The following is a 56,701-nucleotide window of genomic DNA, read 5'->3' on the forward strand; positions in this document are numbered from 1 at the left end:
AGGGCGGCTTCGTGTTTGCGCAGCGACTCCAGCGTCGGATCGGTCAGCACGTCGTACAGTTCGATCAGCCCCACAAACAGCTCGGCTGAACGCGTGTGCGTGACACCGATGGGGTGCAAGTCCTGTTTCTCATTGACGCCACAGGCCTGTTGAATCGACGTCAACCATTGGGCGTCGACGTACAGCATGATGTAGGACCATGGCTGATCTTCGATGGGATTGCAGGCATGCACATCGCCCGGATTCATCAGCACCACGGTCCCGGTGCTGATGGTTTGGGAGGTCTTCTCGTGCAGATAGGTGCTCTGCCCCGAGGTGATGGCGCCAATCGAGAACACCTCATGGGAGTGCCGTGAATAACAGACCTTGCGGCCATCCTCGATCGAACGTGCCTCGATGAAAGGCAATTGTGCATCTCGCCAGAAGCGCGGGGTGCCGGCCGTGGTCGGCGAGAGATCGAGGTGCATGGTGATGTCCTGTTTCGTCGTCAACTGCCGGTTTTGCAGCTGTGGAAAATGTCCAGCGCGGGCTGGTACTCGGCGGTGGTTACGCCGAGCAAGCCTAGCACCGAATGAAACAGGTAGTCGTGGCTCAGGTCCGGCTGATCACGTTTGGCCTGCAGGCACTTGAGGTCGATGGCTGCATCCTGGAGCGTGGCGCTGCCAAACCACATGACCATCGGCACATGGGTCTGCGCCACCGGTGCAATGGCGTAAGGTGCTGCATGCAGGTACACGCCGTCCTCACCCAGGGATTCGCCATGGTCGGAGACGTAGATCATCGAGGTGTCGACCTTGTCCTGATTGCGTTTGAGCAGTTCGATGGTCTGGGCCAGGAAGTGATCGGTATAGAGAATGGTGTCGTCGTATACGTTCTTGAGTTCATCCGAGGTGCAACTGCCCAACTGATTGGTATGGCAGACCGGGGTGAAGCGCTCCATGGTTTTCGGGTAGCGGGCGTAGTATTCGGGGCCATGGCTGCCGTCCGAATGCAGGACAATGATGGCGTTGTCCTGCAACGTGTCGATGTAGTCCTGCAACCCGACCAACAGCGATTCATCCAGGCAATTGCTGCCATCGCAGAAGGGGCTGGGTTGGGCTTTCGGAACATCGCTGTGTGGGACTCGCAAGCACGTGCCCTTGCAGTCGCTGTTGTTGTCCAGCCAGACAACCTTCAGCCCGGCGCGTTGGAGTATGTCCAGCAGCCCCTCATACGTCTTGCCCTTTTTGTCGCTGTAATCGGTACGCGGGAACTTCGAGAACATGCACGGCACCGAGACTGCCGTGGAGGTGCCACACGATTGCACATGGGTGAAGTTGAGAATATCGAGCTTTTCCAGTTCAGGGTTGGTGTCGCGCGAGTAGCCATTAAGCGAGAAGTGATCGGCACGGGCGGTTTCGCCTACCACGAAGATCATCAGGCTTTTCTTCGGTCGTTGTTGTGCTTGCGGGCTAAGCGTTGCGTCTGCGCCGACGGTCTGGATCGTCAGAGTTTCCTTGATGGCCACGCTTTGCTTGGTCAGCTTGCCGATGGCGTAAATGTAATTGGTTGGGTTGATGAAGTGCGTCAGTTTGTCTTCATCGCGAAAGATCGGCGCGTAGGTCGAGTAAAAAGTCCCCACCGATACCGCAATTACCAGCACACAGCCGATGGCAACCAGCACCTTATTGATCAGGCCGGGCAGCACTCGGCGATAGGTTACCGGCACACGCCAGATCACCACGATTGGCAGCACACCGAGCACCAGTAGATACCCGAACAGCTTGGCGCTGAGCAGCGCACTGGCTTCGCCGGGGTTGGTCTCCAGGACGTTTTGCATCATCACGGTGTCGATGGAAATGCCGTAGCTGGCCATGAAGTACGCAGCGGTCGCTGAGCACAACGCGATCAGGCTCAACGCCGGTTTGAGCGTCGGGCGGAACGAGAAGGGAATCAACAGCAGGGTAAAGGCCGCCCACAAGAAGAAGGCGAAGGACACCTGAAACGCGATTGACTTAAGCCCTTGTAACTCGGTCAGGCCGATCAAGGCGTGCCACGTTGCGATGTTGTAGAACGCCACCAGACAGAGTGCGAAAAGCATGACCAGACGGGTCGAGGTAAAGCGTTTGAACATCGATTTAATTTCCCTATAAAACACTGATCACAATGAGAAGCATGCGTTGGCGTATACCGGTTGCGTTCTGAGGGATCGCCCGTTGTTCAGACGCCGCGCTGTCGCGCAGCAAACACTGGATCTTGTTGGCGCGAGGCTTGCCCGCGAAAGCAGTTGACCTGGTTACCGACCTCATTTGCGGGCAAGCCTAGCTCCAACGGTTATTTATCGCCTGTTAAGTCAGCGGTTTATTTTATGTTTGAGGATAGGCCCGCCGATCACTTCGATTAAAGCGGGTATGACGCGTGATGAAGGTTTTGTTGCGAAGTTTTTCAGATCGATTGTGAATAACTCGTGAAAGGCGCCGCGTTTGCGCATGATTACGTTCAGTCGCAATGATCCCAGCCGGTCCATTGCTGATCGGTGAAAGGTTTACGGTGGGTGGGTGGCAATGTGCCTGCTCGGCGCGCTATGTTTCAGGTGTGGTCAATGGTGGTTAATTATTCATAACGGAGGATGCATGAGACTCATCGGTATGCTGGACTCGCCTTATGTACGGCGGGTTGCTGTCAGTCTTAAACGCATGGGCATCGCGTTTGAGCATGAACCGATTTCGGTTTTTCGAGGGTTCGATCAATTCAAACAGATCAATCCGCTGGTCAAGGCGCCGACTCTGGTGACCGACGACGGTGTGGTGCTGATGGAGTCGTCACTGATTCTCGATTACGCCGAGTGCCTGGCTGGGCCGGGTCGTGGACTGATGCCTGCGGCACTGGATCTGCGCGTGCAAACGCTGCGGCTGACGGGCCTGGCGTTGGTGGCCTGCGAGAAAGCAGTGCAGATTTACTACGAGCGCAATCTGCGTCCCGCTGAGATTCAACATGCGCCTTGGCTGGAGCGTGTGGGGTCGCAATTGACGTGCGCCTGCTCGGAGCTGGAAAGCGAACTCGCGCGGCATCCGTTACAAGCCAATGCACAGATCGGGCAGGATGGCATCAGCGTTGCGGTGGCCTGGAGTTTCATTCAATTGGTCGTGCCTGATCAGGCGTCGGCAGCGCAGTATCCGCTCTTGGCAGCGTTCAGTGAGGAGGCCGAAAAGCTGGAGATTTTTGTCAGCTTACCGATGGTCTGATGCCACCGGTTCTGTTGCAGGGAGGGGGCAATCCCTTCTCTGCGTGAATGGCTGTATCGCCGCGTAATCCGTAGCGTGCGCTGATCCTAAGTCAACGCGTTGTCCAGGCTTTCTCGTCGGCGAATGACTGCCACTGTGGCGTTTTGCCACGCCCCGTCGTTTCCCTTCGTTGACTTGCGTCAACCGCGGCAAAGAGGTCTATAGGAAAATTACCGACATTCCCACTGAGTAATGATCATGCCTGCTCATTTCGACTTCCTGAAAAAACCGTTGGTCAAGGAAATCGCTGTGATTCTGCTGATCAAGCTCGTGTTGCTGATGGGAATCCGCAGCGTCTGGTTCGACGCTCCGGTTGCGGTCAAGGATGACGGCGCTCAAGTCGGCCAGCACCTGCTGGGCTTACCTCCCGTTCCTTCTGAGAAGGCCCCAAAATGATTTCGGAATCAGTCGTCGACTTATCTCGGCTGCAATTCGCCATGACTGCGTTGTACCACTTCCTATTCGTCCCGTTGACCTTGGGCATGACCTTTCTGTTGGCGATCATGGAGTCGGTCTATGTCATGACCGGCAAACAGGTCTACAAGGACATGACCCAATTCTGGGGCAAGCTGTTTGGCATTAACTTCGCGCTGGGGGTAACCACCGGCCTGACCATGGAGTTTCAATTCGGGACCAACTGGGCTTACTACAGCCATTACGTCGGCGACATTTTCGGTGCGCCGTTGGCCATCGAAGGGATGATGGCGTTCTTCCTTGAATCCACATTCATTGGCCTGTTTTTCTTCGGCTGGACTCGCCTGTCGAAGGTCCAGCATCTGGGCGTCACCTGGCTGGTAGCGCTGGGCTCCAACCTGTCGGCACTGTGGATCCTCATTGCCAACGGCTGGATGCAAAACCCGGTCGGTGCCGAGTTCAACTTCGTCACCATGCGCATGGAGTTGACCAGCTTCAGTGACCTGATCTTCAACCCGGTGGCTCAGGTCAAGTTCGTTCACACCGTGGCTTCCGGTTATGTCACAGGTGCGATCTTCGTCCTGGCGATTTCCAGCTGGTACCTGCTTAAGGGGCGTGATGTCGCTTTCGCACGGCGTTCGTTTGCCATTGCTTCTGCATTCGGCATGGCTTCGATTCTGTCGGTGATTATCCTTGGCGACGAATCCGGTTATGAGATCGGCGACGTGCAGAAAACCAAGCTTGCGGCCATCGAAGCCGAGTGGGAAACCGAGCCTGCACCGGCGGCGTTCACCTTGTTCGGTCTGCCGAATCAGGCCGAGCAGCGCACCGATTACGCCGTGAAGATTCCTTATGTGATGGGCATCATCGCCACTCGCTCGGTGGATCGTCAGGTGACGGGCATCAAAGACCTGGTCGCCGAGCACCAGGGCCGCATTCGCAACGGCATGATCGCTTACGACTTGTTGGGCAAGCTGCGCTCAGGGGACAAGAGCCAGCAAACGCTTGACGCCTTCAATGGGGTGAAAAAAGACCTCGGCTACGGCCTGCTGCTCAAGAAGTACACCGACAAGGTCGTGGACGCCAACGAACAGCAGATCAAACAGGCAGCCTTGGATTCAATCCCTGGCGTGGCTTCGATTTTCTGGACCTTCCGCCTGATGGTGTTGAGCGGAATGCTCATGCTCTTGCTGTTTGTCTGTGCGTTCTGGGCCTCGGCACGCAAGAACGAGACCAGCAAGCGTTGGTTGCTCAAGTGGGCACTGTTCAGTCTGCCGCTGCCATGGGTCGCTACCCAGACCGGCTGGTACGTGGCCGAGCATGGTCGTCAGCCTTGGTCGATCGGTGAAGTCCTGCCAGTGCATTTGTCTACGTCGAGCCTGTCCACCGGCGATATCTGGGGTTCATTGTTGGCATTGGTCGGGTTCTACACCGTACTGCTGGTGATCGAGATGTACCTGATGATCAAGTTCGCCAAACAGGGTCCGAGCAGCCTGCACACTGGGCGTTATCACTTTGAACGCGAGGCTGAACCAGTCCGCGCCAACCCGTCCGTTCTGGCTTGAGGAGCAACGACCATGTTTGATTACGAGAACCTCAAGCTGATCTGGTGGGTGTTGGTGGGTGTGCTGTTGATCGGCTTTGCCCTGACCGACGGGTTCGATTTGGGTGCGGCGATGCTGATGCCGTTCGTGGGTCGTACGGACAGTGAGAGGCGGGTGGTGATCAATACCATTGCGCCGCACTGGGATGGTAATCAGGTCTGGCTGATCACCGCCGGTGGCGCTTTGTTCGCCGCCTGGCCGCTGGTGTATGCCGCGTCATTCTCGGGCTTTTACTGGGCAATGCTGTTGGTGCTGTTTGCCCTGTTCGTCCGGCCGGTAGGTTTTGACTACCGCAGCAAGCTGCCAAATACCCGCTGGCGCCAGAGTTGGGACTGGGGGTTGTTTGTGGGTGGCCTGGTGCCGTCGCTGGTCTTTGGTGTGGCGTTCGGCAACCTGTTGCTGGGTGTGCCGTTCCAGTTCGACGACACCATGCGTTCGAGTTATCAAGGTAATTTCTGGCAGTTGCTCAGCCCATTTGGCTTGCTGGCTGGCGTGGTCAGCCTGAGCATGTTGGGTATGCACGGCGGCACCTGGTTGCTGATGCGCACTGAGGGTGCGGTAGCCCAGCGTTCGCGCACTGCTGCGCTGTTGATGGGGCTGGTGTTCTTGCTGAGCTTCATTGGCGCCGGTCTGTGGTTGGCTTTCGGCGGTATCAATGGTTTGGTCATCACGTCTGCATTCGATGCTGGCAGTGCGCTGAACCCGCTGGCGAAAACTGTGGTGGCGGGAAATCACGGCTGGATGAACAATTACGCGCAGTATCCGCTGACGCTGATCGCGCCGCTGTTGGGTGTCTTCGGCGCGTTGTTGGCGCTGTTCGGTGCTGCGGGTCGTTCAGGTCGACTGGCGTTTCTCGGCAGCAGCCTGGCTATTGCCGGCACGCTGTGTACCGCAGGCTTTGCGCTGTTCCCATTTGTGATGCCGTCGAGCCTGGATCTTGCATCGAGCCTAACGGTATGGGATGCGGTTTCAAGCCATAAAACCTTGATCATCATGTTGGTGGCGGCAGCAATCTTCGTTCCACTGATCCTCTGCTACACACTTTGGTGCTACGCCAAAATGTGGGGCAAAGTCACCACTTCGCACATTGACAGCAACCCCCACGGTTTGTACTGAGGAGAAAACGTTATGTGGTATTTCGCTTGGATCCTCGGCGTCTTGCTGGCCTGTAGCTTCGGTATCATCAACGCGCTATGGCTGGAGTCCGCCGACCTTCTGGCCAAGGAGGCAGTAGGCGATGACTGAAGGATTGGCGGCGCCATTACGGCATGGCTTCAGTCGGGGACTGTCTCTGTTGTTGGCGGTGCCGCTTAGCCTGATTTTGCTGATTCACCCGGCGTCGATGCTCGATGCCCAAGGCCATTACAGCCACAACCTGCTGATGCTGGTCATGTGGGGCGTGGCCGGTGGCTTCGTCCATGGTGTCGGCTTCGACCCCCGCGCGCTGGGATGGCGGCTGGTGTTTCACCCGCTGCTGGCGTGGGTGTTGATGGCGCTGGGGTACGGGATGTGGTGGATGGGGGTGTTTGGGCACTGAAAGCATTTGCGATGACCTGCATAGGGGGCGGGCTTGTCCCACGACCTGCGCACGTGGTGTGACAGGCAGACCGCGCGCACCGGGTTTACTGCCGCTGCGCGCCAGATCGCGGGACAAGCCATGCTACTTACAGTGGGTTCTGGCCCTAAAGCATTTGCGATAATCCCGGCCATTCATCGCGAAAATGCGTTCGCAAGCGCTACTATCGTGGCCCTCAGAGCAGAGCCTGTTCTGCGTCACGAAACGCTTCGAAGTCAGAGTCGCCATGGATAGATTTCAGGAAATGCAGGTGTTCATTGCCGTCAGCGAAGCGCGCAGTTTCGCCAAGGCGGCGCGCAAGCTGAATATGTCTGCGCCCAGTGTGACTCGGGCAGTGGCCGCGCTGGAAAAACGCATCGGCGCGCTGTTGCTGTCGCGGACCACCCGCAGTGTGCATGTCAGCGAAGCGGGGCAGCGTTATCTGGAAGATTGCCGACGCATCCTGGCCGAGCTCGAAGAGGCCGAAGACTCAGCCAGCGGCAGCATCGCCGAGCCTGCCGGTCATCTCACCATCACCGCCTCACAGTTGTTCGGCGAACTGTTCGTGATACCCGTGGTAGTGGATTATCTCGCGGCCTTTCCTGGGGTCAGCATCAACGCTCTGTTGCTGGATCGCTTGACCCATCTTAGCGAGGAGGGCATCGACGTCGCGGTGCGCATCGGCCATTTGCCTGAAAGCGGTCAACACGCAGTCAGGGTAGGGGAGGTCCGACGCGTAGTTTGCGCCTCGCCGGCTTATCTGGACGCCCATGGTCGACCACAGCATCCGTCCGATCTGCAACGCCATCGCCTGATCGTTTCGGATGCCAGTACGCTGGTTCGGCGCTGGGATTTTCAGGACGGTGCAAAGCCTGTGTATTTCGAACCCGACTCCCGTCTGACCGTGTCGGCAAATCAGCCCGCGATCAGTGCTGCCAGTCTTGGCTGGGGATTGACCCGAGTGTTGTCCTATCAGGTTGCGGGCAAAGTCGCGGCGGGGGAGTTGGAGATCGTGTTGAGCGACTTTGAGCTTGTGCCCTTGCCGGTACACGTGTGCTATCAAGGCGAGCGCAAGATGTCGGCGAAGGTCCGCAGTTTCGTCGATTTCTGCGTTGAGCGGTTGAGCCGACACCCAGCATTGGTGGCAACGGACAAGGCGCCTGGCTGATGGACCGTCATCTGCAAATGCGGGTCCTCCACGCCGTCGCCCACGCGCCCAGCCTGGCGGCGGCATCGCGCCGTTTGGGGGTTTGCGAAGCGACAGTGACTCGGGCGATGGCCGCGTTGGAGCGTCGTTTGGGTACGCGATTGCTGACGCGCAGCACCCGAGGCGTGACGCTGACCGATGTTGGCGTGACCTTTGCCGCTGAATGTGCGCGCCTGTTGCAGGCGGTCGGCGCTGCCGAAGCCTCGGCCAACGGGCTGCACAGCGAACCGCGCGGCCAGTTGCGGCTGGTGATGCCGCTGCTGTTTGGCGACCAATTGCTGATGCCGATTGTCCTCGATTACCTCGATGTGTGGCCGGCCATTGATATGTCTGTCATTTATCAGGACCGATTTCCCAATCTGCATGAAGAGGGCGTCGATGTGGCGGTCCTGATCGGTGCGCTGGCCGACTCATCAATGGTGGCGCGCAAAGTCGGAACGGTGCGTCAGGTGGTGTGCGCCAGCCCAGGCTATCTGGCGACGCGTGGCGAGCCAATGCATCCCCATGAACTCGCAGGTCATGCCAGCATTTATGCCAATGCCGACGGTGGCTTGATGGAGTGGCGTTTTCAGCAGCAGAACGTGGTGTTTTCCGTGGCGCTCAAACCCGTGCTGCGCTGCACCACGGCTTCTTCGGCGATTATTGCCGCATGTCGGGGCGCGGGATTGGCTTGTTGCTGGAGTTACCAGGCACACGACTCAATTCAGGACGGGCGGCTGACACGGCTGCTGAGCGCATTCGAGCTGCCGGCGGTTCCAGTGCATGTGGTCTATCGCGAAGGACGTCGAGCCTCGGCGCGGGTTCGCAGTTTTGTCGATTACGCGGTCGAGCGCCTGCGCAGGCATCCGGCCATGAGTGGCGTTTGACTGCACAACGTTTTGGCATCGTCCCTGAGCATGCTGGCGATTGATACTTGCAGTTTCTGAAACAGTGGATTGCCTTTCATGGCGATTCTGCTCCTTCGGTGTGTAGACCAACATGTGCTCATTCAGCGCGGTAAACCTTCAGCGGCACCGCTGCACTTCGCTGAGTTGTCTGCCCACCCTTTGAATCGGAGCACATGATGAACGCCATCAAATTCTATCGTTACCCACTGTCCGGCCATGCTCATCGCGTGGAGTTGATGCTGTCTTTGCTGGGACTGGACACCGAACCGGTGTTCGTCGATCTGGCCAACGGTGCCCACAAACAGCCTGAATTCCTGGCCCTGAACGCTTTTGGCCAAGTGCCGGTGATTGATGACAACGGTACGGTATTGGCCGATTCGACAGCGATCCTTATCTACCTGGCGAAAACCTACGACGCCTCGGGTCAATGGCTACCCGAGGACGCCAAGGTCGCGGCACAGGTGCAGCGTTGGTTATCGGTTGCGTCGGGGCAAATCACCAACGGCCCGGCCACTGCTCGCCTGATCACCGTATTCGGTGCGCCGTACGACGCCGACGAGGCGATCAAACGCTCGCACGCGCTGCTTCAGGTCATGGATCAGGAGCTGAGTGAGCGTGCATTTCTTGCCACTGACCACGCGACCGTCGCCGACGTCGCGGCCTATACCTACATCGCCCACGCCCCCGAGGGCAATGTATCTCTTGAGGGCTACCCGCACGTTCGCCAGTGGTTGGCGCGCATCGAAGCGCTTCAGGGTTTCGTGCCAATGCCACGTACGGTCATTGGCCTGCAGGCTTGACCTGACGCTGCCCCTCTGCTCCGGCCGTCACTCAGGCGGTCGGATCTTACGCTTTTGATCGGAGATGCCGTCATGAGCCAGACCGAACACCCAAAACCATCGCCCTGGCATTTGGGCGAAAAGCGCTTGCAAGCCCACGTCGGTGTCGCCGAGCGCATGGAAGTGCATGGCAGAAAAGTCCTGCGTGACTACATGCCTGATCAGCACCGAACGTTCTACGCGCATTTGCCTTACATCGTGATCGGCGCCGTCGATGATCAGGGATGGCCCTGGGCAAGCGTGCTCGATGGTCATGCAGGCTTTATTGCATCACCTGATCCGCGCAGGCTGGACATCCGTCGCCTGCCAGACGCCGAAGACCCGATCAGCCAGGGTTTTACGTCGGGCGCAGCGCTGGGCATGCTTGGGATTGACCTGCACACACGGCGGCGCAACCGCGTCAATGGCCAAATCAGCGAGCTGAGTGCGACGGGCTTTTCAGTCGCGGTCGAGCATGCCTTTGGCAATTGCCCGCAATACATTCAGCTGCGTCAACTCAAGCAAGTGCCGCGCTCTGCCCACATCGACAGGCCACAGCCTATGCGCATGAGCACACTGGACGATGCTGCCGTTGCCACGATTCGCGGCGCCGACACGTTTTTTGTCGCAAGCTTCGTGGACGTCGACGACGACCCGCAGCGCCGGGGTGTAGACGTGTCCCATCGCGGTGGGCAAGCGGGTTTCGTGCGAGTGGAAGGCAATCTGCTGACCATTCCTGATTTTGCCGGCAATCTGCATTTCAATACGTTGGGTAATTTTTTACTCAACCCCAAGGCGGGGCTGGTGTTCATCGACTTTGAGTCTGGCGAGTTGTTGCAACTGGTGGGGCATGTTGAGCTCATCCTTGAAGGGCCGGAGATCGCAGCGTTTCAGGGCGCTGAGCGGCTCTGGCAGGTGCAGGTGCAGACGGTGGTTCGTCGGCCAGCAGCTTTGCGCTCGCGCTGGACGTTCGAGGCGTTCTCGCCTAACAGCTTGATGACTGGCAACTGGCAACAGACCGCCGCGCGCTTGCAAGCACACACGCTGCAAGACCAATGGCGGCCATTACGGGTGACGCGGATCGAGGACGAGAGCCATGGCGTTCGCTCGTTTTATCTGGAGCCCGTCGATGGCGTCGGGCTGCCGGCATTCAAAGCCGGGCAACACTTGCCGTTGCGGTTGGCGCTGGCCGAGCAAGGCAAGCCGCTGATCCGCACTTACAGCCTGTCCAGCGCACCGTCCGATGAATTCTTTCGCATCAGTGTGAAGCGCGACGGCCTGGTGTCGGCGCACCTGCACGATCAGGTCAGCGTCGGGGATGTACTGGAGGCCCGGGCGCCGCAGGGCAGTTTTGTGGTCGACCCTGCAGAGCAGCGGCCGCTGGTGCTGTTGGGGGCCGGGATTGGTGTGACGCCGATGCTGTCGATGCTGCGCGAGGTCATTTATGAGGGCAAACGTGTGCGTCGGATGCGTCCCACCTGGTTCATCCAGAGTGCACGTCGTCTGGTGGACCTGGCTTTTCGCGCAGAATTGGACACACTGATCTCCAGTGCCGGAGATTCTTTGACTGCTGTGCGGCTGCTCAGCAAGCCTGAGCCGGGTGACTGGCAGGGCGAAGCGTTTCAAGCCACCGGCCGGATTGACCTGGCGCTGCTCAAATCGTTGTTGCCCTTCGACGATTTCGATTTTTACGTGTGTGGACCTGCAAGCTTCACACAAGGGCTGTATGACAGTCTCAGGGCGATGCATATCCGTGACGAACGGATTCACGCCGAGACCTTCGGACCGTCCACGCTGAGACGGACCCGCGACCAACAGACCGCTGGCCTGGAACAGCCGCCAGCCGCTACTGACTCAGTTGCGGTGGTGTTCGAAAAATCCGCCAAGCAAGGGCGCTGGCAGCCGGACAGTGGCAGCCTGCTGGAGTTGGCCGAAAGCCGTGGCCTTAACCCCGAATACAGTTGCCGTGGCGGTTCGTGCGGTACCTGCACAACCCGGCTTATCAGCGGCCAGGTGCATTACCCGGTTCCGCCTGCCGACATGCCGGCAGCGGACCACGTGCTGATCTGCTGCGCAGTCCCGGCCTCAGGGCCGTTGGTGCTCGATCTGTAAACATCCATGCGTGAGCAGGAGGTTGTGATGAGTGAATGGCCCGTGGTTGAAGACGAACCCCCGACTCCCTTCCAACAGACGGAACAAGAAGCGTCGTGGCTGGCGCCGCAGTGCATGTGCCCGCTATCGGGAGAAATACTGGAATCGCATCAGCAAGAGGAGCGACCGGTGTCCTTGGGCTTTATCGCCTGGGTGCGCACTGTGTCGGTCTTTCATCGGCATCGATAAGCGCCTGACCTGTCTTGCTTGACGGGCAATCAGTGGTTTTGTCGGGGTTGAATGCGGCGGCGCGGGGCGCGATGATGGGGGCCGACTCATCATCCGTTTTGGTTCGCCAGGCAAAAACCCCCCCAACATGAAAGTCAGTGCGCGCAATGTATTCAAAGGCACCGTCAGCAACATTCAGGACGGCGCGGTTAACGCCGAGGTCGTTCTCGAACTGGCTGGCGGAGAACAGCTGGTGGCGGTGGTTACCATGGCCAGCGTCAAGAGCCTTGGTCTGGCGGTGGGCAAGCAAGCTGTCGCCTTGATCAAGGCGCCGTGGGTCATGTTGATGACCGACTCCAGCGGTTTTCGCCTTTCGGCGCGTAACTGCCTTGAGGGCACGGTGACGCGTGTCAGCGACGGCGCAGTCAACTCCGAAGTGGTTGTGACCTTGCCTGGCGGTACTGAGGTGTACTCGATCGTTACCCGCGAGGCCGTCGCTGAACTGGGTTTGGCCGCTGGCGTCAGTGCCACTGCGGTGATCAAGGCATCGCACATCATTCTCGCTGTACCGGCCTGACTTAGGGAAAGAGCCTACGGCGACAACACCGCAGCCTATCTAACGCTCGACAGTTTCTCTGGCCGGGCTGATCGCGTGGTTACGCAAGCTAACTGATCACGAAACAATGCTAGCGTCGTTTCGCTCCAGTGGAGTCGATCAGCAGGCCTTACGAGCAAACGTGAACAGACCCAGGGTGAATCGGGTTCTTCGCCCTGAAGGTCATTGCATCCGAGCTCGCCAGCAGGCGTTGTGCTATCCGCTCAAATGCATCTTCGGGCATGAGCCCGAGATCAAACCGCTGAAAAGCGCTTGTCCAGGTAATCGATGATTACCTTGGACTCGTACATCCATACCGTCTGGCCGGCTTCTTCAATACGCAGGCACGGAACTTTGATCTTGCCGCCTTGGTTGAGCAGGGTCTGGCGATCCAGCTCGTTGTTCTTGGCATCACGCAGCGCGACCGGGACGTTCAGGCGGCGCAGGGTGCGACGGGTCTTCACGCAGAACGGGCAGGCGTGAAACTGATACAGCGTCAGGTCCTTTGCCGATTCATCGACTGCGGTCTGGGCGGCGGGCGAGCGTTTCTTCTTGCTGGGTCGGGTGATGAAATCGATGAGGATAACGAGTTGGCCCAGGCCTACTCTCAATGCTTTCATGAACACGATAAAAACCTCTGGAAACAGGCGAGTCGCGGCGATATACCGCGACCTCGATGACGCGCAAAGTCAGCGAATCAGACTGAGAAACTCGGTACGTGTCGCGACGTTCTCGCGAAACTCGCCGAGCATCACTGACGTGATCATGGACGAATTCTGCTTCTCGACACCGCGCATCATCATGCACATGTGCTTGGCTTCGATGACCACTGCAACGCCCAGCGCGCCCGTCACTTCCTGAACCGCTTCGGCAATCTGACGGCTGAGGTTTTCTTGAATTTGCAGGCGTCGGGCAAACATATCGACGATGCGCGCGACTTTCGACAGGCCCAATACTTTTCCACTTGGGATGTAAGCCACGTGGGCCTTGCCGATGAAGGGCAGTAAATGATGCTCACATAACGAGTACAGCTCTATGTCCTTGACCACGACCATTTCGCTGTTGTCGGAGCTGAACAGCGCACCGTTGGTGACTTCTTCCAGGGTTTGCTCGTAGCCGCGGCAGAGATAATGCATGGCCTTGGCGGCGCGCTTGGGGGTGTCGAGCAGACCTTCGCGGGAAACGTCCTCGCCAAGCTGGCGCAATATCTCGGTGTAATTCTGTTCCAGTGTCACAGGGCTGTGTTTCCGTGTGGGTTTCAGAGGGGTGCTGTTAATGGTTGTACCGAGTTTCTACCAATCAGGCTCATTTACAGCTTTGCGAGCTCATTGCACTCGGCGGTGGAGTTGATCCACTTGGCATCAGTAGAACGCAGCATCTGCACGCTATGTCCGAGCTGATTGGCGATGAACGCAGGATTCATGCCCGCCGTGCGGCACATGGTAGCGTAGGTATGCCTGCAGTTGTACTGTCATCTCCCCCTGATACCAAGCTTGACGACGACCTCGTTGAAGAACTTGTCGGTCAAGCTGGCGTGTCGGATGAATATTGCGTCGAGAACGGCCTGATGATCTGGATGTTGCCGCCATTGACGTTAATGGAAGCGCCTTGCTGCTCAATGATCAGCTTGTCGCCCTTGAAGTAGGTCTTGATACTGCACGTTCCCACGCGCAAACGGCATCCGCCTAAGTGGTGGCACAATGCATGAAGCGCAAATAGATGTTAAGGACGACGAGTGGTTGCCTCGGCGAATATCCCTCGATGGTGGCGGGTTCTACCTGACACCTACTGCTTACTAGAACAAGCCTGCTTCGGTGGGTTTATTGGATTGGAAAAAGGATGTGCCCATGTCGTTGCCACGGCTGACCCTGACAACACTGGTTTTGGCTATGTTTGCGTTGCCGTCGCTGTCATCCGCTGCTGGAGATGCTGCCAGATGTGAACGACTGATCGTGACGGGGAGCCCGGATGCGCCGCCGTATCTATGGCGCGATCCCCAGGACCCTAAGCACCTGATGGGCGCCAATGCTGATCTGATCAAAGAAACGGCGCAGCAAATGGGTGTGAAGGTCGAATTCATGTATGCAGGCAAGCGCAGCCAGGCGCTGGATGAGGTGCGCACTGGACGCATGGATATGCTGGCCGACGCGCCGTTGAGCAGCGCGCAGCTTGAATCGCTCGATTTCATTCATCCCCCCATCGCCCAGAACGAAATAATGGTTTGGACCCATAAGGACCAGACTCTGCCATTCAATGCATTGGCCGACCTGCACGGTCACTTGGGGGCGTTATCCGAAAAGACCCGAATCACGCCTTCATTCGAGGCTGCGATCAAAGAAAATTTGACGGTAGAACGCCAGCCAAACCTGACCCAGACTTTTGAGCAACTGCTGACCGGCAAAGTTGAATACGTGCTGGCGGGGCGATATGCCGGCATGGCAATGGCTGAGGCATTCAGTTCGGCTGGCGACCTGATAGCGCAGCCGTTGCCATTGGATCGGCCTGGTTTTTATCTCGCCTTGTCGTTCAATTCTGCATGCAATGACCCTTGGCTGCGCGGACAGCTGGCAAAAAGGATGACAGAATTGGCCACTTCCAATCGCGCCGACGAGGCGATAAAGCGCAATGTCGAACTGTGGAAAGCCCAGCTCCAGCAGCCAGCCAACGCTGCAAACCAGTAGGAATATTTTTTGAGAATTCGATTTTTATTGACCGCCGTGGTGCTTTCCACCCTGCTTGGCTGCGCGAACGATCCCGCGCCGACTGCGCAGTTGAAGCTCACCGAACAGGCCGTCGCCCAAGCGACCGCGGTGGGCGCCACTGACGAACCGGAAATGGCTTTGGCGCAATCCAGGCTGGCCCAGGCTCGTGCCGACATGCAAAGCAAATCCTACAAGAACGCGCGGATGCAAGCCGAACAGGCAGAGCTCGATGCCCGATTGGCCGAAGCGCGTGTTCTGACACAGAAAAGTGAAGAGCAGTTGACCCAGATGAACACCCGACTCAACCGCTTGCGCAAACAAGTGGGGGAGGCGCAGTGAACAGTATTCCTCGCGTGTTGAGTGTGTGTTTGTTGTTGGGTTCGGCTGGCCTATACGGCTGTGCGGGTCATCAAAGCAGTGACAAAGCGTTGCAGTCCGCCAGCGCCGACTTTCAGACAGTCAAAGAAGATACCAACGTCTTGCGTAGCGCGCCGAGGGATGTCATTCGTGCTGGCGAATTGTTGGCGCGTGCAGAGCGTTTGTCTGGCTACATTGGCAGTGATGAAGACGTCAGTCATTACGCCTACTTGAGCAGTCGCTACAGCGCAATTGCTACTGAGCACAGCAAGCTTTTGTTGAACCAAGAGCGCTTGGCGCGCCTGGAGTTGGAGCGTCAACGGCTTCAGTTGGTATTGCGCGAACAAAAGCTGGCCGGTGTGCAGCAGCAAGGTCAGTGGGTGGAAGATCAAATCATCAGTCTGTCGACCCATCAAACAGAGCGCGGATTGGTCATGACCCTGGGTGATATGTTGTTCGATACCGGGCGTGCCGAGCTCAAAAGCTCCGCCAATCGTACGGTGCTCAAGGTCGTGCAGTTTCTCCAGCTAAACCCCAAGCGGGTGGTGCGCATCGAGGGCTACACCGACAGCACCGGCGACAGTCAGGACAACCTACAGCTATCAAAAGATCGCGCCCAGTCGGTGGCTGATGTGTTGTCCGACCTCGGCATCGAAGACGAGCGCATTCAGGTGCTCGGTTACGGTGATCAATATGCCGTCGACGTAAACACTTCTGAGCGCGGACGCGCACAAAATCGTCGTGTCGAGATCGTTTTTTCGGACGAAAAAGGTCGATTGAGCGCTCCACGATAAACTATTTTTCAAATGCCCCCGGCATTGGCGATGAGGGTCGGATTTTATGCCCGAAATATCGGGCGTTTTGGCTGTTATGACCTATCTTGTTTTTCATCACTAACACTTATCGCTGGCAAAAAACTTAACTGTCCCCGTACACTTTGCAACTGTTCTGGTGATCCCTCGTCTGGATTGCCTACGCAACTGATCAGCAATGATCGAGGGACGCGACAATGACTAATCTTCTGCTGTATCAACGCATCGCCCAGCAACTGGCCGAGGACATTCGGCGGGGCGTTTATCAGCCTGGCGAGCGAGTGCCGTCGGTACGCAAGATGAGCTCGCAACTCAATGTGAGCCACGCCACGGTGTTGCAGGCGTATGCCAATCTTGAAGATCAGGGGCTGATTCGCGCGCGTCCTCAATCCGGTTATTACGTACATCAAACGCCCGCGCTGACGGCACCCACACCTGATATTGCGCGAGTTGAGCGCCCAGGGTTGGTGACACGGGCCAGTATCATCCAGCAAGTGCTGGTCGAGGCCCGGCGTGAGGGGGTTTTTGCTTTTGGTGCGGCCGTGCCCCATGTGGATTACCTGCCGGTGCGGGCGTTGCATCAACAGTTGGCCAAGGTGACTCGGTTTCAAAGTGTGCGCGCCTTTAGCTATATGTTCAGCCCTGGTTTTGAGCCCTTGCGTCGCCAAGTGGCGATTCGCATGCGTGATGCAGGCGTGATCGTCGATCCCTCCGAGGTCGTCATCACTCACGGCTGTGTCGATGCGCTGCAGATGTCGCTACGGGTACTGACCAGCCCGGGTGACTTGATCGCGACGGAGTCGCCGACCTATTACGGGCTGCTGCAACTGGCTGATTTACTGGGGCTGAAGGTTATCGAAATTCCCAGTGACCCGACCACCGGCATCAGTCTGGAAGCCTTGCAGTTGGCGGCTAATCAGTGGTCGATCAAAGCACTGGTCCTGACCTCGCGCCTGAGTAATCCGCTTGGCAGCACTATGCCCGAGGAGCGGCAGAAACACTTGCTGCGGCTGGCATCAGACTTCGACATCCAAATTGTCGAAGACGATATTTACGGCGAACTCATGTATGAGCAGGGTCGTACCAAGTCGCTCAAAGCCTTCGACCGATTGGGGCGAGTTATCTATTGCTCGAGTTTTTCCAAGACACTGTCGCCAGGTGTACGGATTGGCTGGATGATCGCCGGAAAGTATCAGGCCGAAATCCAGCGTTTACAGACCTTCACCACTCATTCGGCTTGCAGCGTCACGCAAATGGGCGTGGCGTCTTATCTTGAAAATGGGGGCTACGACCGCCATTTGCGCTATATCCGCCAAGAGCATCGCAAGAACCTCAGTGCATTCCAGCTTGCCGTTCAGCAGATGTTTCCCGAAGGCACGCAAATTAGTCGGCCGTTGGGCGGATTTATCCTTTGGATCAGTTTGCCGGGCAGGGTAAATACCCAAGAGCTGCACGTACGTGCGCTGGAACAAGGCATCAGCATTGCGCCGGGCCTGATCTTCAGCAATACAGAGCAGTTCAACCATTGCATTCGGCTGAACTGTGGCATGCCCTGGAATCGCGAGGCGGAGCGAGCGCTGATGACGGTAGGAATGTTGGCCAAACAGCTCTGTCAGGAGGCTGTGCTAGGGGCTGTTGCCGTTTGAGTGTAAACGGCGACCCACCCTGGCGTGGTGAACCTCCGCGAGTGGTAGGGTTCTATCGGTTTAGGTGCTCGGTGTGGCGCATGTCGACTTGCCACGAGGCTTGCATGAGGCCAGCATATGGCTCTGACTTTTCTGCCGTTTGACCTATGAACTCATTACGTTGTATTGGACTGTTGATGTTAGTGGTAGTGGGCGGGTGTGATGCTGACAGGCCGCCGCCCGCGCCTAAAGTTGCCTCTGAAATGAAGGCGCTCGCGCCACAGGCCGCGCCAGCCGAGGAAAGCAAAGCAACCGCTGACGTCAATGCTGCACAGATGAAGGATTCTGCACCTGCCGGTGTATCGAACGCTTCGTCGATCCATGAGTTGGCGCCTAACGTGTCGGTGGTTCCTGTCGTAGCGGCCAGCAGGCCTCTGCCTGTGACGACGAAGGTTACCCCTGCCAGCATCCCGCAAAAGGCCCAGTCGGGTAATGCAAAGTCTTCCAAGGTGAAGGAAGACAACGCAGAAATCGCCCACCGCGCTCCGGTGAGCAGTAAGACCAAGACTCCCGCGCAAGTGGTTAAGGATACGCACTTGCCCAAGCCCACATTGGACCTGAGCTTGCCGCCCGAGATGGTCAAACAGCTAACGCCACCGGGTAACGTGATCACAGCGGCGCCTCAGCCCAAGCCGCTGTTGCCGAAAATGTTTCCGGACTCGCAGGGTGATCCAGACTTTCAGCTCAATGGTCGGCTGCTGAGCAATGAAATGCAGCTGCAATTGCGTAACGAAGCCCGTCGTGATGTAGAAGGCGCGGCCGTGGATTTCACCTTCAAGAAGTGATGGCAGTTCGTCCCTTATCATCCTTCATTTTCAAACGAGTGTTTTAGCGGGTAATATCGCGCTATCTCCCACCGTCTCTTAAGAGAAAACTCTTCATGGAATGCCGTTCGGGCTGCGGCGCTTGTTGCATTGCGCCGTCTATTTCTTCACCGATTCCGGGTATGCCTCAAGGCAAGCCTGCTGGAGAGCGTTGCCTGCACCTTTCGGTTGAGATGCTCTGCGCGCTGTTCGGTCGCCCTGAGCGGCCTGTCGTCTGTGGGCAGTTCAAGGCAGATCCAGAGGTTTGCGGGAATAATCAGCAAGAGGCTATCCGCTTGATCGGGTGGTGGGAGCACGTCACAACCGTCGCTTGCTAAGCGTCGTGTTGGCCGATTGATTCATCTGAACTTAAGACAATAAGGAACAAAATATGGGTTCGTTGCATCGGATTACGTTTGGACTGGGTTTTGCGATATTGGTGGCGTCGAGTGCTCACGCAGAGGACTGGAAAGTTGCCAAGGATGAGGATGGGATCAAGATCTCGCTGAGTGAGGTGGCCGGCTCGAAATATAAGGCTTACCAGGGCGTTACGACAATAAAAGCCAATATCGCCAGGCTGCGGGCCCTGCAGGAGGATGTTGTGGCCGCCTGTGCGTGGATTCACGAGTGCAAGTCGCAAAAAGTTCTCAAGCACGACGGTGACAAGGTCTGGACCTATACCCAATTCAATACCCCTTGGCCGGTGACGCCACGCGATTCGGTGCTGCAGGTCACGACAGTGGAGGGCGCCGATGGCAGCCTGACCCGCACTCTGGAAGGCCAGCCCAAGTACATTCCTGATGAGCAGGGTTTTGTGCGTGTTTCACAGGTAGAAGGTTTCTGGAAGTTCGTTCCCAAAAGTGCCAACGAGACAGAAGTGACCTACCAGGTCCATACCGAGCCCGGGGGTAGCGTTCCGTCCTGGCTCGCGAACAAGTTTGTGGTTGATGCGCCTTTCAGTACGTTGAAGGCGTTAAAGGAGCGGGCAGAGAAATAATCGACTTCGCCGAGCGGTACAGTTTCACGAATAACAAAAAAGGCTGCCACTGGCAGCCTTTTTGTTAAGCGGGTCGCTTACTTGCGGTCGACCAAAGGCACGATGTCGCGAGAAACTTCGCCGGTATACAGTTGGCGCGGACGGCCAATTTTGTATGGGCTGGAAAGCATTTCTTTCCAGTGTGAAATCCAGCCAACAGTACGCGCCAACGCAAAGATCACGGTGAACATGCTGGTTGGAATGCCGATCGCCTTGAGAATGATCCCCGAGTAGAAGTCGACGTTTGGATACAGCGAACGCTCGATGAAGTACGGATCGGTCAGCGCGATCTCTTCGAGGCGCATGGCCAGTTCCAGTTGCGGATCGTTGGTGATGCCCAGTTCGCGCAGGACTTCATCGCAGGTCTGCTTCATCACGGTAGCGCGTGGGTCGCGGTTTTTGTAAACGCGATGACCGAAGCCCATCAGTTTGAACGGATCGTTCTTGTCTTTCGCCTTGGCGATGTAGGTGTCGATGTTCGAGACATCGCCAATTTCATCGAGCATGGTCAGAACGGCTTCGTTGGCACCGCCGTGAGCGGGGCCCCACAGTGCAGCGATACCCGCTGCAATACAGGCAAACGGGTTGGCACCCGAAGAGCCGGCCATGCGCACGGTGGAGGTGGAGGCATTCTGTTCATGATCGGCATGGAGGATGAATATCCGGTCCATGGCCTTGGCCAGCGTCGGGCTGATCGGTTTGATCTCGCACGGCGTGTTGAACATCATGTGCAGAAAGTTTTCCGCGTAGCTCAGGTCGTTACGTGGATACATCATGGGCTGGCCCATGGAGTACTTGTAGACCATCGCAGCCAGGGTCGGCATCTTGGCAACCAGGCGGATCGCAGAAATCTCACGATGTTGCGGATTATTGATGTCCAGGGAGTCGTGGTAGAACGCGGACAGCGCGCCTACTACGCCGCACATGACGGCCATTGGGTGAGCGTCGCGACGGAAGCCGTTGAAGAAGGTCTTCAATTGCTCGTGCACCATGGTGTGATTTTTCACGGTGACAACAAATTGTGCTTTTTGCTCGACAGTTGGCAATTCGCCGTTGAGCAGCAAGTAGCAGGTTTCCAGGTAGTCCGATTGCTCGGCCAACTGTTCTATCGGGTAACCTCGGTGCAGCAGAATACCTTTGTCACCGTCAATAAAGGTGATTTTGGATTCGCATGAGGCGGTCGACATGAAGCCAGGGTCGAAGGTGAAGTGTCCGGTGGCGGTCAGGCCGCGTACGTCGACTACATCGGGACCCAGTGTGCCGGTCAGAATGGGCAGCTCGACGGGGGCTGCGCCCTCGATGATCAACTGCGCTTTTTTGTCAGCCATGTGGCCTCCTATTTATGCTTCAAATCATCAGACAGGCCCCCCACGCAGGGCCCGCATCACTATAGTGAGATAAATTCTAAAGTCAATTTGCCTAAAGTCCCGCCACAGAAGGGTTTAAACAATGCTTTTCCTCGAATTTCGCTGCCATTTACGCCTTTTATCCAGCCAGCGCAATCCGCCATTAGCGTAGGGTTCGCGCGTTGTCATTAGTTACCTAACTGTCTATACTCGGCGTCCGACCACCAGGGGCTTTGAGGCCCGTTTTACTGGGGGTCGTCACTCCCTGGGTGGTGGGTACCTGACCAGTGCACTTCCCAACAACTTGCCCTGATTGTTAGGGGCTCTTCAGTGTGAAAAAAGCCGTGAAAAGCCAACGACCTGTAAACCTAGACCTAAGGACCATCAAACTCCCCATCACCGGCGTAACGTCATTTCTTCATCGCGTCTCCGGCATCATCCTCTTCATAGGCATTGCGATCATGCTTTATGCATTGAGCAAGTCTTTGGGTTCCGAGGAAGGTTTCGCCGAGGTGAAGGCATGCTTGACCAGTCCGCTGGCCAAGATCGTTGTGTGGGGTCTTCTCTCCTCCTTGCTGTATCACTTGGTGGCTGGCATTCGCCACCTGATCATGGATGCGGGTATCGGTGAGACGCTGGAAGGCGGACGACTGGGCTCGAAAATCATCATCGCCGTTGCCTTGGTGTTGATCGTTCTGGCGGGAGTTTGGATATGGTAACCAGCGTTACGAACCTGTCACGTTCCGGCCTCTACGACTGGATGGCGCAGCGCGTCTCCGCTGTCGTGCTCGCGGCTTATTTCATTTTCCTGATTGGATATCTCGTTGCGCACCCGGGCCTTGACTACGCCCATTGGCACGCACTGTTCACCCATAACGCGATGCGCATCTTTAGCTTGTTGGCCCTTGTGGCTCTGGCTGCTCACGCTTGGGTCGGCATGTGGACTATCGCCACCGACTACCTTACGCCGATGGCGCTGGGCTCGTCCGCGACGGCCGTGCGTTTCCTTTTCCAGGCTGTGTGCGGCATTGCGATGTTCGCGTACTTCGTCTGGGGTGTGCAGATTCTTTGGGGTATCTGATTCATGGCTAACATTAATTCACTTTCATTCGACGCCATCATCATTGGCGGCGGCGGCGCAGGCATGCGTGCGGCCTTGCAACTGGCTCAAGGCGGCCACAAGACCGCTGTAGTCACCAAGGTATTCCCGACTCGTTCGCACACCGTTTCCGCGCAGGGCGGCATTACTTGCGCCATCGCATCGGCCGATCCGAACGATGACTGGCGCTGGCACATGTACGATACCGTCAAGGGCTCCGATTACATCGGTGACCAGGACGCTATCGAATACATGTGTTCCGTAGGTCCGGAAGCTGTGTTCGAACTCGAGCACATGGGTCTGCCGTTCTCGCGTACCGAACAGGGTCGTATCTATCAGCGTCCTTTCGGCGGTCAGTCCAAGGACTTCGGCAAAGGCGGTCAGGCTGCACGTACTTGCGCTGCGGCCGACCGTACCGGTCATGCGCTGTTGCACACCCTTTATCAGGCCAACCTGAAAGCTGGCACTGTATTTCTCAACGAATACTACGCAGTGGACCTGGTCAAGAACCAGGACGGCGCATTCGTCGGCATCATCGCCATCTGCATCGAGACCGGCGAGACCTCCTACATTCGCGCTAACGCGACGGTATTGGCCACTGGCGGCGCAGGCCGTATCTATTCCTCGACCACCAATGCCCTGATCAACACGGGTGACGGTATTGGCATGGCGCTGCGTGCAGGCGTTCCGGTCCAGGACATCGAAATGTGGCAGTTCCACCCAACCGGCATCGCCGGCGCAGGTGTACTGGTCACTGAAGGTTGCCGCGGTGAAGGCGGTTACCTGATCAACAAGCATGGCGAGCGTTTCATGGAGCGTTATGCTCCGAACGCGAAAGACCTTGCCGGTCGCGATGTGGTTGCACGTTCGATGGTCAAAGAGATCATTGCCGGCAACGGCTGTGGTCCGGATGGCGACCACGTAATGCTCAAGCTCGATCACTTGGGCGAAGCCGTGTTGCACAGCCGTCTGCCAGGCATCATGGAACTGTCCAAGACCTTCGCTCACGTCGATCCAGCCGTTGCACCGATCCCGGTCGTACCTACTTGCCACTATATGATGGGCGGCGTAGCCACCAATATTCACGGCCAGGCGATCACTCAGGATGCGGCGGGCGTGGACACCATCATCCCAGGCCTGTTCGCGGTGGGTGAGGTGGCGTGCGTATCGGTTCACGGTGCTAACCGTCTGGGCGGCAACTCGTTGCTCGACCTGGTGGTCTTCGGTCGTGCGGCTGGTCTGCACCTTGAGCAGGCACTCAACGAGGGCATCGACTACCGTCGTGCTTCGGCAACCGATATCGACGTCGCGCTGGCTCGCCTCAACAGTCTGAACGAGCGTACCGATGGCGAAGACGTAGCCTCCCTGCGTAAAGAACTGCAAAGCTGCATGCAGAACTACTTCGGTGTATTTCGCACCGGCGAATACATGCAGAAGGGTATTACCCAGCTGGCCGATCTGCGCGAGCGTATTGCCAAAGTCAAAATCAACGACAAGAGCCAGGCGTTCAACACTGCCCGTATCGAAGCGCTGGAATTGCAAAACCTGCTGGAAGTGGCCGAAGCCACGGCGATCGCTGCAGAGCATCGTAAAGAGTCCCGTGGTGCTCACGCCCGTGAAGACTTCGAAGATCGCGACGATATCAACTGGCTCTGCCACACCCTGTATTTCCCGGGTGAAAAACGTGTAGCCAAACGTGCCGTGAACTTCTCACCGAAGACTGTTCCGACGTTCCAACCCATGATTCGGACTTACTAAGGGTGGCCGATATGTTGCAAGTCAGTGTTTATCGCTACAACCCTGATCAAGACGCCGCACCGTTCATGCAGGAATTCCAGGTCAATACCAACGGTAAAGACCTGATGGTGTTGGACGTTCTCGCGTTGATCAAAGAGCAGGACCAGGGCTTTTCATATCGTCGTTCTTGCCGCGAAGGTGTTTGCGGCTCCGATGGTATGAACATCAACGGCAAGAACGGCCTGGCGTGCATCACGCCGCTGTCCTCCGTGGTCAAGGGCAACAAGCTGGTGATTCGCCCGCTCCCTGGTCTGCCGGTCATTCGTGACCTGGTCGTCGATATGAGCATCTTCTACAAGCAGTACGAGAAGGTTAAGCCATTCTTGCAGAACGACACGCCGGCTCCGGCCATCGAACGTCTGCAAACGCCAGAAGAGCGTGAAAAGCTGGACGGTCTGTACGAGTGCATCCTGTGCGCTTGTTGCTCGACTTCCTGCCCGTCCTTCTGGTGGAACCCTGACAAGTTCCTCGGTCCAGCTGCATTGCTGCAAGCCTATCGCTTCCTGGCTGACAGTCGTGACACCAAGACCCAGGAACGTCTGGCATCGCTGGATGATCCATTCAGTGTGTTCCGCTGCCGCGGGATCATGAACTGCGTGAACGTTTGCCCTAAAGGTCTCAATCCGACCAAGGCTATCGGTCATGTACGCAGCATGCTTCTCAAAAGCGGTATCTGAGTTCGCTGTATCCGTAGCATCGATGTATTTGTAAATGCTGTACCTGTAACCGCTGCGGCGCAGGCTTCAACCGGCGCCGTAGTTTTAACCTGAGCAGCAGCTATTGTGGCTGCGGCTCTTATTTTGAAGAAATGAGACCAGCAGGGGCATCCGGGCTGGTACCCGGACTATCTGCGTGATCCTTGGTGGCTTGTTACAGTCGCTGCACATGGACTATTTCAAGCTCGCTGTGGTGTCTTCGCCGGTGGTGTCCCCTTACCGAGGGTGACCAAGCATGCAAGAAAGCGTGATGCAGCGCATGTGGAACAGTGCCCACCTATCCGGTGGTAACGCTGCCTATGTGGAAGAGCTTTATGAGCTCTACCTGCACGACCCGAACGCTGTGCCAGAAGAGTGGCGCACCTACTTTCAGAAGCTGCCAGCTGACGGCAGCACTGCCACCGATGTATCGCACTCGACGATTCGCGATCATTTCGTGTTGCTGGGTAAAAACCAGCGCCGCGCTCAACCGGTATCTGCCGGCAGCGTGAGCAGCGAACACGAGAAGAAGCAAGTTGAAGTCTTGCGACTTATCCAGGCATTCCGTATGCGGGGCCATCAGGGCGCCCAGCTCGATCCGCTGGGACTTTGGAAGCGTCCTGCGCCTGCCGACCTATCGATCAATCATTACGGTTTGACCGACGCCGACCTCGATACAACCTTCCGCGCAGGTGACTTGTTCATCGGCAAAGAGGAAACGAGCCTACGCGAAATCCTCGACGCTTTGCAGAAGACATATTGCCGCACCATCGGCGCCGAGTTCACTCACATTGTCGATTCCGAGCAGCGCAACTGGTTTATGCAGCGCCTCGAAAGCGTGCGCGGCCGTCCAGCATTCTCTGCCGATATTCAGAGTCATCTGCTTGAGCGCGTCACTGCGGCTGAAGGGCTGGAAAAATACCTGGGTACTAAATACCCGGGTACCAAGCGTTTCGGTCTGGAAGGTGGTGAAAGCCTGATCCCGATGTTGGATGAGTTGATCCAGCGTTCCGGCTCGTATGGCACCAAGGAAATCGTCATTGGCATGGCCCACCGTGGCCGTCTGAACGTCCTGGTCAATACCTTCGGCAAGAATCCTCGTGATCTGTTCGATGAGTTCGAAGGCAAGAAAAAGGTCGAGCTTGGTTCGGGTGACGTCAAGTATCACCAGGGTTTCTCCTCCAACGTAATGACCAACGGTGGCGAAGTTCACCTGGCGATGGCATTCAACCCGTCTCACCTGGAGATCGTTTCTCCGGTGGTTGAGGGTTCGGTGCGTGCTCGTCAGGATCGTCGCAACGATTCGACCGGTGAAAAGGTTCTGCCAATTTCCATCCACGGTGACGCTGCATTCGCAGGTCAGGGCGTGGTAATGGAAACCTTCCAGATGTCGCAGACTCGCGGCTTCAAGACGGGTGGCACGATTCACATCGTGATTAACAACCAGGTTGGTTTTACCATCAGCAATCCGGAAGACTCGCGCTCTACCGAGTACTCGACCGACGTTGCCAAGATGATCCAGGCGCCGATTCTCCATGTGAATGGTGATGACCCTGAGGCCGTGGTGTTCGTTACTCAGTTGGCTATCGATTACCGCATGCAGTTCAAGCGTGACGTGGTTATCGATCTGGTTTGCTACCGTCGCCGCGGTCACAACGAAGCGGACGAACCAAGTGGTACCCAGCCACTGATGTACCAGCAGATCGCTAAACAGCGCACCACTCGTGAGCTGTATGCCGATTACCTGACTAACGCCGGTATTCTGGACACCGCTGCTGCACAAGCGAAGATTGACGACTACCGTAACGCGCTCGACAACGGCATGCACGTTGTGAAGAGCCTGGTCAAGGAACCGAACAAAGAGCTGTTCGTTGACTGGCGTCCGTATCTGGGTCACGCCTGGACCGCGCGTCACGACACAAGCTTCGACCTGAAGACCTTGCAGGAGCTGTCGTCTAAATTGATGGAGCTGCCGGAAGGCTTCGTCGTTCAGCGTCAGGTACAGAAGATCTACGAAGATCGTCAGAAGATGCAAGTCGGTGGCCTGCCCATCAACTGGGGTTACGCTGAGACGATGGCGTACGCGACTCTGGCATTCGAGGGTCACCCGATCCGCATGACAGGTCAGGATATCGGTCGCGGTACGTTCTCGCACCGTCACGCCGTTCTGCACAACCAGAAGGATGCAGGCACTTACATCCCTCTGCAGAATCTGTATGCCGGTCAGCCGCGCTTTGATCTGTACGACTCCTTCCTGTCGGAAGAGGCCGTGCTCGCGTTCGAATATGGTTATTCGACCACTCAGCCTAATGCACTGGTCATCTGGGAAGCTCAGTTCGGCGACTTCGCCAACGGTGCCCAGGTCGTGATTGACCAGTTCATCACCAGCGGCGAGCACAAGTGGGGCCGCCTGTGCGGTCTGACCATGTTGCTGCCACACGGTTATGAAGGTCAGGGCCCTGAGCACTCGTCGGCGCGTCTTGAGCGTTACCTGCAGTTGTGCGCCGAGCACAATATTCAGGTCTGCGTACCCACCACCCCGGCTCAGATCTACCATCTGCTGCGCCGTCAGGTGATCCGTCCGCTGCGCAAGCCGTTGATCGTGTTGACGCCAAAGTCGTTGCTGCGCCACAAACTGGCCATTTCGACGCTGGAAGATCTCGCCGAAGGCTCGTTCCAGACTGTCATTCCGGAAATCGATACCCTCGATGCCGCCAAAGTGACTCGTCTGGTGCTGTGCAGTGGCAAGGTTTACTACGACCTGCTGGAAAAACGTCGTGCCGAAGGCCGTGAAGACATCGCCATCGTGCGTATCGAACAGCTCTATCCGTTCCCGGAAGATGACCTGATGGACGCAATCGCGTCTTACACCAATCTGACCAATGTGGTCTGGTGTCAGGAAGAACCGATGAACCAGGGCGCTTGGTACAGCAGTCAGCATCACTTGCGCCGTAGCATTGGCAACCATAACCGCCACCTCGTTCTCGAGTACACCGGTCGTGACGCTTCTGCTGCTCCTGCTTGTGGCTATGCATCGATGCACGCCGAACAGCAGGAAAAATTGCTGCAAGACGCGTTCACTGTTTAACGCCTTCGCGCATTAGAAACCGAATTAAGGAATTTTGAATAATGGCTATTGATATCAAAGCCCCCTCTTTCCCGGAATCCGTTGCCGATGGCACCATTTCCAAATGGCACAAGCAACCGGGCGAAGCGGTAAAGCGCGACGAGCTGCTGGTCGACATCGAGACTGACAAAGTCGTTCTTGAAGTCTTGGCCGAAGCTGATGGCGTGCTGGCATCGATCGTAAAAGGCGAGGGCGAAACCGTCCTCTCCAATGAACTGATCGCGACCCTCGACGCAGGCGCTACTGCTTCGGCTGCACCTGCTGCCGCCGCGCCGGCTGCTGCACCTGCCCAGGCCGCCGCTGCTCCAGTTGCATCGGCTGCCTCGGCTGTTGACGATGATGCCATCGGCGGTCCTGCTGCTCGCAAACTGGCTGATCAAAACGGCATCAACCTGGCCAGTGTCAAAGGCACGGGTAAAGATGGCCGTGTCACTAAAGAGGACATCGTTGCTGCGATCGAAGCGAAGAAATCCGCTCCGGCCGCTGCGCCTGTTGCCAAACCGGCCGCTGCTGCAGCACCTGTCGTGGCGGTCGGTGAGCGTGTTGAAAAACGCGTTCCGATGACCCGCGTCCGTGCCACCGTGGCCAAGCGTCTGGTTGAAGCACAGTCGAACATGGCAATGTTGACCACCTTCAACGAAGTCGACATGACCGAAGTCATGGCTCTGCGTTCGAAATACAAGGACCTGTTCGAGAAGTCCCACAATGGCGTGCGCCTGGGCTTCATGTCGTTCTTCGTCAAGGCCGCTACCGAGGCGCTGAAACGCTTCCCAGCGGTCAACGCGTCGATCGACGGTTCGGACATCGTTTACCACGGCTATGCCGACGTCGGTGTTGCCGTGTCCAGCGATCGTGGTCTGGTGGTTCCGGTGCTGCGTAACGCAGAACAGATGAGCCTGGCTGAAATCGAAGGCGGCATCGCTGCCTACGGTAAGAAAGCGCGTGATGGCAAACTGTCCATCGACGAGATGACCGGCGGCACCTTCACGATCACCAACGGTGGTACTTTTGGCTCGATGATGTCGACCCCGATCGTTAACCCGCCACAAGCGGCCATCCTCGGCATGCACAACATCCTGCAACGCCCTATGGCGATCAATGGTCAGGTTGTGATCCGTCCGATGATGTATCTGGCTCTGTCCTACGATCACCGTTTGATCGATGGTAAAGAAGCCGTGACGTTCCTGGTCACCATCAAAAACTTGCTGGAAGATCCGGCTCGTCTGCTGCTGGATATCTGATGAGGCAGTCGCAAGCTGCAAGCCCCACGCTTCAAGAAAGAAGCGGTTCGGCGTGCAGCTTGAGGCTGACAGATTGCATCTAACGAATAAGTCGCAAGCCGGCTCTGCAGTTCAACGCAGATCAGCTTGTAGCTTGCAGCTTGAAGCTCGCAGCTAAAGAGGAACTCTTTGTTATGTCCCAGAAATTCGACGTGGTAGTGATTGGCGCAGGCCCTGGCGGTTATGTTGCCGCCATCAAGGCTGCGCAACTTGGTCTCAAGACTGCCTGCATCGAGAAATATCAGGACAAGGAGGGCAAGCTGGCCCTGGGCGGTACTTGCCTGAATGTCGGTTGCATTCCTTCCAAGGCGTTGCTGGACAGCTCCTGGAAGTTCTACGAAGCCAAAAATGGTTTCGCTGTTCACGGTATCTCCACTTCCGAAGTGAAGATGGACGTCACTGCGATGATCGGCCGCAAGGCACAGATCGTTAAAGGCCTGACCGGCGGTGTCGCCAGCCTGTTCAAGGCAAACGGTGTGACTTCCCTGCAAGGCCACGGCAAGCTGCTGGCTGGCAAGAAAGTCGAACTGACCGGCGTTGACGGTACTGTTGAAATCATCGAAGCCGATCACGTGATCCTGGCCTCCGGCTCACGTCCGATCGACATTCCGCCGGCTCCGGTCGACCAGAAAGTCATCGTTGACTCCACCGGCGCCCTGGAATTCCCGGCTGTGCCTGGTCGTCTTTGCGTGATCGGTGCTGGCGTGATCGGTCTGGAACTGGGTTCGGTCTGGGCTCGCCTGGGTTCCAAGGTGACCGTTCTGGAAGCGCTGGAAAAGTTCCTGCCAGCGGCTGACGAAGCCGTTTCCAAAGAAGCGTTGAAAACCTTCACCAAGCAAGGTCTTGATATCAAGCTGGGCGCCCGCGTGACCGGTTCGAAAGTCAATGGCGACGAAGTCGTTGTGACTTACACCGATAAAGACGGTGAGCAGAACATCACGTTCGATCGCGTCATCGTTGCAGTAGGCCGTCGTCCTGTGACCACCGATTTGCTGGCTTCGGACAGCGGCGTGGACATCGACGAGCGCGGTTTCATCTTCGTCAACGATCAATGTGAAACCAGCGTTCCTGGCGTCTACGCGATCGGTGATGTGGTTCGTGGTCTGATGCTGGCGCACAAGGCTTCGGAAGAAGGCATCATGGTTGTCGAGCGCATCAAGGGTCACAAAACCCAGATGAACTACGACCTGATCCCATCGGTTATCTACACTCACCCGGAAATCGCGTGGGTCGGTAAAACCGAGCAGACCTTGAAGGCCGAAGGCGTAGAAGTTAATGTCGGCAGCTTCCCGTTCGCAGCAAGCGGCCGTGCAATGGCGGCGAATGACACTGGCGGTTTCGTCAAGGTCATCGCCGATGCCAAGACCGACCGTGTACTGGGTGTACACGTGATTGGTCCGGGCGCCGCAGAACTGGTTCAGGAAGGCGCGATTGGTATGGAGTTCGGTACCAGTGCCGAAGACCTCGGCATGATGGTTTTCTCCCATCCGACGTTGTCCGAAGCGCTGCACGAAGCTGCTCTGGCTGTGAACGGCCACGCCATTCACATCCAAAATAAGAAAAAACGCTAAATACAAAAAGAAACCACAACGGAGGGCCCGTCGTGAGCCTTGCGAGCAAGACTCACCGCGGAATCTTCGTTGGACTCGACCTTTCGGATCGCCTCGGGGATGTACGCATACGTTCCTGAGGTGGCCGAAAATAGCGGTCACAGGTGGTGCGGCACGTTTCGACGCGCAGCACCGTATGCGCAGTACCTAACGAAGACGGTAATAAGCATGAATCTCCACGAGTATCAGGGTAAGCAGCTGTTCGCTGAGTACGGCCTGCCGGTATCCAAAGGCTACGCAGTAGACACCCCGCAAGCAGCAGCAGAAGCGTGCGACAAGATTGGCGGTACCGAATGGGTTGTAAAAGCCCAGGTCCACGCTGGCGGTCGCGGTAAAGCGGGCGGCGTAAAGCTGGTTCGCAGCAAAGAAGACGCAGCTGCCTTCGCTCAACAATGGTTAGGCAAGCGTCTGGTGACTTACCAGACTGATGCTAACGGCCAACCAGTCACCAAGATCCTCGTTGAATCCTGCACTGACATCGCCAAAGAGCTGTATCTGGGCGCTGTAGTTGATCGCTCGAGCCGTCGTATCGTGTTCATGGCTTCCACCGAAGGTGGCGTGGACATCGAGAAAATCGCTCACGAAACGCCTGAGAAGATTCTCAAGGCCACTATCGATCCACTGGTTGGCGCGCAGCCATTCCAGGGCCGCGATCTGGCATTCCAGTTGGGTCTGGAAGGCAAGCAGGTCACTCAGTTTGCCAAGATATTCACTGGCCTTGCCAAACTGTTCAAAGATCACGACCTGGCACTGCTGGAAGTGAACCCGCTGGTGATCAAGGCTGATGGCGACCTGCATTGCCTGGACGCCAAGATCAACATCGACGCCAACGCCATGTACCGTCAGCCTAAGCTGAAGGCTTTCCACGATCCATCGCAAGATGACCCACGTGAAGCCCACGCTGCCAAGTTCGAACTGAACTACGTGGCACTGGACGGTAACATCGGTTGCATGGTCAACGGTGCTGGCCTGGCCATGGGTACCATGGACATCGTCAACCTGCATGGCGGCAAACCGGCCAACTTCCTCGACGTTGGCGGCGGTGCTACCAAAGAACGCGTAACCGAAGCGTTCAAGATCATTCTGTCCGACAGCAATGTTGCAGCCGTTCTGGTCAACATCTTCGGCGGTATCGTTCGTTGCGACATGATTGCCGAAGGCATCATCGGCGCAGTGAAAGAAGTAGGCGTGAAAATCCCGGTTGTTGTTCGCCTTGAAGGCAACAACGCTGACCTGGGCGCTAAAGTACTGGCAGAAAGCGGTTTGAACATCATCGCAGCTACCAGCCTGACCGACGCTGCTCAACAAGTCGTCAAAGCTGCGGAGGGCAAATAATGAGCGTCCTGATCAATAAAGACACCAAAGTTATCTGCCAGGGTTTCACTGGTTCGCAAGGTACTTTCCACTCCGAACAAGCCATTGCCTACGGCACTAAAATGGTTGGCGGCGTGACACCAGGCAAAGGTGGCACCACCCACCTGAACCTGCCAGTGTTCAACACTGTGCGCGAAGCTGTAGAGCAAACCGGCGCAACTGCATCGGTTATTTATGTTCCGGCTCCTTTCTGCAAAGACTCGATCCTTGAGGCAGCGTTCGGTGGCATCAAGCTGATCATCTGCATCACCGAAGGCATTCCTACCCTGGACATGCTGGATGCCAAGGTCAAGTGCGACGAGCTGGGTGTTATCTTGATCGGCCCTAACTGCCCGGGCGTTATCACTCCGGGCGAGTGCAAGATCGGCATCATGCCAGGCCACATCCACTTGCCAGGCAAAGTCGGCATCGTGTCGCGTTCCGGCACCCTGACTTACGAAGCTGTGAAGCAGACCACTGATGCCGGTTTCGGGCAGTCGACTTGTGTTGGTATCGGTGGTGACCCGATCCCAGGCTCAAACTTCATCGACATCCTGAAGCTGTTCCAGGAGGACCCGAAGACCGAGGCGATTGTGATGATCGGCGAGATCGGCGGTTCTGCTGAAGAAGAAGCGGCTGCCTACATCAAGGCGCACGTGACCAAACCAGTTGTTTCCTACATTGCCGGTGTGACTGCCCCTGCGGGCAAGCGCATGGGCCATGCTGGCGCAATCATCTCCGGCGGCAAAGGCACTGCAGACGAGAAGTTTGCTGCACTGCAAGACGCAGGCGTGAAAACCGTGCGTTCGCTGGCAGACATTGGCAAGGCCTTGGCTGAGCTGACAGGTTGGGAAGTGAAGAAGTAAGCATCACTGCTGACCAATCACAGCTTGACCGGCAAAGGCCACCTTCGGGTGGCCTTTGTGCGTTATGGCATTTGAAGATTCAGGCCTCTATACAGACTAAGTGAGACCAACCGTCACCCGCAATTTATCCCATACCGTGGGGCGATATTGCTCGCTAAGCGGTCTACGGCATCGAATGCCGTCTCAAGGAATCAAACGCTCTTTCCTGAGTTGCTCGAAGACATCGAAAAACGCCTGATCACTGGCCTGAAAATCGGTGAAGCCCAGTGCGCGGCTTTTCGACATATCGGTCACCACCTCTATCGGACGCCCTAGGTCGGCATCGGTGTGCCACGGCGAAATCAGACGATTAATGTCGGCTTCTTTTAACCCGTGTTCAGTGACGATCTTGCTCCAGGCGGCCTGATCTCCGGCCATTTGCGTTTCCAGCGGCGATAGCTGTTGCGGGTAGTCGGCAGGGACCAGATCGAAGTACTTGGCGATCCGGCCCCACATCCAGCTCCAGCGAAACACGTCACCGTTGGTGATGTTGAACGCCTGATTGGCTGCGCCTGGGGTGGTGGCGGCCCACAGCTGTTGCCTGGCCAGTTGGCGGGCGTCGGTCATGTCGGTGAGGCTGTCCCACTGCACCCGGGAACCGGGGAATACAAACGTTCGGCCAGTGGCTTTGCAGATCGAGGCGTAGACGGCGAGGGTCGTCGCCATGTTCATCGCGTTGCCCACCGCCACGCCGGTCACGGTGTGCGGGCGATGCACACTCCAGGTGAAACCGTCTTTCTCAGCAGCGGCAAAGACCTCGTCTTCCTGGGCGTAGTAGAAGTTTTCGATGTCCAGACGGCCCTGTTCTTCACGAAAAGGCGTCTGCGGCAGGCTGCCTTTGCCATAGGCTTCGAAGGGGCCGAGGTAGTGCTTCAAGCCCGTAACCAGCGCGACATGCTGAACGCTGTTGGCTGGACGAAGGGCATCGAGGACGTTACGCACCATCGCCGCATTGACCCGGATGTTTTCGGCTTCTGTGGCTTGCCTGGACCACGTGGTGATAAACACATGCGTCGGCTTCAGATCGTGCAGTGCCTGATTCAATGACGTCAGGTCCTGAAGGTCCGCGGTCACCGGGATCACCCCCGCAACTTGTGACGGATGACGCGAAAGCGCGGCGACCTGCCACTGATTGTCGAGCAGTAACTGTGTGATGGCGCTGCCGACGATGCCGCTGGCGCCGACGACCAGAGCTGTCTGGGTCATGGGGTTCTCCTGGAATGCGTGATGTGATTTCTGATCAGGGCCCTTCACGAGTTACCCCGGGCTCTATGTACGTCAGCCAAATGTAGGCTGCGATGTGATCTGACTGCGAGGCGATCTGACGTTGGATCGCAGCCTTCGGCAGCGCCACCGAACGGCGCCAGACTAAATTTCTGTGTGAGTGAAGTGGCGCGTGAAAGCCACGAAAAGAGCACTGAATAGTTCAGAACCGAATCGCACCGCAGAGGTTCCGTCAATCCGGGCAACCTCATCCCACCAACAGTGCCGCCCCGTACATCCCGATGGCAAACACCACATGGCCAACGATGTTCTGCAACCGTGCCACGTTTGGCTTGGGCGCTTTGCTGCACGCGACGCCAACACCCATGCCCGGTTGCAGAATGAACCATCCTGCGCCAACCGTGACCAGGCCAACAATCAATGCCGGAAGGAAGGTTGGGTTGTGCGCCCATTGCACTCCCCAGATGAGCAGTACGGCAGCAGCGAAAAGGATGCCGATCACGTAGTGCATGGCCCAGCCGATCGCCAGCTCGTTGCTGACAGTCGGTGCGTTCGGGATGCCTTCACGCCGGATGAATCGTCCTTCGGGCATGCCGGCAAACCAGCGTCCTACCAAATGCCAGGGCGGAGTCGGCAAGCCGAGGGTGGTCTTGAGCAACAACGCCCAGAGATCCAACAGCGCGGTGCCGCCGATGCCGATCAGTATCGCGAGGTAGATGAATTCAAACATCATGTTCCTTATTGATTGTCGGTTGGCTTGCAGGTCGTCTGACACTTCGGGCGTAGTGGCGAAACAAGGTATCAGCTTTGCCGATCAAGCGTTTGTATCCGTCGCGGCATTAAAAGGAAAGTCGGCGACGAACAAATCCGAGCAAAAGATCACCTTCCACATCACGTTGGCCCGCCTGTCATTACCGTTGACACCCTCATGGATGGGCGTCTGACCTGTTTTACTCGCGCCTCGAACACAGCATCGTCGATCCACCTTGCCTGCTTTTGCCTATCCAGGCCGCGACATAGTCCATGATCAACGCCAGGGCGGCGGTGGCGGTGGCGAAGGAGACAGTTGCCCGGCTCCAGACCACTGGTTGGCGAGCGTGGGTGGGCACGAGCTCATGGACCCGGAATAACGCCAGCGCCACACTGCCCGATGGCTGCGACCAGTTCGCCCGATTCAGTGATTGAGTGCGCCACACTGGCCACTGACAGCGGCAGTGGGTACTGCGATGAGTTACCCTATGCACCAGGAAAACAGCGGTTATTCCGGGTACGAGGACGGGCTCACTTGAACACCAAAATCATCACCAGAGAGGGGCATGAGGCACTCAAGCAGGAGCTTGATCACCTCTGGCGCGTCTACCGGCCAGAGATCACGCAGAAGGTCGCCTGGGCCGCTTCGTTGGGTGATCGCAGCGAAAACGCCGATTACCAATACAACAAAAAATTGCTCAGAGAGATTGATCGACGGGTGCGCTACCTGCGCAAGCGCCTTGAAGACATGCGCGTGATCGATTATGCAGCGGAGCAGGAAGGCCGAGTGTTTTTTGGTGCCTGGGTAGAAATCGAAAACGAGGCGGCCGAGGTCAAGAAGTTTCGCGTGGTGGGTTACGACGAAATCTATGGGCGCATGGATTACATCTCCATTGACTCGCCCATGGCCCGAGCGTTGTTGAAAAAAGAGGTCGGGGATGAGGTGATCGTCCAGACCCCGACCGGAGAGGCGTTGTGGTTTATCAATGAAATCACCTATCCGAAATAGTCCGCCTGGATGAGCTATTAGGTTAGCCCTAAAGTTGCTCAAGCCTGTTGGCGTTCCCACGGCGTGGGAACAATCATTTTTGCACGCGATTTTATTGCCCCGCGAGAGATCGCCCGTCGTCCAGATGCCACACTGTCGCGCCGCAAACGCGGGATCTTGCGAAGGCAGTGGCACTGGTTGAGAGCAGGCTGAATGTACCGACCTCATTCGCGGGCAAGCTTTGCTCCAACAGATTAGTTATCGCCAGTAAAATCAATGACCTTTGTTTGATGATCGCCCAATCTGCACGGGCTTATTACCCCTCACGCAGTACCGTCAATGGACTCGCATTCAGGGCCCGACGCGTTCCAAATACACCCGCGCCGCCCACCAGCAGAGCGCCGATCAACGGCAGCAGCAACAGCCATACATGCGGATGCCATTGCAGATTAAAGGCGTATCGGTACAAGGCAAAACTCACCAGCTCGCAACCCAGCGCCGCGAGCACGCCACTGACCGCGCCGAGCAGGCCGAATTCGATACGCCGTGCCTTGGTCAATAGCGCCCGGTTGGCGCCCAATGCCCTAAGCAAGGCACCCTGACGAATACGCTCATCCAGCGTCGCCTGCAGTCCGGAAAACAACACAGCCATGCCCGCTGCGAGCACGAACAGCAACACGTACTGCACCGCCAGTGTCACCTGATCGAGGATGCTGCGCAGCTGTTCCAGCAGCGCCTCCACTTGGAGGATGGTCACCGCCGGGAAGGCGCGTGACAGCTCGACGATCTGCTGATCATTGCCAGGCGCCAGGTAGAAACTGGTGAGGTAGGTGGTGGGTACATCCTTGAGCGTGCCCGGCTGGAAGATCATGAAGAAGTTTGGCTGGAACGTGTCCCAGTTGATATCTCGCAGGCTGGTGACTTTGACCTCGCGGGTCAAACCGCCGATCACGAAGCTCAGGGTGTCGCCGAGCTTCATGTCCAGGCTCTTGGCCAACTTGGTTTCTACCGATACGCCGGGTATGGCATCGACCGCAGGCGGTTGATCGTTCGTCCACCACTGGCCTTCGGTAATGCTGTTGCCTTCGGGCAGCGTGGCGGCCCAGGTCAGATTGAGGTCGCGCTGAGTGGCGTTTTCACCGCGTGAGTCCTTGGTCACGAACTTGCTCACCGGCTCGCCATTGATGCTCATCAGTCGCCCAGGGATCATCGGGTAAAGCGGCGCGCTGTGGTTCGACAAGCGGCTCATGCGCTCGGCAAAGTTGTCCTTGTCGTTGGGCAGAATGTTCAGCGCGAAGTAGTTGGGTGCATCTTTGGGCAACTGGTTCTGCCAGGTGTCGAGCAGTTCGCCACGTAGCAGAGCGATCAACCCCATGGACAGCAGAATCAAGCCGAACGCCAGGGATTGTCCGGCCGCTGCCAACGGATGGCGCAGCAGCTGACCCAGGCCCAGACGCCATGGCAACGAGGCATTGGCCAGCAATCGACGCAAGCTTTGCAGGGCCAGCAGCAATACGCCGCCGAGCACCAGCGCCGCGATCAGCCCCCCGCCGAGCAGGGCGCAGGTCAGGACCAGATCCAGGCTCAGGCGCCACATGATCAGACCGAGCGCGAACAATGCGGCGCCATAGACCAGCCAGGTGCTTGCCGGGGTCGGCAGCATGTCACGGCGCAACACCCGCAGAGGTGGCACTCGGCCCAACGCCGCCAGTGGCGGTAGCGCAAAACCTGCCAGCGCGACCAGACCGGTGCCGATGCCGGCCAGCGCCGGAAGCACACCACCGGGAGGAACAGCCGCCGGTAGCAGGTTTTCGAGCAGATAAAACAGCCCCAGTTGTGCGAGCCAGCCGATGAGCGCTCCGGTCAGGCTCGCCACGATGCCGAGCATCGCCAGTTGCAGGCTGAACAAGACCAGCGCTTCGTTACGTGACAAACCAAGGCAGCGCAGCAGGGCGCTGGCGTCGAAACGCCTTACGGCAAAACGTGCTGCTGACAAGGCAACCGCCACGCCAGCCAGCAACACGGCCACCAAACTCGCCATGTTCAGGTAGCGCTCGGCTTTGCCCAGCGCGCCGCCAATCTGCTGATTGCCGTCGCGGGCGTCGTCGATTTTCTGGTTCGGTGCCAATCCTGGTTCAATGGCTTTGCGATACGCCGCCAGTGCTTCTGGCGTGCCGCGCCACAGATCGCGGTAGCTGACCCGGCTGCCGGGTTGCACCACGTTGGTGGCTTTGAGATCGGCAAGGTTAATCATCACCCGCGGCGTCAGGCTGTAGAAGTTACCGGCCTGATCCGGTTCGTAGGTCAGGACGCGGCTCAGCTTGAGGGTCTTTGCGCCCACGTCGATGCTGTCGCCGACCTTGATGTTCAGGGCCACGAGCACCCGTGCTTCGGCCCAGGCTTCGCCCGGTTGCGGCTCACTGCCGGACACTTCTGTCTCGTAGGGCGCAGCGGCACTTTTCAGTTCTCCGCGCAGGGGATATGCCGCATCTACCGCTTTGACGCTGGCCAGTTGAATGCCGGTGTCGGTGGCGACGACGCTGGAGAAAATCACTGTCTGTGAGTGGTCCAGCTTCAGCGTCGTGCCGGCGTCGATCTGTTCGGCGGTTGGCGGGCTGGAACCACCGAGCACCAAATCGGCACCGAGGAACTCGGTCGCACGCAGCAGCATTGCGCTATTGAGCCGCGCGCCGAAATAGCCGATTGCGGTACTGGCAGCGACCGCCACCACTAACGCGAAAAACAGTACTCGCAATTCACCGGCGCGGGCATCGCGCATCAGTTGACGGGCCGCGAGACTGAGCAGACGAAGAAACGGCAGACGTGCCATCAAGGCTCCAGAGGGGCGACCAAACGGCCACCTTCAAGACGGATCAGGCGCCGGCAACGATGAGCCAGGCGTTCGTCGTGGGTGACCAGCACCAGGGTTGTGTTGCGTTCTTTATTCAGTTCGAACAGCAGATCGCTGATGCGCTCACCGGTCTGGCTGTCGAGGTTGCCGGTGGGTTCATCAGCGAACAGCACGCTGGGATCGGCCGCGAAGGCGCGGGCGATGGCGACGCGCTGTTGCTCACCCCCTGAAAGCTGGCGTGGCGTATGGGTCAGGCGTTGGCCGAGGCCTACGCGCTCAAGCAGCCCGCGTGCCTGGTCCCGGGCGTCTTTACGGCCTTCCAGCTCCATGGGCAGCATGACGTTTCCAGCGCGTTGAGGCTGTCGAGCAACTGAAACGACTGGAACACGAAGCCGACGTGTTCGGCGCGGATGCGTGCGCGTTGGTCTTCGTCAAGGTCGCTGAGATTGCGTCCGGCCAGGGTCACCGATCCGGCGCTTGGCAGGTCCAGGCCGGCTAACAGGCCGAGGAGGGTGGATTTGCCCGAACCTGAGGCGCCGACGATGGCCAGTGTGTCGCCCTTGTTTAGTTCCAGGGAGAGTTCGTGCAGGATGGTCAGATCACCTTCGGTGCTGGGGACCACTTTGCTGAGGTTCCGAGCACTGAGAATACTTTCGCTCATGGAGAATCCGATGCGTGCGTGGTTTTTAAGTGCTGGCCTGGGTTTGCTGCTGTTGTCTCAAGGAGCGATGGCGGGCACGGTGCTAATCGTTGGCGATAGTATCAGCGCGGCTTTCGGCCTGGATACCCGGTTAGGATGGGTCAGCCTGTTGGAGCAGCGTCTGGCAAAGGAAGGTTACAACGATAAAGTGGTCAACGCCTCGGTCAGTGGCGACACCAGTGCCGGGGGCCAGGCGCGGCTGCCAGCGCTGCTTGCAGAGCATAAACCGAATCTGGTGGTGCTGGAGTTGGGTGGCAATGATGGCTTACGTGGCCAACCCCCGGCTCAATTGCAACAGAACCTTTCAGCAATGATCGACAGCTCCCGTGCGGCAGGTGCCAAAGTGCTGTTGCTGGGCATGCAGATTCCGCCCAATTACGGTCCTCGTTATACCCAGGCTTTCAAGGCGGTCTACAGCAATCTGGCGCAAGACAAGAACGTCGCGTTGGTGCCGTTTATGCTCGAAGGCGTGGGCGGCGTGCCGGAGTTTACTCAAGCCGATGGTTTGCACCCGGCGGCGAATGCCCAGGGCCGATTGCTGGAAAACGTCTGGCCGAGTCTAAAAGCACTACTTTAAAGGGCTGCGAGGCTTTTCTGGACGGGGGCTTTGGGCTAAGGTGGCGCCCCCGCTTTGGAGCCCCTCATGCCGCGCCGTCCTGCCTGGTCCCTTTTTGCTTATCAATTGATCGAGCCTGACGAACAGCTCGACCTGTTTGCGTGCCAGGAAATTCGGGTTCATCTGGTCGCGCGCCAACTGGAGCTGGCCGGTTCCGCCGACCGTACGCTGTGCGGCTCGTTGCTGCCTGCCCAGCCGCGCTGGTCGGCAGTCGAACAGACGATTTATCAGGACGAGCGATTGTGCCCGCTGTGTCGGGCAATCATCGATGCGCAGCGCCGAGGTTGGGCGCCTATCTGGCCTGAGCTGTAGGCCGTTAGCTGCAAGCAGTAAGCTCCAAGCCGCAAGCCTTACAGCGTGTTGATACCAGGAAGACGCTACTCCCGAACAGGTGGTAGGCAGTGTACAATCGCTTCTTTTAAGCCCGCCTGTTTACCCAAGGATCATCCGGATGTTGTCGCGCATTCCAGCCTTCGCCCGCTGTCTGTCGCTCGCTGCACTGTGTGCGGTTGGCCCTGTTTCTGCTTTGGAGTTTCCGTTGCCGCCGCCCGGTGAGGACATCATCGGCCAGGTTCAGACCGTCACCTCCAAGTATGAAGACACTTTCGCTGATCTGGCGACCCAGTACGATCTCGGTTATCTGGAAATGATCGCCGCCAACCCAGGCGTCGATGCCTGGCTGCCGGGCGTTGGCAAGCAGATCGTGCTGCCGACGCGTTTCATTCTGCCACCAGGTCCGCGCGAAGGCATCGTGATCAACCTGGCCGAATACCGTCTGTATTACTACCCCAAAGGCCGGAATGTGGTGTACACCTTTCCGCTGGGGATTGGTCGCGAGGGTTGGGGGTCGCCGGTCTCCACCACCAAGATCACGGCCAAGACGCCGAACCCGACCTGGACGCCACCCGCTTCGGTCAAGGCTGAGCATGCTGCGGATGGCGACATCCTGCCAGGCGTAGTTCCAGCGGGTCCGGACAATCCATTGGGCCCGTTCAAGTTTGGTCTGGGATTGCCCGGTTATCTGATCCACGGGTCCAACAAGAAGTTTGGCATCGGTATGCGTACCAGCCACGGCTGCTTTCGCATGTACAACAACAACGTGCTGCAAATGGCTGACATGGTCCCGGTGGGTACCACCGTGCGCATCATGAGCGAGCCATACAAGTTCGGCGTGAGCGGCGGCAAAGTGTATCTGGAGGCGCACACGCCGCTGGACGACAACGGTAATCCTTCGGTGGTCGACAAGCACACAGCTGTTATCAATGCATTGCTCAAGCGTGAAGATCTGGCCAATAACTTGCGGATCAATTGGGATGAAGTGCGTGATGTGGTTGCTGCCGAAGATGGCATGCCAGTAGAAATTGCAGTGCCGACAGGCATGCCCGTGGCACCGAGCGCCCCAGTCGTCTTGCAATAACACGACACCGATACCTGTCCGCCGGGCTCTTGAACAGGGGCTGAGCGGACGGGCTTTTTATTGCTTGGGAAAGACCGCCTGGGCGTGCTCACAGCAATAAAAAAGCCGACCCGGAACCGGGTCGGCTTATTAATAATCCCGAGGAATTATTACTTGCGGCTTGCCTTGTCCAACATACGCAGAGCGCGTTCGTTGGCTTCGTCAGCAGTTTGCTGAGCTTTTTGAGCGGCAGCCAGAGCTTCATCAGCCTTGCGATAGGCTTCATCGGCACGAGCTTGCGAACGAGCGGCTGCGTCTTCTGTTGCAGTCAGACGAGCTTCGGTTTCTTTGGATGCGCTGCTGCAACCGGTGGCCAGAACTGCGGCCAGAGCCAGAGCAGAGAATTTCAGAACGTTGTTCATCGTGTTCCCCTTAAAGGACTTCAATCAAATTAGTCATCTCTCGAAAATGAGAAAATGACCGGCGTACATACTACCCATTGTTTGTAGTAAGTAAACTGACGAAGCGCAAGAAGTGAACAAAATTCTTTGCTTTGAAAGTGTTCCATTCAACTTCTCACGTTTTTTGTACGAAAAAAGCATTCACTATCAGGCGAATAGGACTGACGGTGTACTGATATTAGGCGACGTCGAAGCGGTCTGCCTATGATCATAATCAACTCAGTTGCACTTGGTGGAGTGCTGCGCAGGTGTCATACCCGTTTGCCATTCCTGTATATCCCAATCTTATCTGTCCATGCGTTTTCGTGTGCGATGCAGGTGACTTCAAACCTGCATGAGCGTCTCAATGGACATTTGCCGGCGTTGTCCGGTTCCACTGTTAACGCAGTCAGATGTTCGGCAATGCATTTATAGACGATTCTCTTGAGCATATTCGGTAATGGCGCCTACTATCTGCACGTGCTCATTTGTTTGAGAACAGCAAAGCTCTTCTCGGTGTCCAAATCAGGCACAGGGTGGCGTAGCAGGCGGTATTAAAACGTAGCGAGCGAAGGCAAGACAAGGCAAAAAGGGGTGAAAAGCGGCCAGGGTCGTGATCGACTCTAGGGTTCTAAACGAGCATTTTTCGCCTGCTTTTTAACGCAGTATTGCGTGTATAGAGCCGAAGTCGCCCAGCCCGTAGTAGTTTTCATACCGCCTGTAGAGGTTCCTTCGCCGGAAAAACATCGGTAAGGTAGGGGTCAAAATCCAAGACCCGCGAGGAGCAGTGATGAGCGAGGCGTTGTTGATCCACCATGACAAGACCGGTCACCAGTTTGAAATAAACCTGGAAGGTCACCGTGCCTATCTGACGTATATGGATCTGGGCAAACAGACCCTGGATATTTATCGTACGTTCGTTCCCAGCGCACTTCGGGGACGAGGCATTGCGGCGGCATTGACCGAGCAGGCGCTCGATTACGCCGAAAGCATGGGTTACACCGTTATTCCATCGTGCTCCTACGTCGAGCGCTATATGGAGCGTAACCAGCGTCAAGCAGCAAAGATCTGATCGGTTTTACCCTTCACCCGCTGCCAATGAAAAACGCCGAGCATCTGCTCGGCGTTGTTGTTTCTGCATTTTGTAGACGGCAAGCTGTAAAAAACGATCAGCGTTTACGGTCAGGCAGAATTCCCTTGAGTTTGGCATGCATGCTGCGCAAGGTTTTTTCGGTGGTTTCCCAGTCGATGCAGGCGTCGGTGACCGACACGCCGTATTGCAAGTCAGCCAGGTCTTTCGGAATCGCCTGACTACCCCAGTTCAAGTGACTTTCCACCATCAGACCAATGATTGATTGGTTGCCTTCCAGAATCTGGTTGGCGACGTTCTCCATCACGAGCGGCTGCAGGGCAGGGTCCTTGTTAGAGTTCGCATGACTGGCGTCGACCATGATGTTCGGTTTGATCTTCGCCTTGTTCAGTGCTTGTTCGCACAGGGCGACGCTAACCGAATCATAGTTTGGCTTGCCGTTACCCCCGCGCAATACCACGTGACCGTAGGCGTTGCCTTTGGTGGTGACGATCGACACGCCGCCTTCCTGGTTGATGCCCAGGAAGCGATGCGGGCTGGAAACCGACTGCAGGGCGTTGATCGCTACGGTCAGGCCGCCATCGGTGCCGTTCTTGAAGCCGACTGCCGACGACAGGCCTGAGGCCATTTCCCGGTGAGTCTGCGATTCGGTGGTGCGCGCGCCAATGGCCGACCAACTGATCAGGTCCTGCAGGTATTGCGGGGAGATCGGGTCGAGGGCTTCGGTGGCCGTTGGCAGGCCTTTTTCAGCCAGTTCCAGCAGCAATTGGCGACCAATGTGCAGGCCGTCCTCAATCTTGAACGAGTCATCCAGGTACGGATCGTTGATCAGGCCTTTCCAGCCGACAGTGGTGCGTGGTTTCTCGAAATAGACGCGCATCACCAGATACAGGGTGTCAGACACGTCCTCAGCCAGGGCTTTCAAGCGGTCGGCGTATTCGTGGGCGGCCTTGAGGTCATGGATCGAGCATGGCCCGATCACGATGAACAGGCGATGATCCTTGCCATCGAGAATGTTGCGGATCACTTCGCGGCCCTTGCTCACGGTCTGCTGGGCGGCAGCGGTGAGGGGGATTTCGCGCTTGAGCTGATCCGGAGTGATCAGTGTCTCGTTGGAAGCAACGTTGAGATCGTCAATCGGTAAATCAGCCATCGTGTTACTCATCAGGTCACGGATGCTGGCCGCCAACGTCCCCGTGCGGCGGAGCCGAGCATGATTGAGCGCAGCGGGGGAGCGGAACCTTAGCGCGTTACCCCGCCTTTGGACAATGGGTAAACGACGCTTTCGTCCAGTCGGCATGGCTCATTGAACCTAAACACTCAATCTTGTGACGGCTTTACCAGGTGGAATTTGTAAACTTCCCACGCGCCAGGCATATAGTGTGCAGTCAACCTTGGGGGGAGTGGCGTGGACCAACTGCAACTGACTGATTTCGACGTTGACCATCAATTACTGTCGCTGGGCGGTACTTCATTGCTGATTTTTACCAGCGTTGGCTGCTCCAGTTGTCGCTGGGCGCAGCATCATTTACCCCGGCAAACGTTGCCCGTGGATCGACTCTGTTGGATTGATGCGCAAGAGAATGCCGGCGCGGTACAACGCTACGGTGTGTTTCATCTGCCTGCACTCTTCGTCGTGCGCGACGGCGAGTTCTTCGGGCCATTGCGTAGCACGCTGCAGGTAGACGACATCAGCCAAGGGCTTGATCGGGCCTTGAATCTGCCCCCCGACGAATTACCTTGAATGGGACCCACATGACCAACGATAACTCAAAACCGCGCATCGGCATTATTGGCACCGGCGCCATCGGCGGCTTTTATGGCCTGATGCTGGCGCGTGCCGGTTACGACGTACACTTTTTACTGCGCAGCGAATTCAGCGCTGTTTCGCAACACGGCCTACGTTTGGACAGTCAGGTTCACGGCCTGCTGACACTGGACAATGTGCAGGCTTACTCGTCCGCCGCCGACATGCCGCCTTGCGAGTGGTTGCTGGTAGGTGCCAAGACCACCAATAACGCCGAGCTGGCGCCGGCCATCGCTCAGGCTGCGGCGCCCAATGCCAAGGTGCTGTTGCTGCAGAATGGCTTGGAGGTCGAGGATGAACTGCGACCTTTGTTGCCGGACTCGCTGCACCTGTTGGGCGGGTTGTGTTTCATCTGCGTGCACCGCACCGGCCCTGGGCAGATCGCGCATCAGGCGTTCGGCGCGGTCAACCTGGGTTATCACAGTGGCCCGGGTTACGGTAATAGCTTGCGGCAGTCGATCCTTGAGCACGGCGCCAACCTGTTCCGTGCAGCAGGCATAGAGTCGCAGGCGATGGACAATCTGCATCAGGCACGTTGGCAGAAACTGGTGTGGAATATTCCTTATAACGGTCTATCGGTCCTGCTCGGTACGGGCACCACGGCGCTGATGGCTGATGCCGACAGCGCTGAGCTGATTCACGAAGTGATGAACGAAGTGGTGGAGGGCGCTCAGGCGTGCGGTTACGACTTGCCTGCGGGCTACGCGGAGCGGTTGTTCAACGTCACTCGGCAGATGCCGGATTATCTGCCCAGCATGTACCATGACTTCATCGAAAAACGCCCGCTTGAGCTGGAGGCCATCTACGCCAAACCACTGGCTGCGGCACTGGCAGCCGGGCATGACATGCCGAAGATCCGCGCCTTGCACCATGCGCTGTCATTTATTGATCGCAGGAATCGTTAAGCCAGGCAGGGGACGCAACTGTAGGAGCGAATTGGTTGTTCGGGCGCAAGAGACCTGTCTGAAGTGCCGCCCTCTCGCGAATGAACTCGCTCCTACAGAGGATGTGATCCCTTTGAAACGTGTTTCGATGGATGAGAGAAGCCCATGGCCAACGAGTTAGTGACAAAAGCGCCGAGTAACAAGCTGGTATTGGCGATCTCCTCGCGGGCGCTGTTCGACCTGCGTGAGAGCCATCAGATTTATATGGCCGAGGGCGTTGCGGCCTATCGTCAGTACCAGATCGACCATGAAGACGAAGTACTTGAACAAGGCGATGCGTTTCAGTTAGTGCAAAAACTGCTGAGTCTCAACGCCAGTCTGAGCAAGGCGCGGGTCGAGGTCGTGCTGGTGTCGCGTAACAGCGCCGACACTGGTTTGCGCGTGTTTAATTCGATCCAGCATTACGGCCTGGATATTTCTCGCGCGGCGTTCGTCGGCGGGCGCAGTCCGTTTCCGTACCTGGCCGCATTCGGTAGCCATCTGTTTCTATCTACCCACGCGGAGGATGTACGCAGCGCGCTGGACGCCGGTTTCGCAGCAGCCACGATTCTCTCCGGTGGCGCCAGACGTGCCGCCAGCGCTGAATTGCGGATCGCCTTCGACGGCGACGCCGTGCTGTTTTCTGACGAGTCGGAACGGGTCTATCAGTCTGGCGGCCTGGAAGCCTTTCAGGCCAGCGAACGGGAAGCGGCACGCCGACCTTTGAGCGGTGGACCTTTCAAGCCGTTCCTGGAAGCGTTGAATCTGCTGCAGCGCGAGTTTGCGGAAGAATCGTGCCCAATTCGTACCGCGCTGGTCACCGCCCGGTCTGCGCCAGCTCATGAACGTGTGATTCGCACGCTTCGCGAATGGGATATTCGTTTGGACGAGTCGCTGTTCCTGGGAGGGCTGGACAAATCCGCTTTCCTTGAAGCGTTCGCGGCCGATGTTTTTTTCGATGATCAGCCAGGCCACTGCGAGAGAGCGCGTGAGGTCGTCGCCACCGGCCATGTGCCCCACGGCATCAGCAACGAACTAAAACCGTGACCCTTTAGACCTCAATGATGTATCGGACCGGTTGGTTTCCCTGCGCGCTGCTAAGCTGAATTTCAGATCTGAGCAAATGGCCTGCGTGCCGCTTGTAGTCCAGCGTCTGCTTTGCCGTTTCTGGCTGTCCGGAGGTCCCATGATTCGTTCGATGCTCTATGCCACGGACCTCGGTCTGTATGCGCCGTACGTCTTGCAGCACGCGTTGGCACTGGCTCGAACTTTCAACGCCGAGCTGTACGTGATTCATGTCGTAGAACCCATGGGGCTGTTCGCTGAGTCAGTGTTACAGAGTTATCTGGCGGAGGATGTGCTCAAAGAGCTGCACAGCGAGGGTATCAACAATGTCATTGACGGTATTGAGCAGCGGGTGCTCGCAGGGTTTCGCGATGAGCTGGGGGAAGGGCACAAAGATCTCGAATTGATCCGTACCGTGCGGGTTGTCCAGGGTGATCCATCCAACGTAATACTTGAACAGGCGCAGAAGCTGGAGGTCGATCTGGTGGTGGTGGGTAGCCACAGTCATGGTACGCAGGGGGACACGCCGATTGGCCGGACCGCAGCGCGGGTGCTGCAGCTTTGCGAGGTCCCCGTGTACATGGTGCCCATGATTCAGAACCGTTCGAGGGATTAAACGGGTTGAAACGTGAAATCCAGCGTGCCATTACCGTCTAAAAGTGATAAAAAGTTCTAGCTAAGCTATTCTGACCATTAATCCAGTTATATACCGTCGTGATGCCCGTGGCGTCTTCCGGCTTTGAGGGACACATATGAAGCTTCAACAACTGCGCTACATCTGGGAAGTGGCGCACCACGACCTCAACGTTTCGGCTACGGCGCAGAGTCTGTACACCTCTCAGCCAGGCATCAGCAAACAGATCCGTCTGTTGGAAGACGAATTGGGGGTCGAGGTTTTTGCTCGCAGCGGCAAACACTTGACCCGAGTGACGCCTGCGGGGGAGCGAATCATTACCACGGCAGGGGAAATCCTGCGCAAGGTCGAAAGCATCAAGCAGATTGCTCAGGAATTCTCTAACGAGAAAAAGGGCACGCTGTCGATCGCAACTACACATACCCAAGCACGTTATGCGTTGCCGCCGGTGATCAGCAATTTCATCAAGCAATACCCGGACGTCGCGCTGCACATGCATCAGGGCTCGCCGATGCAAATCGCCGAAATGGCAGCCGACGGCACCGTCGATTTCGCGATTGCCACCGAAGCGCTTGAGCTGTTCGGTGATCTGGTGATGATGCCGTGCTACACATGGAACCGCTGTGTGGTGGTGCCGCAAGGTCATCCGCTGACCAAGGTGCCGAAACTGACCCTGGAAATTCTCGCCGAATACCCGATCGTGACCTACGTATTTGGTTTCACGGGCCGCTCCAAGCTCGACGAGGCGTTCAACCACCGTGGCCTGACACCTAAAGTGGTGTTCACCGCCGCCGACGCCGACGTGATCAAAACCTATGTGCGTCTTGGCCTGGGTGTCGGCATCGTCGCCAAGATGGCCGTTGACTCGAAACTGGACAGTGATCTGGTGGTGCTCGATGCCAGCGAATTGTTCGAGGCCAGCGTGACCAAGATCGGTTTCCGCCGTGGGACCTTCCTGCGCGGTTTTATGTGCGATTTCATCGAGAAATTCGCCCCGCACCTGACCCGCGACGTCATGGCTAAAGCGATCCAGTGCCATAACAAGCAGGAACTCGAAGAACTGTTCCACGGGGTGGTGCTGCCGGAGCATTGATTCGCCGGACTGTCATTCAGCAATCCGCGTCGTCTGTAGGCGCGAACTTGTTCGCGAGGCAACGTAATTGATGCAGCGCCTAAGTCGCTTCGCCAACACGTTGGCTCCTACAGGAGATGCGCTCGTCCACCTACGCCTTGCCGATCAAATTTCCCGCATGCAGCCCGCATTCTTTCTGCGTGGCTTCCTCCCACCACCAGCGACCTTCGCGTTCGTGCTGATTAGGTAGGACAGGGCGGGTGCAGGGTTCGCAGCCGATACTGATGAACCCTTTTTCGTGCAAGGTATTGAATGGCAACTCCAACATACGAATGTAGTTCCACACATCCTCGCTGGTCATCTGCGCCAGCGGATTGAATTTGTACAGCGGGCGTTCGGGTGTCGAGAATGCGCCGTCGATTTCAACCACCGCCACGCTGTTACGGGTGCTCGGGCTCTGGTCCCGACGTTGTCCGGTCGCCCAGGCGGTTACGCCGGTCAGCTTGCGCCGCAGTGGCTCGATCTTGCGGATGCCGCAGCATTCGCCATGCCCGTCCTTGTAGAAGCTGAACAGGCCCTTTTCTTTGACGAAGGGCTCCAGGGCGCGCTGATCTGGCGAAACAATATCGATGTCGATTTTGTACTGCTCGCGCACCTGCTCAATAAAGCGATAGGTTTGCGGGTGCAGTCGACCCGTGTCGAGGCTGAAGACCTTGACGTTCTTGTTGATCTTCCAGGCCATATCGACCAACACCACGTCTTCAGCGCCGCTGAAGGAAATCCACAACTCATCACCGAAATGCTGAAAGGCAAATTTGAGAATGTCCTGAGCGGATTTGTTGGCGTAAGTCGCGGCGATTTCGGCGACATCGAACGGGTGACTCATCAGGCGGCTTCCTAATATTGAGTGGCGCTTAAGCGCTCGTAATGGCGCCGATGGTAACAAAATCCGTTGGTAATTTGCCTATAACCTGTATTTGCGCCGGCCCGATCCAGTGGTTAGAGTGCCGCTTCTTTAATGTTCATCGAGGAGATTTTTGTGGAAATTGCCTGTCTCGACCTGGAAGGTGTCCTAGTCCCGGAAATCTGGATCGCGTTCGCGGAAAAAACCGGTATTGAGTCACTACGGGCGACCACGCGGGACATTCCGGACTACGACGTGCTGATGAAGCAGCGTCTGCGCATTCTCGATGAGCACGGGCTAAAGCTGTCGGACATTCAGCAAGTGATTGGCACGCTGAAGCCGCTGGATGGCGCGGTCGAGTTCGTCAATTGGCTGCGCGAGCGGTTTCAGGTGGTGATTCTGTCGGACACGTTCTATGAATTCTCCCAGCCACTGATGCGTCAGTTGGGTTTTCCGACGTTGCTTTGCCATCGTCTGATCACTGACGAGACGGATCGCGTCGTCAGCTACCAATTGCGTCAAAAAGATCCCAAGCGTCAATCGGTACTGGCCTTCAAGAGCCTGTACTACCGCGTCATCGCCGCGGGTGATTCGTACAACGACACCACCATGCTGGGCGAAGCGGATGCTGGCATCCTGTTCCATGCGCCGGAAAACGTGATTCGCGAGTTTCCGCAATTCCCGGCGGTACACACCTTTGATGAGTTGAAACAGGCGTTCATCAAGGCCTCGAATCGAGAGTTGAGTCTGTAATAACGACCGTTGGAGGCTTGCCCGCGAAGGCGTCAGTACATCCGGCGCATTTTCAGCGTCTGATGAATCTTCGCGGGCAAGCCTCCAACACTCGCACAGTCCAGACGTTACATTCCCTCCAGCGTCTCCAACAACACGCGCACTTTGGTCAATGACTCTTGATACTCGGCCTCGCCATCTGAATCGGCGACGATCCCGCCGCCGCCCCAGCAAGCTATCTGCCCATCCTTGGCCAACAGGCTGCGAATGGTGATGGAACTGTCCATCTCGCCGCGTACGTCCAGATACAGCAACGAGCCGCAGTACAACGCGCGTCGGGTTGGCTCCAGTTCGTCGATGATCTGCATCGCGCGTATCTTCGGCGCCCCGGTAATCGAGCCGCCGGGAAAGCTGCCGCCCAGCAAGTCCAGCGCATCTTTGCCTGCGGCCAGTTCGCCGATGACGCTACTGACCAGATGATGCACGTTCGGGTAGCTTTCCAGGCTGAACAACTCGGGAACCTTGACTGAGCCAATCCGACAGGTGCGTCCCAGATCATTACGCAGTAAATCGACGATCATCAGGTTTTCTGCACGGTCCTTTGCGCTGGCCAGCAATTCACCAGCGTAGGCGGCATCTTCGGCTGCATCTTTGCCCCGTGGGCGAGTGCCTTTGATCGGGCGGGTTTCAACCTGGCGCTGGCTGACCTTGACGAAACGTTCGGGCGACAGGCTAAGGATTGCATCACCTTCGGGCAGCGTCAGGTAGCCCGAGAAAGGCGTTGGGCAGGCAATCCGCAATGCGCAGTACGCCGTCCATGGATCGCCTGTGTAACCGGCACGAAAACGCTGCGTGAGGTTGACCTGATAGCAATCGCCCGCGTGAATGTAATGCTGAATCCGCTCGAACGATTGCCGGTATTGCTCGGCGCTGATGTCGGTTTGGAAAGGGCCGGTCAGGGCAAAATGTCCGTTTTCAACTGTCTCTGTTTCACTGAACAACGAAATCAACCGCTGCTGCTCGTCTTGTGCGAGAGCAGGGTGAAATACCAATTGGCTCGTCTGCTCAAGGTGGTCGCTGACCAGCGCCCAGGCATAAACCCCAAGTCGGGCAGAGGGTAAACGTAGATCGTCTGCAGACTGTCGCGGCAGCGGTTCGAGCAAGCGTCCAAAGTCATAGGCCAGGTAACCGATCAGGCCACCTGCGAAAGGCAGCGGGCAATTATCCGGTAATTGCGCCTCGCCCAGTTGCAGCAGGCTGTCGCGTAGGCGCTGGACAAATGCCAGGCCGGACTCACCCGCTTGCGGCAGCAGTTGCTCCAGCGGCCAGGCGCTGAGAACGTCGAAGCGTCCACGATTGGCTTCGGGCCTGCCACTGTCTAGCAGCACCGCACCGGGCGCATGACGAATGACCGAGAAAAAACCCGAAGGGTTGGCGCGGTAGGTGAGCGGATGTACAGAGCAGGTTGGCATGCGAAGACAGTCAGTCATGGAGCGCGGGAGGGCGATTGTAGTCCTCTGGTGGTTTGAGTCCTAGTGGGTAGAGCCGGGGACAGATTCATTTACGGTGAAGCGCTGTCAATAAATCAGTCCCCTCGCGCCATGAACGCACTGGAGCGTGGCGGCAGTAAACCCGATGTGAGTGGTCTGCCAGTCACCCCGCATGCGCACATCAAACATGGCCAAACAGTTCCTGCACGAACTTCACCCGTTCTTCCGGGCTTTCCACCTGGCCTTCAACGGCAAGCTGTTCCAGCCTGTTCTCGACTGCGCGGGTGCGATGGGTCAGGCCGCAATCGTTGGCGATCTGGATGTTCAGGCCGGGGCGGGCATTGAGTTCGAGGATCAATGGGCCATGGTCCTGATCCAGCACCATGTCAACGCCAATGTAGCCCAGGCCGCACAGCTCGTAACACCCGGCCGCAAGCTTTATGAAGCCATCCCAATTGGGCAATTGCACGCCGTCCACCGCATTGGTGGTGTCGGGGTGCTTGCTGATGATGTTGTTGAGCCAGGTGCCGCGCAGGGTCATGCCGGTGGCAAGATCGACGCCCACGCCGATGGCGCCCTGATGCAGGTTGGCCTTGCCGCCGGACTGACGGGTCGGCAGGCGCAACATTGCCATGACCGGATAGCCCATCAAAACGATCACTCGAATGTCAGGCACGCCCTCATAGCTGATGCTTTTGAAGATGGGGTCGGGAGTGACGCGGTATTCGATCAGTGCGCGGTCGCGATGCCCGCCCAGCGAATACAGGCCCGTAAGGATGCTGGAAATCTGATGTTCTATCTCATCGTGGCTGATGATGCGCCCGGAGATGGTCCTGAAACGCTCTTCAAAGCGATCGGCTATCACCAGAATGCCATCACCGCCGGCACCCTGAGCTGGCTTGATCACGAAGTCGTTATGCCCATCGATAATGTCGTCGAGTTTGCTGATCTCTTTCTCGGTAGAAATGATCCCGTACATTTGCGGCACTTGAATACCGGCAGCGATGGCCCGTTCCTTGGTGATGATCTTGTCATCGACGATGGGGTACAGGCTGCGCTTGTTGTACTTGAGCACATAGTCGGCGTTACGCCGGTTGATGCCCATGATCCCCTTGGCCTCCAGCGCCTTCCAGGTTTTCCACCATCCGATCATTTGGCGCCGTCCCGAGGGTTGTCTTCCTTAATGAAGGCTTTGAAACGAATCAGCTCGGTCAGACGGTAGCCGCGGTAGCGTCCCATCGCCAGCATGAAGCCCACTAAAATCAACAGCACCGCGGGGAAGGTGAACACGAAGTAGATCAACTCCGGCACGCTCATGATGATGTGCGCCAGTGATGCCGCGAATAGCGTACCGATGGCGACTTTCATGGCGTGGCCGCCGCCGCGTTCTTCCCAGGTGATCGACAGGCGTTCGATGGTCATGGTTAGAATCACCATCGGGAACAGCGCCACTGACAGCCCACGCTCCAAGCCAAGTTTGTGGCTGAACAGACTGATGGCGGCGATCAGCACCACCACAAAGGTCAGTACGACCGACAGGCGCGGCAGCATTTGCAGCTTGAGGTGCTCCAGGTACGAACGCAGTGACAGGCCGAGCGCCGTGATGATGGTGAACAGCACGATGCCAAAGCCCAATTGTGTCTCGCGAAATGCCAGCGCAATCAGTACCGGGGTGAACGTGCCGAGGGTTTGCAGGCCGATCAGGTTGCGCAAAATCAGAATCACCAGCACGCCAATCGGGATCATCACCATGATCATGAAGGTTTGCTGGGTCTGTAGCGGCAGGCCGTACAGCGAGTATTCAAGGAAGTCGGCATCGGTGCTGTCGTCGGTCAGCTTGGCCAGGCGGATGGCGTTCATCTCGCTGTTGTTCAGGGTGAAATTGACTGTGGCCTTTTTGCCGCCCTCGACTGTGATCAGGTTTTCATCGCCGATCCACCACAGCAAGCGGTCCTGCGGCAAGCCCGCTTCGCCTGTGTCCGGGTTGAAGTACAGCCAATCTTTGCCATTGAAGCTGCGTAACCACAGTTCCGGGGTTTGCGGCTGATTGGCGACGAGGCGGATGGTGTGGACCTTTTCAACCGGAACATGCGCGATAGACAGCAGGATTTCAGTGATTCGCGCCTTGTTCTGCACTGACGGATCCCCCGCCAGCAGCAGCTTGACGTTGTCGTCGCTCAGATTGTTGACACGCTTGATAGCTTCGGTGACGAAGGTCTCGACGTCCGCCGAGTGCTGGCGAATGGGGGCGAGTAACGCGTCGGCGGCGATTTTTTCCGGGCCCTCGACGGCGATGCTGTCGCGAAATATCGGGCCTTTGACCTTGGCTTTTTCGCCGCTGTAGCGTTTGGTCAGAACCAGTCGGTAATACAACGTCTGGTTGCCGTTGGCGCGCCGCGCCGACCAGGTGACTTTGCGGTTGCCGTCGGCGCGATTGACGCTGACACCGTAGTTATTGGAGATAAAGCTCTCGTTGAGACTGACGTAATCGCGCACCAGCGGGGGCACGAACATCTGGATTTTGACCGGGTCTTTCGGGTTGGCGACGAACTCGACTTTGGCGTCGATGTTCCACAGGTCGTCTGTTTCATCTTCGGTTACCGGAATGCCGAGAACCAATATCTGATAAGCCGTGATCGCAATGCCCAGTGCCACCAGGGTTGTGATCAGGATTTTCAGATGGAGGGTAAGAGCGCGCATGTAGTTACTCGGCGGTTAAAGCATCGGTGGCACAGGCTGGTTTGCCCGCTGCGTATTTAAGGCTGGGATCGACCAGCGCGTCGAAGTGTTTCAGTGCTTCGGAGCCAATCAAAAGTGGGTATTGGAATGCACTTCGGTCGGTCAAGTTCACTTCTATGCTTCTTAAAGAAGAGCCCATGCACACCGTCAGGCTGATGACCGGCCGCGCGGTGTATTTTTTCTCGTCATCGGGGTCGATATCGCCAGCGCGTCGCTTGATTTTGCTGACCCGCGCCAGTGGCCGTTCAATAGGGTGCGCGTGGGCGTCGTCAATGGCTAGATAGAAACGAACCCAGGACTCGCCATCACGCTTGAAACGCTTGATGTCGCGTGCGCTGAGTGAAGCGGTTTTTGCCCCGGTGTCGAGTTTTGCCGCCACTTGCAGGTCGATATCGGCAAGTTCGGCGTATTCATTCAGGCCATAGACGGTCTTGTCGGCAGCGATGCATGGGCTGATAAGCAAAGGACATAGAAAGAACAGGAAGGGTTTGAGGCTCATAAGTCCTGACGCGATGAAGAGTAGCGTGGAGCTTTAATTGTGGTGTTCAGGTCTTGGACCTGCATGGGCATCCCTGATAGGGCCGCGTAGCCGAGCAGGTAAAGCTGCGGATCAACGTCAGCCAGCCGATGCGGTCGGCATTCTAGCATGAAGGTTCAGAACGGTACTGAGGCACAGGTGCTTTCGCCACGATTTGGAGTGTGGGTGTGCAATTGCCTTATTAGACTATTGTCGACAATAACGAATTTTTCTTTGACCTCTTGGGGGTTATTGGCTAGATTTGGCGGCATCAACTGTTAAGGTGTCAACAATGTTGGATGCTGTCGACGTAATGCCTTCGGTGCATGACGATTCGGAAACCCTTTCCGAGCATGTCTTCCGCCGTATCCAGGCCGCCATAGTCAAGGGCGATATAGCCCCCGGCAGCAAGATCTCCGAACCTGAGTTGGCGCGCACCTATGGCATCAGCCGTGGCCCGCTGCGCGAAGCGATTCATCGTCTTGAGGGGCAGCGCCTGCTGGTGCGTGTTCCGCATGTCGGTGCCAGGGTGGTGTCGCTCAGCCATGCCGAGTTGATAGAACTCTACGAAATCCGCGAATCCCTTGAGGGCATGGCCTGTCGGTTGGCCGCTGAGCGCATGACGCTTGCGGAAATCGACGAGCTGCGACGAGTGCTTGAAACCCACGAGCGCGACACGGCCTTCCAAGCCGGTGTCGGCTATTACCAGCAGGAAGGCGATTTCGACTTCCACTACCGAATCATTCAGGGGGCGGGCAACAGCACGCTGACCCAGATGCTGTGTGGCGAGCTGTATCAACTGGTGCGCATGTACCGGATTCAGTTTTCCACCGTGCCTAACCGTCCGCGCCAGGCCTTTGTCGAGCACCACCGCATTCTCGATGCCATCGCTGACCGTGATGGCGAACTGGCCGAATTGTTGATGCGCCGGCATATCGGCGCATCAAAACGCAACATCGAGCAGCATTACCAGGCTGTTCCAGTCCGAGGTGAAAAAGAAAAATGAGTCTGATTAAAAGCACTCCCGGCCAACGTTTCCGTGACGCGGTGGCCAACGAACATCCTCTGCAAGTGGTCGGCACGATCAACGCCAACCATGCGCTGCTGGCCCAACGCGCCGGTTTCAAGGCGATTTACCTGTCAGGTGGCGGCGTCGCTGCCGGCTCGCTCGGCGTCCCTGATCTGGGGATTACCGGCCTGGATGACGTACTGACTGACGTGCGTCGCATCACCGATGTGTGCGACCTGCCGTTGTTGGTGGACGTCGATACCGGTTTTGGCGCGTCAGCGTTCAACGTTGCACGTACTGTCAAGTCGATGATCAAGTTCGGCGCGGCTGCAATGCACATCGAAGATCAGGTCGGCGCCAAGCGCTGCGGTCACCGCCCAGGTAAGGAAATCGTCTCCCTGCAAGAGATGGTCGACCGGATCAAAGCGGCAGTGGACGCCCGCACTGACGACAGCTTCGTGATCATGGCGCGCACCGATGCGCTG

General features: G+C 57.3%; 57 protein-coding genes and 2 pseudogenes (1 of these 59 cut by a window edge). 41 read left to right on the top strand and 18 right to left on the bottom strand.

Features of this window, described 5'->3' with window-relative positions:
• Together VGC62_RS10245 and VGC62_RS10250 are read right to left on the bottom strand one after the other, a co-directional pair.
• Nucleotides 1-467 (bottom strand): AraC family ligand binding domain-containing protein (locus VGC62_RS10245; protein ID WP_331186965.1); only part of this gene is annotated, 467 nt, incomplete at its 3' end.
• A 20-nt stretch (nt 468-487) separates the two neighbouring features.
• Entirely contained in the window at nt 488-2,113 is a 1,626-nt protein-coding gene (locus VGC62_RS10250; protein ID WP_331186966.1) for a phosphoethanolamine--lipid A transferase, read from the bottom strand.
• A 499-nt stretch (nt 2,114-2,612) separates the two neighbouring features.
• Here VGC62_RS10250 and VGC62_RS10255 point away from each other — a divergent pair, with 499 nt between their 5' ends.
• The 12 genes from VGC62_RS10255 (at nt 2,613) to VGC62_RS10310 (ending at nt 12,644) form a co-directional block, all read left to right on the top strand.
• The gene (locus VGC62_RS10255) at nt 2,613-3,224 is read left to right on the top strand and encodes a glutathione S-transferase (RefSeq protein ID WP_331186967.1); all 612 of its coding nucleotides are present in this window, start codon (nt 2,613-2,615) and stop codon (nt 3,222-3,224) included.
• 237 nt (nt 3,225-3,461) lie between these two features.
• On the top strand, nt 3,462-3,659 hold the full coding sequence (cydP, locus tag VGC62_RS10260) for a cytochrome oxidase putative small subunit CydP (protein ID WP_331186968.1): 198 nt from the start codon (nt 3,462-3,464) through the stop codon (nt 3,657-3,659).
• The gene (locus tag VGC62_RS10265; RefSeq protein WP_331186969.1) at nt 3,656-5,242 is read left to right on the top strand and encodes a cytochrome ubiquinol oxidase subunit I; all 1,587 of its coding nucleotides are present in this window, start codon (nt 3,656-3,658) and stop codon (nt 5,240-5,242) included. Before cydP ends, VGC62_RS10265 begins: the two co-directional genes overlap by 4 nt.
• Nucleotides 5,243-5,254: 12 nt before the next feature.
• Nucleotides 5,255-6,397 (top strand): cytochrome d ubiquinol oxidase subunit II, encoded by a 1,143-nt coding sequence (cydB, locus tag VGC62_RS10270; RefSeq protein ID WP_331186970.1) that lies wholly within the window; start codon nt 5,255-5,257, stop codon nt 6,395-6,397.
• 12 nt (nt 6,398-6,409) lie between these two features.
• The gene (cydX, locus tag VGC62_RS10275; RefSeq protein ID WP_331186971.1) at nt 6,410-6,526 is read left to right on the top strand and encodes a cytochrome bd-I oxidase subunit CydX; all 117 of its coding nucleotides are present in this window, start codon (nt 6,410-6,412) and stop codon (nt 6,524-6,526) included.
• Complete coding sequence (locus tag VGC62_RS10280; protein WP_331186972.1) at nt 6,519-6,818, top strand: cyd operon YbgE family protein; 300 nt, start codon at nt 6,519-6,521, stop codon at nt 6,816-6,818. The genes cydX and VGC62_RS10280 overlap by 8 nt, the downstream gene beginning before the upstream one ends.
• Before the next feature lie 265 nt (nt 6,819-7,083).
• A complete protein-coding gene (locus tag VGC62_RS10285; protein ID WP_331186973.1) occupies nt 7,084-8,004 on the top strand; it encodes a LysR family transcriptional regulator in 921 nt (306 codons plus the stop codon).
• On the top strand, nt 8,004-8,909 hold the full coding sequence (locus tag VGC62_RS10290; protein WP_331186974.1) for a LysR family transcriptional regulator: 906 nt from the start codon (nt 8,004-8,006) through the stop codon (nt 8,907-8,909). The genes VGC62_RS10285 and VGC62_RS10290 overlap by 1 nt, the downstream gene beginning before the upstream one ends.
• A 197-nt stretch (nt 8,910-9,106) precedes the next feature.
• Nucleotides 9,107-9,730, top strand: a complete 624-nt coding sequence (locus VGC62_RS10295) for a glutathione S-transferase (RefSeq protein ID WP_331186975.1) — start codon at nt 9,107-9,109, stop codon at nt 9,728-9,730.
• Nucleotides 9,731-9,802: 72 nt separating this feature from the next.
• Nucleotides 9,803-11,860: a pyridoxamine 5'-phosphate oxidase family protein gene (locus tag VGC62_RS10300; RefSeq protein ID WP_331186976.1), complete on the top strand. Its 2,058-nt coding sequence runs from the start codon at nt 9,803-9,805 to the stop codon at nt 11,858-11,860.
• 27 nt (nt 11,861-11,887) lie between these two features.
• Nucleotides 11,888-12,088 (top strand): hypothetical protein, encoded by a 201-nt coding sequence (locus tag VGC62_RS10305; RefSeq protein ID WP_331186977.1) that lies wholly within the window; start codon nt 11,888-11,890, stop codon nt 12,086-12,088.
• Nucleotides 12,089-12,215: 127 nt separating this feature from the next.
• Complete coding sequence (locus VGC62_RS10310) at nt 12,216-12,644, top strand: TOBE domain-containing protein (RefSeq protein WP_331186978.1); 429 nt, start codon at nt 12,216-12,218, stop codon at nt 12,642-12,644.
• Between the two features lie 272 nt (nt 12,645-12,916).
• On the opposite strand, the gene VGC62_RS10315 is transcribed toward VGC62_RS10310, so the two are convergent.
• From VGC62_RS10315 to VGC62_RS10330, 3 genes are all read right to left on the bottom strand, one after another.
• On the bottom strand, nt 12,917-13,288 hold the full coding sequence (locus VGC62_RS10315; protein WP_331186979.1) for a glutathione S-transferase N-terminal domain-containing protein: 372 nt from the start codon (nt 13,286-13,288) through the stop codon (nt 12,917-12,919).
• 63 nt (nt 13,289-13,351) lie between these two features.
• Entirely contained in the window at nt 13,352-13,897 is a 546-nt protein-coding gene (gene folE / locus VGC62_RS10320) for a GTP cyclohydrolase I FolE (RefSeq protein WP_331186980.1), read from the bottom strand.
• 289 nt (nt 13,898-14,186) lie between these two features.
• Nucleotides 14,187-14,330: a hypothetical protein gene (locus VGC62_RS10330; protein WP_331186981.1), complete on the bottom strand. Its 144-nt coding sequence runs from the start codon at nt 14,328-14,330 to the stop codon at nt 14,187-14,189.
• A gap of 179 nt (nt 14,331-14,509) precedes the next feature.
• Here VGC62_RS10330 and VGC62_RS10335 point away from each other — a divergent pair, with 179 nt between their 5' ends.
• The 7 genes from VGC62_RS10335 (at nt 14,510) to VGC62_RS10365 (ending at nt 20,018) form a co-directional block, all read left to right on the top strand.
• Nucleotides 14,510-15,343, top strand: a complete 834-nt coding sequence (locus VGC62_RS10335) for a substrate-binding periplasmic protein (protein ID WP_331186982.1) — start codon at nt 14,510-14,512, stop codon at nt 15,341-15,343.
• A 9-nt stretch (nt 15,344-15,352) separates the two neighbouring features.
• Complete coding sequence (locus VGC62_RS10340; RefSeq protein WP_331186983.1) at nt 15,353-15,703, top strand: DUF4398 domain-containing protein; 351 nt, start codon at nt 15,353-15,355, stop codon at nt 15,701-15,703.
• The gene (locus VGC62_RS10345; RefSeq protein ID WP_331186984.1) at nt 15,700-16,515 is read left to right on the top strand and encodes an OmpA family protein; all 816 of its coding nucleotides are present in this window, start codon (nt 15,700-15,702) and stop codon (nt 16,513-16,515) included. Before VGC62_RS10340 ends, VGC62_RS10345 begins: the two co-directional genes overlap by 4 nt.
• A 215-nt stretch (nt 16,516-16,730) precedes the next feature.
• Nucleotides 16,731-18,179 (top strand): PLP-dependent aminotransferase family protein, encoded by a 1,449-nt coding sequence (locus tag VGC62_RS10350; RefSeq protein WP_331186985.1) that lies wholly within the window; start codon nt 16,731-16,733, stop codon nt 18,177-18,179.
• A gap of 242 nt (nt 18,180-18,421) precedes the next feature.
• Nucleotides 18,422-19,003 (top strand): translation initiation factor 2, encoded by a 582-nt coding sequence (locus tag VGC62_RS10355; protein WP_331186986.1) that lies wholly within the window; start codon nt 18,422-18,424, stop codon nt 19,001-19,003.
• A 95-nt stretch (nt 19,004-19,098) separates the two neighbouring features.
• Nucleotides 19,099-19,359, top strand: coding sequence for a YkgJ family cysteine cluster protein (locus VGC62_RS10360; RefSeq protein WP_331186987.1), 261 nt, complete (start codon nt 19,099-19,101; stop codon nt 19,357-19,359).
• A 53-nt stretch (nt 19,360-19,412) separates the two neighbouring features.
• Nucleotides 19,413-20,018: an START domain-containing protein gene (locus VGC62_RS10365; protein WP_331186988.1), complete on the top strand. Its 606-nt coding sequence runs from the start codon at nt 19,413-19,415 to the stop codon at nt 20,016-20,018.
• 77 nt (nt 20,019-20,095) lie between these two features.
• On the opposite strand, the gene gltA is transcribed toward VGC62_RS10365, so the two are convergent.
• Nucleotides 20,096-21,385 carry a citrate synthase gene (gltA, locus tag VGC62_RS10370; protein WP_331186989.1) on the bottom strand — a complete coding sequence of 430 codons (1,290 nt, stop codon included), beginning with the start codon at nt 21,383-21,385 and terminating at the stop codon, nt 20,096-20,098.
• Nucleotides 21,386-21,735: 350 nt separating this feature from the next.
• Between gltA and sdhC the strand changes: the two genes are divergently transcribed.
• The 9 genes from sdhC (at nt 21,736) to sucD (ending at nt 33,230) form a co-directional block, all read left to right on the top strand.
• Complete coding sequence (gene sdhC / locus VGC62_RS10375; RefSeq protein WP_331186990.1) at nt 21,736-22,122, top strand: succinate dehydrogenase, cytochrome b556 subunit; 387 nt, start codon at nt 21,736-21,738, stop codon at nt 22,120-22,122.
• Nucleotides 22,116-22,484 (top strand): succinate dehydrogenase, hydrophobic membrane anchor protein, encoded by a 369-nt coding sequence (gene sdhD / locus VGC62_RS10380; protein WP_331186991.1) that lies wholly within the window; start codon nt 22,116-22,118, stop codon nt 22,482-22,484. The genes sdhC and sdhD overlap by 7 nt, the downstream gene beginning before the upstream one ends.
• 3 nt (nt 22,485-22,487) lie before the next feature.
• The gene (sdhA, locus tag VGC62_RS10385) at nt 22,488-24,260 is read left to right on the top strand and encodes a succinate dehydrogenase flavoprotein subunit (protein ID WP_331186992.1); all 1,773 of its coding nucleotides are present in this window, start codon (nt 22,488-22,490) and stop codon (nt 24,258-24,260) included.
• Nucleotides 24,261-24,271: 11 nt separating this feature from the next.
• Entirely contained in the window at nt 24,272-24,976 is a 705-nt protein-coding gene (locus VGC62_RS10390; protein ID WP_331186993.1) for a succinate dehydrogenase iron-sulfur subunit, read from the top strand.
• Nucleotides 24,977-25,250: 274 nt separating this feature from the next.
• On the top strand, nt 25,251-28,082 hold the full coding sequence (locus VGC62_RS10395; RefSeq protein WP_331186994.1) for a 2-oxoglutarate dehydrogenase E1 component: 2,832 nt from the start codon (nt 25,251-25,253) through the stop codon (nt 28,080-28,082).
• Nucleotides 28,083-28,123: 41 nt separating this feature from the next.
• Nucleotides 28,124-29,362, top strand: coding sequence for a 2-oxoglutarate dehydrogenase complex dihydrolipoyllysine-residue succinyltransferase (gene odhB / locus VGC62_RS10400; protein ID WP_331186995.1), 1,239 nt, complete (start codon nt 28,124-28,126; stop codon nt 29,360-29,362).
• Nucleotides 29,363-29,535: 173 nt separating this feature from the next.
• Complete coding sequence (lpdA, locus tag VGC62_RS10405; RefSeq protein ID WP_331186996.1) at nt 29,536-30,972, top strand: dihydrolipoyl dehydrogenase; 1,437 nt, start codon at nt 29,536-29,538, stop codon at nt 30,970-30,972.
• A gap of 207 nt (nt 30,973-31,179) precedes the next feature.
• Nucleotides 31,180-32,346: an ADP-forming succinate--CoA ligase subunit beta gene (sucC, locus tag VGC62_RS10410; protein ID WP_331186997.1), complete on the top strand. Its 1,167-nt coding sequence runs from the start codon at nt 31,180-31,182 to the stop codon at nt 32,344-32,346.
• A complete protein-coding gene (gene sucD / locus VGC62_RS10415; RefSeq protein WP_331186998.1) occupies nt 32,346-33,230 on the top strand; it encodes a succinate--CoA ligase subunit alpha in 885 nt (294 codons plus the stop codon). The genes sucC and sucD overlap by 1 nt, the downstream gene beginning before the upstream one ends.
• A gap of 183 nt (nt 33,231-33,413) precedes the next feature.
• Here the strand turns inward: sucD and VGC62_RS10420 are convergent, their stop codons facing one another.
• The 3 genes and pseudogenes from VGC62_RS10420 to VGC62_RS27680 all read right to left on the bottom strand — a co-directional run.
• A complete protein-coding gene (locus tag VGC62_RS10420) occupies nt 33,414-34,475 on the bottom strand; it encodes an SDR family oxidoreductase (protein WP_331186999.1) in 1,062 nt (353 codons plus the stop codon).
• A gap of 265 nt (nt 34,476-34,740) precedes the next feature.
• Entirely contained in the window at nt 34,741-35,223 is a 483-nt protein-coding gene (locus tag VGC62_RS10425) for a DUF2938 family protein (protein WP_331187000.1), read from the bottom strand.
• Between the two features lie 310 nt (nt 35,224-35,533).
• Nucleotides 35,534-35,653, bottom strand: a pseudogene (locus VGC62_RS27680) (MFS transporter); the annotation flags it as partial.
• A gap of 125 nt (nt 35,654-35,778) precedes the next feature.
• Here VGC62_RS27680 and greB point away from each other — a divergent pair.
• On the top strand, nt 35,779-36,252 hold the full coding sequence (gene greB / locus VGC62_RS10430) for a transcription elongation factor GreB (protein ID WP_331187001.1): 474 nt from the start codon (nt 35,779-35,781) through the stop codon (nt 36,250-36,252).
• A gap of 295 nt (nt 36,253-36,547) precedes the next feature.
• Here the strand turns inward: greB and VGC62_RS10435 are convergent, their stop codons facing one another.
• Together VGC62_RS10435 and VGC62_RS10440 are read right to left on the bottom strand one after the other, a co-directional pair.
• A complete protein-coding gene (locus VGC62_RS10435) occupies nt 36,548-39,061 on the bottom strand; it encodes an ABC transporter permease (protein ID WP_331187002.1) in 2,514 nt (837 codons plus the stop codon).
• A pseudogene (locus VGC62_RS10440) lies at nt 39,061-39,743 on the bottom strand (ABC transporter ATP-binding protein). Before VGC62_RS10440 ends, VGC62_RS10435 begins: the two are co-directional and overlap by 1 nt.
• Before the next feature lie 10 nt (nt 39,744-39,753).
• Between VGC62_RS10440 and VGC62_RS10445 the strand changes: the two are divergent.
• The 3 genes from VGC62_RS10445 to VGC62_RS10455 all read left to right on the top strand — a co-directional run bounded on the left by VGC62_RS10445 (nt 39,754) and on the right by VGC62_RS10455 (nt 41,815).
• Nucleotides 39,754-40,359: an arylesterase gene (locus VGC62_RS10445; RefSeq protein ID WP_331187003.1), complete on the top strand. Its 606-nt coding sequence runs from the start codon at nt 39,754-39,756 to the stop codon at nt 40,357-40,359.
• A 66-nt stretch (nt 40,360-40,425) separates the two neighbouring features.
• Nucleotides 40,426-40,710 (top strand): hypothetical protein, encoded by a 285-nt coding sequence (locus VGC62_RS10450; protein WP_331187004.1) that lies wholly within the window; start codon nt 40,426-40,428, stop codon nt 40,708-40,710.
• Between the two features lie 139 nt (nt 40,711-40,849).
• A complete protein-coding gene (locus VGC62_RS10455) occupies nt 40,850-41,815 on the top strand; it encodes a L,D-transpeptidase family protein (RefSeq protein WP_331187005.1) in 966 nt (321 codons plus the stop codon).
• Nucleotides 41,816-41,964: 149 nt separating this feature from the next.
• Here VGC62_RS10455 and oprI read toward each other — a convergent pair whose 3' ends face one another.
• Nucleotides 41,965-42,216 (bottom strand): outer membrane lipoprotei OprI, encoded by a 252-nt coding sequence (oprI, locus tag VGC62_RS10460; protein ID WP_003199355.1) that lies wholly within the window; start codon nt 42,214-42,216, stop codon nt 41,965-41,967.
• Nucleotides 42,217-43,024: 808 nt separating this feature from the next.
• Between oprI and VGC62_RS10465 the strand changes: the two genes are divergently transcribed.
• Nucleotides 43,025-43,306 (top strand): GNAT family N-acetyltransferase, encoded by a 282-nt coding sequence (locus VGC62_RS10465; protein WP_331187006.1) that lies wholly within the window; start codon nt 43,025-43,027, stop codon nt 43,304-43,306.
• Nucleotides 43,307-43,403: 97 nt separating this feature from the next.
• Here the strand turns inward: VGC62_RS10465 and VGC62_RS10470 are convergent, their stop codons facing one another.
• A complete protein-coding gene (locus VGC62_RS10470; RefSeq protein WP_331187007.1) occupies nt 43,404-44,477 on the bottom strand; it encodes a 3-deoxy-7-phosphoheptulonate synthase in 1,074 nt (357 codons plus the stop codon).
• Between the two features lie 255 nt (nt 44,478-44,732).
• On the opposite strand from VGC62_RS10470, the gene VGC62_RS10475 reads away from it, so the two are divergent.
• The 5 genes from VGC62_RS10475 to cysB all read left to right on the top strand — a co-directional run bounded on the left by VGC62_RS10475 (nt 44,733) and on the right by cysB (nt 48,846).
• Nucleotides 44,733-45,068, top strand: a complete 336-nt coding sequence (locus VGC62_RS10475; protein ID WP_331187008.1) for a thioredoxin — start codon at nt 44,733-44,735, stop codon at nt 45,066-45,068.
• A gap of 11 nt (nt 45,069-45,079) precedes the next feature.
• Nucleotides 45,080-46,036 (top strand): putative 2-dehydropantoate 2-reductase, encoded by a 957-nt coding sequence (locus VGC62_RS10480; RefSeq protein WP_331187009.1) that lies wholly within the window; start codon nt 45,080-45,082, stop codon nt 46,034-46,036.
• Nucleotides 46,037-46,180: 144 nt separating this feature from the next.
• Complete coding sequence (locus VGC62_RS10485; RefSeq protein WP_414705781.1) at nt 46,181-47,101, top strand: 5'-nucleotidase; 921 nt, start codon at nt 46,181-46,183, stop codon at nt 47,099-47,101.
• 139 nt (nt 47,102-47,240) lie between these two features.
• Entirely contained in the window at nt 47,241-47,735 is a 495-nt protein-coding gene (locus tag VGC62_RS10490; protein ID WP_331187010.1) for a universal stress protein, read from the top strand.
• A gap of 136 nt (nt 47,736-47,871) precedes the next feature.
• Complete coding sequence (cysB, locus tag VGC62_RS10495) at nt 47,872-48,846, top strand: HTH-type transcriptional regulator CysB (RefSeq protein ID WP_331187011.1); 975 nt, start codon at nt 47,872-47,874, stop codon at nt 48,844-48,846.
• Nucleotides 48,847-48,976: 130 nt separating this feature from the next.
• Here the strand turns inward: cysB and VGC62_RS10500 are convergent, their stop codons facing one another.
• A complete protein-coding gene (locus VGC62_RS10500) occupies nt 48,977-49,711 on the bottom strand; it encodes a phosphoadenylyl-sulfate reductase (RefSeq protein WP_331187012.1) in 735 nt (244 codons plus the stop codon).
• A gap of 153 nt (nt 49,712-49,864) precedes the next feature.
• Between VGC62_RS10500 and thrH the strand changes: the two genes are divergently transcribed.
• Nucleotides 49,865-50,482: a bifunctional phosphoserine phosphatase/homoserine phosphotransferase ThrH gene (gene thrH, locus VGC62_RS10505; RefSeq protein WP_331187013.1), complete on the top strand. Its 618-nt coding sequence runs from the start codon at nt 49,865-49,867 to the stop codon at nt 50,480-50,482.
• Nucleotides 50,483-50,589: 107 nt separating this feature from the next.
• Here thrH and pabB read toward each other — a convergent pair whose 3' ends face one another.
• From pabB to VGC62_RS10525, 4 genes are all read right to left on the bottom strand, one after another.
• A complete protein-coding gene (gene pabB / locus VGC62_RS10510) occupies nt 50,590-51,933 on the bottom strand; it encodes an aminodeoxychorismate synthase component I (protein ID WP_331187014.1) in 1,344 nt (447 codons plus the stop codon).
• A 199-nt stretch (nt 51,934-52,132) separates the two neighbouring features.
• On the bottom strand, nt 52,133-53,101 hold the full coding sequence (locus VGC62_RS10515; RefSeq protein ID WP_331187023.1) for an alpha-L-glutamate ligase-like protein: 969 nt from the start codon (nt 53,099-53,101) through the stop codon (nt 52,133-52,135).
• Nucleotides 53,101-54,651 (bottom strand): inactive transglutaminase family protein, encoded by a 1,551-nt coding sequence (locus VGC62_RS10520; protein ID WP_331187015.1) that lies wholly within the window; start codon nt 54,649-54,651, stop codon nt 53,101-53,103. The genes VGC62_RS10515 and VGC62_RS10520 overlap by 1 nt, the downstream gene beginning before the upstream one ends.
• Before the next feature lie 4 nt (nt 54,652-54,655).
• Nucleotides 54,656-55,189 (bottom strand): ATP-dependent zinc protease, encoded by a 534-nt coding sequence (locus VGC62_RS10525; protein ID WP_331187016.1) that lies wholly within the window; start codon nt 55,187-55,189, stop codon nt 54,656-54,658.
• 310 nt (nt 55,190-55,499) lie between these two features.
• On the opposite strand from VGC62_RS10525, the gene VGC62_RS10530 reads away from it, so the two are divergent.
• The gene (locus VGC62_RS10530) at nt 55,500-56,213 is read left to right on the top strand and encodes a GntR family transcriptional regulator (protein WP_331187017.1); all 714 of its coding nucleotides are present in this window, start codon (nt 55,500-55,502) and stop codon (nt 56,211-56,213) included.
• A protein-coding gene (gene prpB, locus VGC62_RS10535) for a methylisocitrate lyase (protein ID WP_331187018.1) crosses the window boundary here: on the top strand, nt 56,210-56,701 show its 5' portion. It continues 402 nt past the right edge of the window; only the first 492 of its 894 coding nucleotides appear in the window; it begins with the start codon at nt 56,210-56,212; the stop codon falls past the right edge of the window. Before VGC62_RS10530 ends, prpB begins: the two co-directional genes overlap by 4 nt.

It is taken from the genome of Pseudomonas sp. (genome assembly GCF_036404235.1).
Classification (GTDB): domain Bacteria; phylum Pseudomonadota; class Gammaproteobacteria; order Pseudomonadales; family Pseudomonadaceae; genus Aquipseudomonas.

Coding starts and splice junctions, on each gene's coding strand:
- VGC62_RS10250 (WP_331186966.1), bottom strand. CDS start 2,113: ATGTTCAAACGCTTTACCTCGACCCGTCTGGTCATGCTTTTCGCACTC.
- VGC62_RS10255 (WP_331186967.1), top strand. CDS start 2,613: ATGAGACTCATCGGTATGCTGGACTCGCCTTATGTACGGCGGGTTGCT.
- cydP (WP_331186968.1), top strand. CDS start 3,462: ATGCCTGCTCATTTCGACTTCCTGAAAAAACCGTTGGTCAAGGAAATC.
- VGC62_RS10265 (WP_331186969.1), top strand. CDS start 3,656: ATGATTTCGGAATCAGTCGTCGACTTATCTCGGCTGCAATTCGCCATG.
- cydB (WP_331186970.1), top strand. CDS start 5,255: ATGTTTGATTACGAGAACCTCAAGCTGATCTGGTGGGTGTTGGTGGGT.
- cydX (WP_331186971.1), top strand. CDS start 6,410: ATGTGGTATTTCGCTTGGATCCTCGGCGTCTTGCTGGCCTGTAGCTTC.
- VGC62_RS10280 (WP_331186972.1), top strand. CDS start 6,519: ATGACTGAAGGATTGGCGGCGCCATTACGGCATGGCTTCAGTCGGGGA.
- VGC62_RS10285 (WP_331186973.1), top strand. CDS start 7,084: ATGGATAGATTTCAGGAAATGCAGGTGTTCATTGCCGTCAGCGAAGCG.
- VGC62_RS10290 (WP_331186974.1), top strand. CDS start 8,004: ATGGACCGTCATCTGCAAATGCGGGTCCTCCACGCCGTCGCCCACGCG.
- VGC62_RS10295 (WP_331186975.1), top strand. CDS start 9,107: ATGAACGCCATCAAATTCTATCGTTACCCACTGTCCGGCCATGCTCAT.
- VGC62_RS10300 (WP_331186976.1), top strand. CDS start 9,803: ATGAGCCAGACCGAACACCCAAAACCATCGCCCTGGCATTTGGGCGAA.
- VGC62_RS10305 (WP_331186977.1), top strand. CDS start 11,888: ATGAGTGAATGGCCCGTGGTTGAAGACGAACCCCCGACTCCCTTCCAA.
- VGC62_RS10310 (WP_331186978.1), top strand. CDS start 12,216: ATGAAAGTCAGTGCGCGCAATGTATTCAAAGGCACCGTCAGCAACATT.
- VGC62_RS10335 (WP_331186982.1), top strand. CDS start 14,510: ATGTCGTTGCCACGGCTGACCCTGACAACACTGGTTTTGGCTATGTTT.
- VGC62_RS10350 (WP_331186985.1), top strand. CDS start 16,731: ATGACTAATCTTCTGCTGTATCAACGCATCGCCCAGCAACTGGCCGAG.
- VGC62_RS10355 (WP_331186986.1), top strand. CDS start 18,422: ATGAAGGCGCTCGCGCCACAGGCCGCGCCAGCCGAGGAAAGCAAAGCA.
- VGC62_RS10360 (WP_331186987.1), top strand. CDS start 19,099: ATGGAATGCCGTTCGGGCTGCGGCGCTTGTTGCATTGCGCCGTCTATT.
- VGC62_RS10365 (WP_331186988.1), top strand. CDS start 19,413: ATGGGTTCGTTGCATCGGATTACGTTTGGACTGGGTTTTGCGATATTG.
- gltA (WP_331186989.1), bottom strand. CDS start 21,385: ATGGCTGACAAAAAAGCGCAGTTGATCATCGAGGGCGCAGCCCCCGTC.
- sdhD (WP_331186991.1), top strand. CDS start 22,116: ATGGTAACCAGCGTTACGAACCTGTCACGTTCCGGCCTCTACGACTGG.
- sdhA (WP_331186992.1), top strand. CDS start 22,488: ATGGCTAACATTAATTCACTTTCATTCGACGCCATCATCATTGGCGGC.
- VGC62_RS10390 (WP_331186993.1), top strand. CDS start 24,272: ATGTTGCAAGTCAGTGTTTATCGCTACAACCCTGATCAAGACGCCGCA.
- VGC62_RS10395 (WP_331186994.1), top strand. CDS start 25,251: ATGCAAGAAAGCGTGATGCAGCGCATGTGGAACAGTGCCCACCTATCC.
- odhB (WP_331186995.1), top strand. CDS start 28,124: ATGGCTATTGATATCAAAGCCCCCTCTTTCCCGGAATCCGTTGCCGAT.
- lpdA (WP_331186996.1), top strand. CDS start 29,536: ATGTCCCAGAAATTCGACGTGGTAGTGATTGGCGCAGGCCCTGGCGGT.
- sucC (WP_331186997.1), top strand. CDS start 31,180: ATGAATCTCCACGAGTATCAGGGTAAGCAGCTGTTCGCTGAGTACGGC.
- sucD (WP_331186998.1), top strand. CDS start 32,346: ATGAGCGTCCTGATCAATAAAGACACCAAAGTTATCTGCCAGGGTTTC.
- VGC62_RS10420 (WP_331186999.1), bottom strand. CDS start 34,475: ATGACCCAGACAGCTCTGGTCGTCGGCGCCAGCGGCATCGTCGGCAGC.
- VGC62_RS10425 (WP_331187000.1), bottom strand. CDS start 35,223: ATGTTTGAATTCATCTACCTCGCGATACTGATCGGCATCGGCGGCACC.
- VGC62_RS10435 (WP_331187002.1), bottom strand. CDS start 39,061: ATGGCACGTCTGCCGTTTCTTCGTCTGCTCAGTCTCGCGGCCCGTCAA.
- VGC62_RS10445 (WP_331187003.1), top strand. CDS start 39,754: ATGCGTGCGTGGTTTTTAAGTGCTGGCCTGGGTTTGCTGCTGTTGTCT.
- VGC62_RS10450 (WP_331187004.1), top strand. CDS start 40,426: ATGCCGCGCCGTCCTGCCTGGTCCCTTTTTGCTTATCAATTGATCGAG.
- VGC62_RS10455 (WP_331187005.1), top strand. CDS start 40,850: ATGTTGTCGCGCATTCCAGCCTTCGCCCGCTGTCTGTCGCTCGCTGCA.
- oprI (WP_003199355.1), bottom strand. CDS start 42,216: ATGAACAACGTTCTGAAATTCTCTGCTCTGGCTCTGGCCGCAGTTCTG.
- VGC62_RS10465 (WP_331187006.1), top strand. CDS start 43,025: ATGAGCGAGGCGTTGTTGATCCACCATGACAAGACCGGTCACCAGTTT.
- VGC62_RS10470 (WP_331187007.1), bottom strand. CDS start 44,477: ATGGCTGATTTACCGATTGACGATCTCAACGTTGCTTCCAACGAGACA.
- VGC62_RS10480 (WP_331187009.1), top strand. CDS start 45,080: ATGACCAACGATAACTCAAAACCGCGCATCGGCATTATTGGCACCGGC.
- VGC62_RS10485 (WP_414705781.1), top strand. CDS start 46,181: ATGGCCAACGAGTTAGTGACAAAAGCGCCGAGTAACAAGCTGGTATTG.
- VGC62_RS10490 (WP_331187010.1), top strand. CDS start 47,241: ATGATTCGTTCGATGCTCTATGCCACGGACCTCGGTCTGTATGCGCCG.
- cysB (WP_331187011.1), top strand. CDS start 47,872: ATGAAGCTTCAACAACTGCGCTACATCTGGGAAGTGGCGCACCACGAC.
- VGC62_RS10500 (WP_331187012.1), bottom strand. CDS start 49,711: ATGAGTCACCCGTTCGATGTCGCCGAAATCGCCGCGACTTACGCCAAC.
- pabB (WP_331187014.1), bottom strand. CDS start 51,933: ATGCCAACCTGCTCTGTACATCCGCTCACCTACCGCGCCAACCCTTCG.
- VGC62_RS10520 (WP_331187015.1), bottom strand. CDS start 54,651: ATGCGCGCTCTTACCCTCCATCTGAAAATCCTGATCACAACCCTGGTG.
- VGC62_RS10525 (WP_331187016.1), bottom strand. CDS start 55,189: ATGAGCCTCAAACCCTTCCTGTTCTTTCTATGTCCTTTGCTTATCAGC.
- VGC62_RS10530 (WP_331187017.1), top strand. CDS start 55,500: ATGTTGGATGCTGTCGACGTAATGCCTTCGGTGCATGACGATTCGGAA.